This is a genomic window from Microbacterium luticellae (genome assembly GCF_050408645.1).
In the GTDB taxonomy this organism is placed as follows: Bacteria; Actinomycetota; Actinomycetes; order Actinomycetales; family Microbacteriaceae; genus Microbacterium.
In genome coordinates this window covers 922747-980417 of the sequence record NZ_JBNTKE010000001.1, presented here as the reverse complement: position 1 = coordinate 980417, position 57671 = coordinate 922747, and the positions used below count along the sequence as shown (strand labels likewise).

Sequence of the window (57671 nt, the reverse complement as noted above, 5' to 3'; positions counted from 1 at the left end):
TGCTGAAAGAGCAGGGTACGGGCATCGTGTTTATTACGCACAAGCTGCGTGAGGTGCGTGAGGTTGCCGACCGTATTACGGTGATCCGGCTCGGCAAGGTGGTGGGGGAGGCTTCGCCGCAGGCGTCGAACGCGGAGCTTGCGTCGCTCATGGTGGGTCGTGCTGTCGAGTTGACGGTGTCGAAAGATGCGCCAACCTACACGGATCGTGCTCTCGAAGTAAAAGACCTGACGGTGTCGGATGCCGCAGGAACCGTGCTTGTCGACAATGCGTCGTTTGCGGTGCGTGGCGGTGAGGTGCTGGCTATTGCCGGTGTGCAGGGTAATGGGCAGACCGAGCTGACAGAGGCGTTGGTGGGGCTACGTGATCATGTGACCGGGAGCATCCGGTTGCATGGTGAAGAGCTGGCGGGCCGTTCGGTGCGCGAGATTCTTGATGCCGGGGTTGGTTTTGTGCCGGAGGACCGCAGTGTTGATGGTCTGGTGAAAGAGTTTTCTATCGCCGAGAACCTTATGCTCGACCGTTCGGTGGGTGCGCCCTTTGTGAAGGCGGGTACCGTGCAGCGGCGGCTGCTAGAGACGTTTGCACGCGAGAAGATCGACGAGTTCGATATTCGTACGCAGGGCCCGTTTCAGGCGGCGGGTCGGTTGTCGGGCGGTAATCAGCAGAAGGTTGTTTTGGCGCGTGAGCTGAGCCGAGAGCTGTCGTTGTTTGTGGCGGCGCAGCCGACGCGTGGTGTGGATGTGGGTTCGATTGAATTTATTCACAAGCGCATTATTGAAACCCGCGATACCGGTATTCCGGTCGTGGTTATTTCGACCGAACTTGATGAGGTGACCGCTTTGGCCGACCGCATTCTGGTGATGTATCGGGGTCGCATCGTGGGGATTGTTCCCGGTGATACTCCGCGCGAGCAGCTGGGTCTGATGATGGCTGGTATGGAGGTGGCGGCGTGACTACGGCACCGACTGTTTCTGAGCAGTTGCCTCCGGATGCTGCGCCTTCTGCGCCCACCCCTTCGCGGTGGCGTGAGGCATGGCAGCGTGTGATTACCGGTAATGCGCTGGTGTCTGTGCTGGCGGTGGTTGCGGCGATCATTGTCGGATCGATCATGATTGCGACGACCGATGAGCGGGTGCAGGCTGCGGCGAGCTATTTCTTTGCTCGACCGCAAGACACGTTTGCCGCGATTTGGGAGGCCGTGTGGGGCGCGTATGTGGCGCTGTTTCGTGGCGCAGTCTATAACTTTCGTGCCGATTCTTTTGCTATTGGTATTCGTCCGCTAACAGAGACGCTCAAGTTTGCGACGCCGCTGATTGCTGCGGGACTCGGTGTAGGGCTCGCTTTTCGGGCGGGGCTTTTTAACATTGGTGGCCAGGGGCAGATGCTGATGGCTGCTGCTGCCGGTGGTTATGTTGCGACCGCGATGGATATGCCTTTTCCATTGCACATGGTTGCGGCGATTATGGCCGGTATGGTTGCGGCGGCGATCTGGGCGGGTATTGCGGGTTTGTTGAAGGCGCGAACGGGCGCGCATGAGGTGATCGTGACGATCATGCTCAACCACATCGCGTTTTATCTTTTGGCGTGGATGCTGGCGACGCAGGGCGTTTTGCAGGCGCCGGGGTCGAGCAACCCGAAGACGTCGCCGATGGCAGACAGCGCTGTTCTTCCACAAATTTTGGGTCCGTCGTATAAGTTGCATGCCGGGTTTGTGCTGGCTCTTGCGGCTGTTGTGTTTACGTGGTGGCTGTTAGAGCGCTCGAGTCTGGGTTTCCGTTTTCGTGCGGTGGGTGAGAACCCGGATGCCGCTCGGGTGGCGGGTATCAGTGTGGGGCGCATGTATTTTCTCGTCATGGTGATTGCCGGTGCCCTGGTGGGTATTGCCGGTGTCAGCCAGATTCTGGGTACCGAGCCGCGTGGTTTTAGCGTGGGTATCGATGCCGGTATTGGTTTTGACGCGATTACGGTGGCACTGCTGGGCCGGTCGACGCCGTGGGGAATTTTGGCGGCCGGCATTCTTTTTGGTGCTTTTAAGGCCGGTGGCTTTGCCATGCAGTCGTCGCAGGGTGTGCCGATTGAGATTGTGCTGGTGGTGCAGTCGCTGATCGTGCTGTTTATTGCAGCACCGCCGCTGGTGCGTGCGATGTTTGGTGTTCCGCAGCCCGGCCGTCAGCCGCGGCGAACGCGTCGCGCCGCGAAGAAGGAGGTGGCCGCGTGAGCACGTCAACGATGACTCCTCCGGCTGAGGCCGAACTGCAGCCGCGCACGGTTGCCGTGGTGTCGTGGAAGGCACCGCTGATCTTCGGTATTTTTGCGGTGCTGTTTACACTGTTGCCGCTGCTGGCTCCGCGTGCGGGGGTGAGCACTTTCCGTCTTACTGCCGGCTATGAGGCCATCAAGCTACCCGAGATGGTTGTTCCCTCGACACCGACCGCGTGGGTGGCTGCGGTGCTGCTGTTTGTGCTGGTGGGTATTTCTGTTGTGTTTACTCGCCAGCACCGGTCGATGCCGCTGTGGCTTATTTCGGCGTATGTTGTTGTGCTGCTGATCGGCTTTTTGGCGTGGGCATCGGCCGGTGGCACGCTGCCGATGATTGGTCTGCTGGCGGGTGCGTTGGCGCTGGCGACACCGCTCATTTTTGGCGCCCTGGGTGGTGTTATTGGCGAGCGCGCGGGTGTTGTCAACATTGCTATCGAGGCGCAGCTGCTGGCCGGTGCTTTTAGCGCCGCTGTGGTGGCGTCGATGACGGGCACGCCGTGGGCGGGCCTGGTGGCCGCGATGGCAGCGGGCGTGCTGGTGGCGCTGGTGCTGAGTGTTTTCGCGATTACCTACTACGTCGACCAGGTGATCGTGGGTGTTGTGCTCAACGTGCTGGTGATTGGGCTTACGACGTTCTTGTTCCGGCAGGTGCTGGGACCGAACACGGCAACACTGAACTCGCCGCGCCCGTTCTCGCGCATCGCGATTCCGGGGCTGAGCGAGATTCCGCTCATTGGCCCGGTGTTGTTTCGCCAGACGGTGGTTGTTTACATCATGTATGTGGTGGTGTTTGTCGTGTGGTTCGGTATGTATCGCACGCGCTGGGGGCTGCGCCTTCGCGCTGTGGGCGAGCACCCGCAGGCGGCCGACACGGTGGGTATTAATGTTGCTCGCACGCGCTATGTCAACATGATGATTGCGGGTGCGATCGCGGGGCTGGGTGGCGCGTTTTATACGCTCGTTTCGGTGCCGTCGTTTAACCGCGAGATGACTGCGGGGGCGGGTTTTATTGCCCTGGCGGCTGTGATCTTTGGTAAGTGGGATCCGGTTCGCGCCACGCTTGCGGCACTGCTGTTTGGGTTTGCTACCAACCTGCAGGGTGTGCTGTCGGTTATTGGTTCTCCGGTGCCGAGCCAATTCATGCTCATGCTGCCCTATATCGTCACCATCTTTGCTGTTGCAGGGCTTGTGGGTCGTTCGCGGGCGCCGGCGGCCGACGGACAGCCATACATTAAGTCGTAGCGTGGCGCGCAGCATCCGGAGCCGGGTGGTGGATGCCGAAGAAGAAAGGCTGGCCGTATGACGAACATAGATTGGCAGGGGCTGCGGCAGGCAGCCGTGGCGGCTATGCGGCGGGCATACGCGCCCTATTCGGGCTATGCGGTGGGTGCTGCGGCGCTCGTTGATGATGGTCGTATTGTCGCCGGATGCAACGTTGAGAACGCCTCGTATGGTGTGGGCTTGTGTGCCGAGTGCGCTCTGGTGGGCGATTTGCATATGGGTGGCGGCGGCAAGCTGGTGGCCTTTGTGTGTGTGAATGGCGACGAGTCGACCATCATGCCCTGCGGCCGGTGTCGGCAGTTGCTGTTTGAACATTCCGCGCAGGGAATGCTGCTGGAGACGGTGTCGGGTATTCGTACGATCGATCAGGTGTTGCCGGATGCTTTTGGTCCGCGTGATTTGGAGGAAGTGCAATGAGTGCCTCGGCGAGCGGTGCTGTAGAGCCTTTTGATGCCGTTGACGTTATTCGTATTAAGCGTGATGGCGGTGCGGTGCCCGAACCTGAACTGCGGTGGATGGTTGATGCGTTTACGCGCGGTTATGTTTCCGATGCCCAGATGGCTTCTTTTGCGATGGCGATTGTGCAGCGGGGTATGGAGCGTGCCGAGATTCGTGTGCTGACCGATGCGATGATCGCGTCGGGTGAGCGTATGAGTTTTGCCGACCTGGGTAAACCTACGGTCGATAAGCATTCCACCGGCGGTGTGGGCGACAAGATCACGCTGCCTCTTGCGCCTCTCGTGGCAAGTTTTGGTGTGGCGGTGCCGCAGCTTTCGGGCCGTGGCCTGGGGCACACGGGTGGCACTCTCGACAAGCTGGAGTCGATTGCCGGATGGCGCGCGGCGCTCAGCAACGACGAGGTGATGGCGCAGCTGCGCAGCGACGTGGGGGCTGTGATTTGTCAGGCCGGGTCGGGTCTTGCTCCCGCTGATCGTCGCCTGTATGCGCTACGCGATGTGACCGGTACGGTCGAAGCTATTCCGCTCATTGCCTCGAGCATTATGTCGAAAAAGATCGCCGAGGGCACCGATTCTCTCGTGCTCGACGTCAAATTTGGTAGCGGCGCGTTCATGCAAGATATCGACCGCGCTCGTGAACTCGCCCGCACTATGGTCGAGCTCGGCACCGACTCGGGCGTAGCCACCACCGCTCTACTGACCGATATGAATGCGCCGTTAGGGCTGGCCATTGGTAATGCCAACGAGGTGCGCGAGTCGGTCGAGATACTTGCGGGCGGTGGCCCCGCCGATGTGCGTGAGCTGACGGTTGCTTTGGCGCGAGAGATGCTGGCCCTTGCGGGGCATCCGGATGCCGATGTTGAAGCAGCGCTCGATAATGGCCAGGCCATGGACGTATGGCGGGCAATGATTCGTGCGCAAGATGGTGACCCGGATGCCGCCCTGCCCACCCCGAACGAAACCCACACGGTCGTTGCCGAAAACGCCGGCTACGTGGCAGGCCTGGATGCCCTCGCGCTCGGAATCGGTGCCTGGCGTTTGGGTGCAGGGCGGGCGCGCGCCGACGACCAGGTGGTGCATGCTGCCGGTATTGATCTGCATGTGCGGCCCGGAGACAGCGTGAAACCCGGCGACGCACTGTACACGCTCTCGGCCAATGATCCGGAGCGCTTTGCTCGCGCGCTGGAGGCGACGGCAGACGCCTGCACCATCTCCCGTGAACGGCCCGATGTGCGGCCGCTGATACGCGAGAAAATTACTGCCTGAGTGGCTTAGGCTGGATGATCGACCCAGCACGGTTTACGGCCAGCCTGTTTGTGGTGGGCACTGTTTTGTGAGAGAAGGATCTTATGTCGATCGATGCCCATGGCGATGCAAAGGTAGCGGGCGTCTCGCTGCGCGGTCTGCCGAAGATTTCACTGCACGATCACCTCGACGGTGCCGTGCGCCCGGCCACCATTATTGAACTCGCACAGGCAGAGGGCATCGATGTTCCCGAGACCGATGCGAAGGCTCTCGGTGAATGGTTTGCGCGGCAGAGTAACTCGGGTTCGCTCGTTGAATATCTGAAGACTTTCGACCTCACCACCGCCGTCATGCAAACCCGTGAGGGACTGACACGTATCGCGCGCGAATTTGTCGAAGACCTCGTCGCCGACGGTGTTATCTACGGCGAGGTACGGTGGGCACCCGAGCAGCACCTGGCGCAGGGGCTTACCCTCGACGAGACGGTCGAGGCGGTGCAGGCCGGTATCGACCAGGCTGAGGCTGCCGCCGACGCCTCGGGGCGCAGCATCCGGGTAGGGCAGTTGATTACCGCTATGCGGCACACCGACAGGGCACTCGAGATTGCTGAACTGGCGGTGCGCCACCGCGGTCGTGGGGCCGTTGGTTTTGATATTGCCGGGCCAGAAGATGGCTTTCCGCCGTCGAACCATCGGGCAGCGTTTGACTACCTGGCCGAGAACTTTTTTCCTGTCACTGTGCACGCCGGTGAAGCTGCCGGTGTCGACTCGATCCGCTCGGCACTCGTTGACGGCCGTGCACTGCGTTTAGGGCACGGTGTTCGTATTGCTGAAGACCTTGAGGTGGTGAACCGCGAGGGCGACGAAGTGCAGGTGGAGTTTGGTGACGTTGCACGCTGGGTGCGCGACCGCGAGATACCGCTCGAGCTTTCGCCATCATCCAACCTGCAAACAGGCGCCGTGGCAGCCTGGGGGAGCGAACTGGTAGACCACCCCTTCGACCTGCTGTACCAACTGGGTTTCGCCGTGACAGTCAACGTCGACAACCGCACCATGAGCGCAACCTCACTCACACGTGAACTCGCGCTACTGGTCGACACCTTTGGTTACGGTCTCGACGATCTCGAAATGTTCCAATTCAACGCCGCAGCCGGTACCTTTTTAGCGGTCGAAGAGCGCGAAGAGCTTATCGAAATTATTGCTGCCGGTTTCGCCCAGCACAGCTAGACGTCGCCGCACCGCAGCGCTGTTACAACGCATGGATAAGCGCGACAATACCGCGAATGAGCACGACGGCCGTGCCTAGCCAAGCAAAAGCAAGCATGGCTGCACGAGCAAACGCAATCGATACGCGTGTGACAAGCCAGGCACCCACAAGAATGCCCACGGCCGTTGCCGCGCCAAGTACCGCCAGCTCGTGCCACGGGGCGGTGGGCAGGCCGCGCAGGGCAACAGAGACAACGCCATAGCCGAGAAAAACGATTTGCACGCTGGCGGCGAAGCGGCGCTGGTCCCACCGGTCGCCCACGGCAAATGCGGCCAGCGCAGGCCCCGAGAGTCCACTGGAGGCGTGCATAAAACCTGCCGTGGCCCCTGCAATAACAGCACCGCGCCGACCATGCAGCGCACGCGAAAATCGGGTGAGACGCGGCGCGAGCAGGGCAATAATGGCCATCGCGGCAATAACAAACAGCAGAGCGACCTCGGGCAGCATCCGGGTTATGAATGCTCCGGCGGGGGCGGTGATGACCCCGGCGAGCAGCAGCCAGCCGGTGCGTGCCCAGTCAATATGGCCGAGCGCCGAAAATACGGCCACGAGTGAGGCAATGATCGCCAGAGCGACGGCGATGGTAATGCCCTCGTGGGGTCCGTAAACAAGCACAATGGGGCCCAGTAGTACCAGAATGTAGGCGAGACCCGTGACACGCTGGACGACCCCGGCAGCAAACGCTGCCAGGGCCACCAGTGCGACAGCCAGCGGCGTGACCTCAGGAACGGGCATCCAGCAGCGCTTGAGCGGCTGACTCAAGCTCCGTCACCGCCGCACGGGCCTGCTCGGCCGACTCCGCCCGCGTATCGATATACACCTTCAATTTGGGTTCGGTGCCGCTGGGTCGCACAATAATGCGCGAGCCGTCATCGAGGTAATAGCGCAAAATATTGCCCGCCGGAACCGACCCTTGCGCATGCGCCAGGTCGTCGGCGCGCACCACCTGCCGCTCGCCCCATTCGGTGGGGGCGTTATCGCGCAGGCTCTGCATAATGGTGTCGATTGTGTCGAGCTGTTCCACCCGCAGCGACACCTGGCCGCTGGCAAAAGCACCAATCAGCTCGGTGAGCGCCTGCAACCTATCGGCCAGCGTCTGCCCTTCGATACGGGCAGCAGCAGCGAGCTCCAGAATGGACACCGCCGCCGAAATACCGTCTTTATCGCGCACCGTATGCGGGTTGACCAGGTAGCCGAGTGCTTCTTCGTAACCAAATACCATGCCGGGTGCGCGAGAGATCCACTTAAAGCCCGTGAGGGTCTCGTGAAAACCCAGACCATAGTGCTCGGCAATAGCGCCGAGGCCCGGAGACGACACGAGTGAGCAGGCCAGTGAGGCCCCTTCAATTCCGGATGCCTGCTGTGCAGCCCGCTGCCCCAGCAGGAGGCCCACCTCGTTACCCGTCAGCTGTCGCCAGCCGCCCTGCGCCGATGAATCGGCGATAGCGACCGCAAGGCGATCGGCATCAGGGTCGTGAGCCAGAGCGAGGTCGGCGCCGGTCTGCCGGGCCCGCGCGAGCACAAGGTCCATCGCGCCGGGCTCTTCGGGGTTGGGGAACGCGACCGTGCTAAAGAGCGGATCCGGGTCGATTTGCTCTTTTACCACCCGCGGGGCCGGGTAGCCCGCCGCGCGAATTACGCGTTCGAACGTGTACCAGCCCACACCGTGCATGGCCGTGTACGCCCACCGCAGGCCGTGAGCCCCTTCAGGAGCCCGGGCATCGGCAGCCGTGGCGGCAATGTACTCGGCAACGACAGTGTCGTCGGCAACAGTAAACTCCGTTGACCGTGGCAGCTGGTCGACCGTGGTTGATTCGGCGACCCTCGCGATATGCGCAGCGATATGTGCATCGGCCGGCGACACAATCTGCGAACCCTGATCGGGCCCACCCAAATACACCTTGTATCCGTTGTCTTGCGGCGGATTATGGCTGGCCGTCACCATTACCCCGGCGTCGGCACCAAAATGGCGCACGGCAAAAGCCAGTACGGGAGTGGGTAAAAGCTGCGGCAATACGATGGCGCGAATACCGGCTCCGGCAAAGATCTCGGCCGAATCGTAGGCAAACACGCGTGAGTTGCGGCGCCCGTCATACCCCACCACAATCGTGGGCGTTGCATGAGTGTGCTCTTTGACATAGGCGGCGAGCCCCGCCGCAGCCTGCGTCACAAGTACTCGGTTCATGCGGTTCGGGCCGGGGCCGAGGGCTCCACGCAGACCCGCCGTGCCAAACGCGAGACGCCCAGCAAAGCAACTTGCCAGTTCACGCAGGGCACTGTTGTCACCGGCACCCGCACCGGTGACAAGCCCCGCGAGCTCGTCGCGGGTATGGGCATCCGGATCCTGCCGCAGCCACGCTCGTGCCTGCGTCAACAGCTCCTCAACGTCGGTCATAGCGCCTCAATCACGCGGGCCAAAAGGTCGCTGATAACGGGCTCTGCTTGGCGGCCAGCTTCAATGACCTCCTCGTGGCTGAGCGGGGTTTTTTGAATACCCGCCGCCAGGTTAGTGATGAGTGAGAAACCAAGAATTTCCATGCCTGCTTCGCGCGCCGCGATGGCTTCGAGCGCCGTTGACATACCCACGATGTGGCCGCCAATAATGCGCGCCATCTGCACTTCGGCGGGCGATTCGTAGTGTGGGCCACGGAACTGGCAGTACACGCCCTCATCGAGCGACGAATCAACACTGCGGGCGATTTCCCGCAACCGTGGCGAATACAGATCGGTCAGGTCAACAAAATTCGCGCCCTCGAGCGGCGAATCGGCCGTGAGGTTAATGTGATCGCTGATCAGCACAGGCTGACCCGGCTGCCACGTTGGTTTGATGCCTCCGGCACCGTTGGTGAGCACCATGATCGACGCGCCGGTTGCTGCCGCCGTGCGCACCGAGTGCACAACCCTGCGCACCCCGTATCCCTCGTAGTAGTGCGTGCGCGCACCAATCACGAGCACGTGGCGGCCATCGCGTGCCCGGATGCTGCGCACCGTGCCCACATGCCCATCTAAGGCGGGGCGCGTAAACCCGGTGATATCGGTGGCGGGAATGGTGGCAATCGTTTCGCCGAGCAGTTCGGCCGCACGACCCCAGCCGCTACCGAGGGTAAGAGCAATATCGTGCCGCTCGACACCCGAGAGGCGGGCAATGTCGGCGGCGGCCTCTGCGGCGATCGCAAAAGGGTCAGCGGATGCGTCGTCGAGAGGGTTCATGGTGATATCTGACATGCAACCACTCTAGGAATCAGAAGCGTCGTGTGCCATACCGGCGCGCGAATATACATAACGTGTCGTGCTGGGGGAGAATGGAACCCATGACGCAGACCTTCGAGAGCACACAGAGCGTCGCCGTACTTGGCGGCGGCCCCGGCGGGTACGAAGCGGCGCTGGCAGCAGCACAGCAGGGCGCCGATGTGACACTCATTGAAAGAGTGGGGGTGGGAGGATCTGCCGTACTCACCGACGTGGTGCCGTCGAAGAGCCTCATTGCTACCTCCGATGCAGCGGTCGCTATTTCTGAGGCCTCTGATTTAGGTGTGCAGTTTTACGCCAAAGACGCCAAGGGCAAACCACTTAAGCCCGAGATTGCCATTAATCTCGCCGCGGTCAATAAGCGGCTGATGGCTCTTGCCGGACAACAGTCAGAAGACATGCGCTCGACCCTGATGGAGGCCGGGGTTCGTATTCTTTCCGGCCATGGCCGGCTCGAAGGCCCGAACGCTGTTGTTGTGTCTACAAGCGTGGGCGGCACAGACTTTGATCGCGTCGAGGCCGACACCCTGGTTGTTGCCGTGGGTGCGTCTCCGCGCGAACTGCCCACAGCTAAACCCGATGGCGAACGTATTCTTACGTGGACCCAGTTGTACGACATGAAAGCACTGCCCGAGCACCTGATTGTGGTGGGTTCGGGCGTGACCGGAGCAGAGTTTGCTTCGGCCTATATGAACTTGGGTGCCAAAGTAACGCTGGTTTCCAGCCGCGACCAGGTGCTGCCCGGTGAAGACGAAGACGCCGCCAAGGTGCTCGAGCAGGTATTTAAGCGCGGCGGCATGCAGGTGCTTTCGAAGTCGCGCGCCGACACCGTCGAACGCAAGGGCGACGGTGTGCTCGTGACGCTCTCTGATGGCCGTACGGTCGAGGGTAGCCACTGCCTGATGGCTGTGGGGTCTATTCCGAACACACACGATATTGGTCTTGAAGAGGCCGGTGTTGAACTGAACGAATCAGGTCATATTCGTGTCAACCGTGTTGCTCGCACCTCGGTGTCGAACATTTATGCCGTGGGTGACTGCACTAACTTCTTCCCCCTCGCCTCGGTGGCCTCTATGCAGGGCCGCACGGCCGTGTTCCACGCACTGGGTGACATCGTGATTCCGCTCGAACTGCGCAAAATCACGGCCAATATTTTTACGGCCCCCGAAATCGCCACGGTTGGTTTCTCTGAAAAAGATGTTCGTGACGGCGAGGCCGACGGTATTGTGTACAAGCTGCCGCTGGCAGCCAACCCGCGAGCAAAAATGATGGGCATCAAAGACGGCTTCGTCAAGCTGATTGCCCGAAAAGGCTCAGGCACGGTGATCGGTGGTGTCATTGTTGCCCCGAAGGCATCAGAACTCATCTACCCGATCGCTGTGGCTGTCGAACGCCGACTCACCGTCGACCAGGTGTCGCGCGTGTTCGCCGCATACCCGTCGCTGTCGGGCAGCATCACCGACGCTACTCGCGCCATGCACCACGACTTCGTAGCGCCGTGAGCGGCGGTTGAGGCCGACACTTGTCTGACAGATTCTCATCTGTCTGACGTTTTTGGTGGTTTTTGTCTGACAGATGAGAATCTGTCAGGCAAATGGGGGCCCGGCTCTACCACGCCGGGCCCCCATTACGCCTGCTACAGCACGCCTGCTCTATCGCCGTGGCGCGCGGGCTACGAAATAGTGAGCAGCTGATGACCCGCGGCTACCGTTGTGCCTGGGTCGGCCTGAATGTTGCCGACGACACCGTCTTTATGTGCCTGCAGCGGCTGCTCCATTTTCATGGCTTCGAGCACGACAACCAGGTCGCCCTTGACAACCTGCTGGCCGTCTTCCACGGCAACCTTGACGATTGTTGCCTGCATCGGCGATTTAACGGCGTCTCCGGATGCCCCAGAGTTGGCCTGCGTCGCGTGGCTGCGGCGTGCTGGTGGTGCTGCGGCGGGTCGTCCCGCTGTGCCTGAGTGCGAGGTGGTCACGCGATCGGGCAGGCTCACCTCGAGGCGCTTGCCTGCAACCTCGACAACCACTGTGTGGCGCGGCTCGGGCGCTGATGGTGCTTCGAGCTCACCATCCCACGGGGCAATATCGTTGACGAACTCTGTTTCGATCCAGCGCGTGTATACGCCAAAGGAGTCGTCGCGGGTAAAAGCTTCGTCGCGCACCACTTTGCGGTGGAACGGGATAACGGTCGGCAGACCGGTGATTTCAAACTCATCGAGCGCGCGTCGAGCCCGCTCAAGCGCTTCGGCACGGTCGCGCCCGGTGACAATGACTTTGGCGATCAGGGAGTCGAAGGCGCCAGAAATTTCGTCGCCCGAGGTGACTCCCGAGTCAATACGCACGCCAGGGCCGCCCACGCTGACAAAGCTGTGCACGGGGCCAGGCTGGGGGAGGAATCCGCGGCCGGGGTCTTCTCCGTTGATACGGAACTCGAACGAGTGTCCTTCAGGTTGGGGGTCGTCGTAGTCAAGTACCCCGCCCGCCGCGATACGGAACTGCTCGCGCACCAGGTCAATGCCGGTGACCTCTTCAGAAACCGGATGCTCCACCTGCAGACGAGTGTTCACTTCGAGGAAAGAGATCGTGCCGTCAGCACCAATCAAGAATTCGCAGGTACCGGCACCGACATAGCCGACCTCACGCAGGATCGCCTTCGACGACTCGTACAAAATGCGGTTCTGTTCGTCGCTGAGGAAAGGCGCAGGCGCTTCTTCAACAAGCTTTTGGTGGCGGCGCTGCAGTGAGCAGTCACGAGTAGAAATAATCACGACGTTGCCCTCGGCGTCGGCCAGGCACTGTGTTTCGACGTGGCGGGGCTTGTCGAGGTACTTCTCAACAAAGCACTCGCCGCGGCCAAACGCCGCGATGGCCTCGCGCGTGGCCGACTCAAACATTTCGGCGACCTCAGAGAATTCGCGCGCAACCTTCAAGCCACGGCCGCCGCCACCATAGGCGGCTTTAATAGCGATCGGAAGACCATACTCTTTGGCGAAAGCAACAACCTCGTCGGCAGAATCGACCGGGCCTGGTGTGCCCGGTGCCAGCGGCGCACCCACGCGCTCGGCAACCTGTCGTGCGGTGACCTTGTCTCCCAGAGCCTCGATTGCTTCGGGGGAGGGGCCAATCCAAATGAGGCCGGCGTTGGTAACAGCGCGGGCAAAGTCAGCGTTCTCGGCTAAGAAGCCATAGCCGGGGTGCACGGCATCAGCGCCGCTGCGGCGTGCGATCGAGAGAATCTTGTCGATCTGCAGATAGGTGTCGGCGCTGGTGGTGCCGCCAAGAGCGTAGGCCTCATCGGCAAGCTTGGCGTGCATGGCGTCGCGGTCTTGGTCTGCATAGATGGCGACAGAACCAATACCACTGTCACGGGCGGCGCGAATGATACGGACGGCGATCTCGCCGCGGTTGGCGACGAGGACCTTGGCGATTGACGGCATGGGCATCAGCCTATCGAGCCGAACCGCATTATTTTTGACGACCTCGCACAAGAAAAACGGAATTCTGTTTGAGGAATCCTATGTATCGCTGCGCGCGTGGCGATTCCAGAGGTCGGTCCACGACACACCCACTTCGGCAACCAGTCGCCGCACGGTCGACAGCGACATCCCCACGACAGTAGACGGATCACCCTCCACACGCTCGATAAAAGCTCCGCCGAGACTATCGACCGTAAATGCACCGGCCACACCGAGTGGCTCGCCCGTTGCCACATAGGCGTCAATTTCGGCATCCGAAATATCGTCAACAAAAGTGACACTGGCCTCGGCCACAGCGCTGCGCTCCTGCGGCGGAGAACCCGGAGCAACCCGCACAACACTGTGTCCGGAATGCAAAACCCCGGTGCGGCCACGCATACTGTGCCAGCGCTCGGTCGCGCGCTCCGCCGTGTGCGGTTTACCGAAAACTTTGTCGTCGAGCGCAAACATAGAGTCGCCCCCGATCACGACGCCGTCAAAGTCGGGATACACCTCATGCACTCGACGGGCCACCTCGGCTGCTTTTGCCTGAGCCAGCAGCAGCACGTTCTCAGAAATTGACAGCTCACGGGCCGATGATGCCTCGCGTGTTACTTCGTCTTCGTCGACGTCAGGAGCGAGAGCGACGGGTTCGATTCCTGCTTGACGAAGCAGCATGAGGCGAGCGGGAGAGGTAGAAGCCAGGCATACGCGCATCACCCCAGGCTAAGGCCTTGACCGACCTGTGGGATCCTGGAGGGATGACCGATGCGCTCATCGACCTAACCATCACCGGTATTGCCCATGGCGGCACGGCCGTTGGCCGACACGACGGCAGAGTGGTGTTTGTTGCCGACGCCATTCCCGGAGAACGCGTGCGGGCACGCGTCACCGATACTCGTCGCGACCGATTTTGGCGAGCAGAGGCGGTCGACGTGCTCGAACCCTCCGCCGACCGTCGCCCACACGTGTGGCCCGAGGCCGACATCAGCCGCGACCCGGCTATCCGGCCCGGCGGCGCCGACTTTGGTCACATGACGCTGGAGCACCAGCGCGCCCTTAAACAGCGAGTGCTGCAAGAAGCCCTCGACCGCTTTGCCGACGGTCGGTATCAGGCGCCCACGGTCGAGGGGATTCCCGACTCTGACGAGGTCAGTCACGACCCCAGCCAGGCAGGCCTGCGCTGGCGTACACGAATGACCGTGCACGTCGATGACGATGGCCACATTGGCCCTTTTGCTACGCGCAGCCACCGCGTTATTGCCGTCGACGACTATCCGCTTGCCGCGACGGCGCTCGCGGATAAAGCACGGGCGCTAGCGGCCCGCGCCGCGCGCGGCGAAACGATAACAATAAACGGTCGTCGTGTGCGCGCCGGTGATCGCATTGACCTCATTCTTGATTCCGATGGCGGTGTGCATGTGCTGCACGGCAAACAGCGCGCCGCGACCGAGACGATACAGCAGCGCGTAGGCGAGAGGGTTTTCGAACTTGACGCGGCAGGTTTTTGGCAGGTGCACCCGCACGCTGCATCAACACTGAGCCAGACCGTGACCAATCTTTTGCGCGACCGGGTTGACGCCGACCACGTGCACCTCGACCTCTATGGCGGTGTGGGGCTGCTGGCTGCCGCACTGTTCGACGCCGGTGCACACGATGTCGTCACGGTCGAATCTGACCGGCACGCTACGCAGTACGCAGCCGCAAATCTGGCCGGCCACGAGGTGCAAGCTGTTACCGCACGCGTCGATAAATTTCTTGCTGCAGCCCAGGCCGAAGACCCGATTGGTGCCGTCGTTCTCGACCCACCGCGGCAGGGAGCAGGCCGGGCCGTTGTTGACGGGGTTGCGGCGTTGCATCCGGATGCTGTCGTTTATGTGGCGTGCGACCCGGTGGCCCTCGCCCGTGACCTCGGCTACTTTCATGAGCACGGGTGGCGGGCACGCCAACTGCAGGCCTTCGACCTGTTTCCGCACTCGCACCACTTCGAGACCATCGCGCTCCTGGAGCGACAGTGAGCAGGCTCGGCGGCATCCACAGCCGTCGCCGCCAGGACTGGTGTGTCGCCATCGCCTCGGTAGGCTGAGGCCATGACCACGGTGGCACTCATCGACGATCACGAATCCGTGCGCCTCGGCCTGGCAGCAGCGCTGGAAGACGACGGACACACCGTCGTTTTTTCGGGCGGTAGCGTCGTTGCCTATCTTGAGGCCCGACAGCGCACCGGGCGCGTGCCCGCCGATGTTGTCGTTCTCGACCTCACCCTGGGAGACGGCACCACCGTGACAGAAAACGTTGCAGCGCTCGTCGACGATGGCTCGAGCGTGGTCATTCACAGCGTTGCCGACCGCCCAGCCACCGTACGCGAAGCGCTCTCTGCAGGCGCAGCCGGGGTGATTAGCAAATCGTCGCCGCTGGAAGATGTGCTCGCGGCCGTGCGCACCGTGGCCGACGGAGAAGCGTTGAACAATGTGGAGTGGGCCAGCGCCGTCGACGGCGACAGCGCGTTTGCCGATGCCCAGCTGTCGGCCCGTGAACGTGAAGTATTGCGCCTGTACGCCACGGGCCTGCCGCTCAAAGCTGTTGCCGAAACACTGGGCGTTGCCTATTCGACGGCGAAAGAGAACATCACCCGCATCCGCGTGAAATACGTGGAAGTGGGGCGCCCTGCACCCACCAAAATAGATCTTCTGCGTCGCGCGCTCGAAGACGGAATTTTGGTGGAGTCGACAGAAGAAGAAAAAGTTTCCGTGCGGCGAAAAGCTTCTCATGGCCGCTGAAGCGAGTATTCGTCAGGCATGGCAGCAGGTTGTTTCACCGGGCGACATTGAGCGTCAGCTGGAACAGTTCGCCGGTCGCCGCATGGAGCGAATCATGGCGATTGTCATCTGTTTTGGTGCCGCCGCCCTCGGTACGCAGGCGCTCATCGCGGCGCTCGGCTCGCTCACGCGGCCTACCCCCGCCCACATTGTCATGATGGTGCTGGCGTTTGTGCCGTTGCTCGCGATGATCGTGATGTGCATCTTGGGGCGCGATATCCGAATCATTGCCGGGGCATTCACGGTGAGTTTTCTCATGGTTGTGGCGTGGTGGCCGTGGGTGGCGCATCGAGAACTCGACGGTGCGGCCGAGCAGCCATGGATCTTCTTCCTCGTCAATGTGGCGGGCGTCGCCGGCATTATCGCCTTTGGTATTCCGGTACAGATTCTGATCGCTGTTGCGTGCCCACTTGCCTATGGTTGTGTGCGGCTTGCGCAGGGCGAATTTACCCGCTCGTACTGGATGACAACCGCCTTCGACGTATCGTTCACGCTCATCCTCGGGTTCCTCTTACTGGCACTGGGCTGGACGTTTCGTTCGATCGCTGCCGGAGTTGACCGCGCGCGCACCAACGCTGTGCACGAATATGCCGAAGCGGCCTCTGCCGCGGCGGTGGAAAAAGAGCGTCTCGCGGTGGCGGCGCTCATGCACGACAGTGTTTTGGCGGCGCTCATCGCTGCCGAGCGGGCGCAAAGCCAGCGGGAACGTGAACTGGCTGTCGCGATGGCACGCGAAGCACTGACACGGTTGGCCAATGCAGAAAATTCACAGGGGCGTGAGGGCAGCGACGAACCCATTACTGTCGCACAGTTGGTGGCAGATCTGCGTGGTTTTGTTGCTGGTCTTGCGGCTGAGGCTTCGGTTGTTGACCAGTTTGGTTCGGGGGTTGTGCCTGAGCGTGTGGCACGCGCCGTTGATTTGGCGGCACGACAGGCGATCGACAATGCCGTTATGCACGCGCAGGGTCGCGGGCTTCGCGTCATCGTTGAGGGGCACGGACCCACCGGATTGACGGTAAAAGTGAGTGACTCCGGTGATGGCTTTGATCCGGATGCTGTGGATGCCGACCGGTTGGGAATTCGCGGCTCTATCGTGGCTCGCATGGCGGCCGTCGGAGGCGTGGCAACCGTGGAATCCTCCCCGCGGGGAACCGTCGTAACGCTGGGGTGGTCGGCGCAATGAATGTGAGTCTTCGATTTGTGGCGGGCGGCCTAGCGTTCTGCTTCGGTCTGTACTTTGCCGCACGCTCGCTGTGGTGGACGACACCACCGGCACAGCCCTGGGTCATGGTAGCCAGCACCGCACTGTTTTTAGCGACCCTCGTGCTGGCGCTGTGGGCAGGCAAAGATGCTCGGATGCCGCGTGCTGTGGGCGTCGTGGTGGTTGTCGTTTCTGGTGTACTACCGCACTCGGTGTCGTGGGCGCTGCAAGAGTCAACGCGCGAAGCGCCCTTTGCTACCTGGTTTGTTGGCGCCGCGGGTCTTCTGGCGGTTGTTTGTATTGTGCGTCGCCGCCCACTGTGTGGCTGGTTGGCGCTGGCTTTGCTCACTGCGGGAGCAATGCTGTGGCTGGGTGTGGCCGATGCACTCCGGCTGGGTTTGGTGGGCTCTGTTGTCTGGGTTGTTGCTGCGCAGCTTCTTGTGCGGTTCTGGGCGCGGGCGGTTGCCGATACCGAACGTCTGGCCGAAATACAGCAGGCCACATCGGGGTGGCGGGCTACGCAGCTGGGACGCCAGCGGGCGCGCCGCGAACGTGTGCGCTATGCCCTGGCAGTAGCCGGGCCTGTTCTTACGGCAGTCATCGATCAGGGCGGGGCACTTGATGATGACCAACGCATCGATGCGCGCGTGGCAGAGGGGCGCCTGCGTGACGAAATACGCGCGGCGAGTCTGCTGAACGACGCGGTGCGTGACGCCATCGAGCAGGCACGCCGACGTGGCTGTGCCGTGACGCTTTTTGATGAGGGCGACCTCGACGACCTCGACGGCACGCAGCGCAGCCACATTCACGATGAGCTAGCGACGGTGCTGCGCAGCGCTCGTTCTCATCGCCTTATTGTGCGGTCATCCCGCGACCCGCAGCGTGCAGTAACGATTGTCGGTAGGTCGGGTGCCGGGGGGCGCTCCGACGATGATTCCGTCGATCTGTGGCACGAGATTTCGCGGAGTGGTCCGACCGCCTCAGCGGCGGCCGGACCTGTCCCCCCGGATCGTGCCGCGTGAGCGGCTGGCCCTCTTCGGTATCTGCTTGTGGAGAGGGCGAGGGGCGGCGGGAATGCCTGCCCCTCGCCAGCGCGGATCGGCTACCCGAAAACCGTCCGCCAAGGGCCTGGACGTAGTCTGCATACCCTGGAGCAGAACGACAGGCCAGAACGCGAAGCGTCACTATCTATTGTGGTGAGTGATTTTTCTTTTGTCTGTAGGTATTTTGGGGGACAAGGAATCATCGACGCTGATGGTCCTCGTACCCGCTATGCAAGGGGTGCGCCGTTGTCTATGAGGCGGTGCCATGCACAAACCTTCTTCTGCTGTAACGGCTCGCGTGCGCCGATGGATGCACGAGCGTCTCGAACCAGCCATTCATCGCACGGTGCAGCCGGCAGCGATCATGGGCTGGCAGGTAGATGGCGAACCGGTGCCGTTTACGCAGGCGAGGCACGCACAATACAGCGCGATAGCGGTCGGTGACGCATGGGGGCAGCCCTGGAGCACGCTGTGGTTGCGCCTGAGCGGGCAGGTGCCAGCAGTGGCATCCGGAGAGCGCGCAGAACTGGTCATTGACCTCGGATTTGATGGTGCACAGCCCGGTTTCCAAGCTGAGGCTCTTGTGTATCGGCCCGACGGCAGCATTGTGAAAGCCATCGAGCCCGACAACGTTTATGTTCCCCTCGAGGGAACACCCGGCTCAGATTTTGAACTGTTTATTGAGGCCGCAGCCAACCCCGACGTGGGTGAACGGTTCGTGCATTTTTCACCCACCGCGCTCGGTGACCGCGCAACAGCCGGCACAGCGCCCCTGTATGTGCTGCGCCGCTGCGATGTGGCGCTGCTGCAGGAGAGCGTGTGGAATCTGCTGCACGATGTGCGAGTGTTGCTGTCGCTGGCAGAACAGCTCGATGGCCACTCGACGCGCCACGCAGAAATTATGCGCGCACTTGACCAGGCCGTTGACGCCGTCGACCCGCACGATGTTGTCGCCACAGCCGAGGCCGGGCGACAGTCTCTTGCCGCAGTGCTCGCACAGCCGGCTGCTGCCTCATCTCACCGCATCTACGCCGTTGGTCACGCGCATATCGACTCGGCCTGGCTGTGGCCCGTGCGCGAAACACAGCGCAAAATTGCCCGCACCTTCGCCAATGTGCTCGCGCTGCAGCACGAGCACCCCGAAATGGTGTTCGCTGCCTCATCGGCTCAGCAATACCAGTGGATGAAACAGCACCAACCTGCCCTGTACCAGCGCATACGTGAGGCAATAGCGGCCGGAAACTTTGTGCCCGTGGGCAGCATGTGGGTAGAAAGCGACACCAACCTTCCGGGCGGCGAAGCACTCGTGCGCCAGTTCGTGCAGGGAAAAAACTTCTTCCTGCATGAATTCGGTATTGATACCCAAGAAGTATGGCTTCCCGACTCATTCGGGTACACCGCGGCGCTGCCACAGATCGCACGCGCTGCCGGTGCCCGCTGGATGCTCACGCAAAAAATGTCGTGGAATGAAACAAACACCATGCCCCACCACACGTTTCTGTGGGAGGGGCTCGACGGCACGCGGATATTTACACATTTTCCGCCCGTCGACACCTATAGCGCCAACCTGCGCAGCGATGAGCTGGCCCGCGCTGAACGCCAGTATGCCGAAAAAGGGTTCGCACGCTCGTCTCTTGTGCCCTATGGCCACGGCAACGGGGGAGGAGGCCCAACGCGAGACATGGTCGCTGCGGCCAGGCGGCTCGCCAACCTCGAGGGTTCGCCCACCGTGCGGCTGAGCAGCCCGAGCGAGTTTTTTGCCGAAGCAGAAGCCGAATATGAGCGCCCTCCCGTATGGTCAGGCGAAATGTATCTGGAGTTTCACCGCGGCACCTACACCAGCCAGGCCGCCATGAAACGGGGCAACCGCCGCAGCGAACATCTGCTTCGCGAAGCAGAACTGTGGGCAACACACGCTGCTGTCACGGGAGACTTCACGTATCCCTATGACGAACTCAACGACCTGTGGCAGCAGGTGCTCCTGCTGCAGTTTCACGACATTTTGCCCGGAACCTCGATCGCCTGGGTGCACCAGGAAGCACGGGAGCAGTACCGCCGTATCGAGAACCGTGTGCACACGATCATCGCCAACGCGCTGGGGAGTGTGGCGGGGGAAGGCGATGAAGACCTGCGTGCCAACGCGGGTCCGTATCCGGTACGGGGTGTGGCCTTCGGGGAGATCGCCACCCCCGTACTGGTGGGAGCCGGAGCCGTGCGGGTGGAGCGCACAGCATCCGGCATCACCATAGAGAACGACCATGTGCGCGCCGTTATCGATGCGCATGGGCGATTGTCGTCGCTGGTTTCCCGCCGCAGTGGGCGCGAGCGCGAGGTGCTCATGCGCGAGCACTACGGCAACCAGCTGGTCGTGCACCGCGATACGCCCACCCAGTGGGATGCCTGGGATATTGATGAACATTATCGTCGGCACAGCAGCGAGGTACTGGATGTGCGTGACGTGACTGTGGACGAGAACGCACAGTCGGCCACGGTGACTATAGAGCGCACCTGGAACAATTCGGTGTTTGAGCAAGAAATACGCTTGGACGCCGATGCAGAATCGCTCCTGATCACTACACGGGCCGACTGGAACGAGCAGCAAAAGCTCGTCAAAATGGGTTTCGCTCTCGACATTTTTACCGAGCGAGCGACATCCGAAATCCAGTTTGGGCATGTGCACCGGCCCCTGCACACGAATACTTCGTGGGATGCCGCGCGATTCGAGACGGTTGCGCATCGCTGGGTGCACGTAGGAGAACCGCATTTCGGTGTCGCGATTGCGAACGATGCCACCTATGGTCACGATATGACGCGCCTGACCACCGCTAGGGGGGACGTCGGTACTCTCGTACGGCTGAGCCTGGTGCGGTCGCCGCTGTATCCCGACCCCACCACCGATCAGGGAACACACGTGTGGCAGGTGAGCATCCGCCCCGATTCGCAGATTCCGGATGCTGTTGCCGAGGGCTATCGTCTCAACGTACCGCTGCGTTCTCACCGCGGTGCACGCGCTGTGGCGCCACTTATCGCCAGTGACAATCCGGCCATTGTGGTCGAGGCAGTGAAACTTGCCGAAGACCGCAGCGGCGATGTGATCGTGCGGCTCTACGAAGCGTGTGGGGGCCGGGCCGAGGGCACGATACGGGTGAGTTGCGCGTTTACCGGCGTGCACAGCACGGATCTGCTGGAGCGTTCAGGTGCAGAGGGCTTACGCGCACCCGGTGTCCGACGCATCGACGATTCGACCGTGCACGTGTCACTGCGGGCGTTCGAAATTGCTACGCTGCGGTTGCAGCGCAGCGCTTAGCCGTGAAAACGACCCCAGGGGATATCTCTGCGCAGGGGAGTGCGAATGCCGCGCTGTGTGCGCTGCCACGCTGACACCGTGGGTTCTTCGGCTACCGCCGACTCTTCTTCGGCCACATAGGCTTCGGTCAGCACAGCAACAACTGCCGCCAGCTCTTCTTCGGTGGGGTTGCCGCGCACCACATGGATGAGCGGTTGCTCGGGTGTTGGCGAAGAAGTAGTCACAGTGGAATGTTCCCATGTTTTTTGGGAGGAAGCTCGGCACGCTTGCCGCGCAATGACCGCAGCGCCTTGGCAATCGACACCCGCGTCATGGCCGGTTCAATAATGCCGTCGATTTCACCGCGCTCGGCCGCCAAGAATGGCGAGGTGACGTTGTAGGTGTATTCATTGGCGAGGCGCGTGCGCACCGCGGCGACGTCTTCACCATTTTCTTCGGCCTTACGAATCTCGCCTCGGTAAAGAATGTTGACCGCACCTTGGCCACCCATCACCGCGATTTCAGCGGTGGGCCACGCAAGGTTAATGTCGGCACCCAACTGCTTGGATCCCATCACAATGTAGGCACCACCGTACGCCTTACGCAGAATAACGGTGACGAGCGGAACCGTGGCTTCGGCATAGGCATAGATGAGTTTCGCGCCGCGGCGAATAACACCCGTCCACTCTTGATCGGTGCCGGGCAGGTAGCCGGGAACATCGACGAGCGTGAGAATCGGGATCGAGAAGGCATCGCAGAACCGCACAAAACGGCTGGCTTTTTCGCCCGCGTCAATATTCAGCGTGCCCGCCATTTGCGAGGGCTGGTTAGCGATGATGCCGACGGAGCGTCCCTCGACCCGACCGAAACCGATCACAATGTTAGGGGCAAACAGCGGCTGCACTTCGAGGAACTCGCCGTCGTCAACCAGGTGCTCAATCACCGTGTGAATGTCGTACGGCTGGTTGGGGGAGTCGGGAATGATCGTGTTGAGTGCACGGTCGGAGTCGGTGGTTTCAAAGTCGAAACCTGAATCGTACGTGGGCAGCTCGGCCATATTGTTGTCGGGAAGATAGCTGAGCAGGCTGCGCGCATAATCAATCGCGTCATCTTCGTCATCGGCCAGATAGTGGGCAACACCTGAACGCGTATTGTGTGTGTGGGCACCGCCGAGGTCTTCCATGCCGACGTCTTCGCCCGTGACGGTCTTAATGACATCGGGCCCGGTAACAAACATCTGACTGGTCTTGTCGACCATAATCACAAAGTCGGTCAGTGCCGGGCCATACACGGCGCCACCCGCTGCCGGACCCATGATGAGAGAAATCTGGGGGATGACACCGGATGCACGCGTATTAAGCGTAAAGATCTCGCCATATTTGCTGAGCGCCAGCACACCCTCTTGAATACGGGCGCCACCCGAGTCGAGGATTCCGATGATCGGAATGCCGTTGGTGAGCGCGAACTCCATGATCTTGATGATCTTGTCGCCCGAGACTTCGCCCAGCGACCCACCGAAGGTGGTGAAGTCTTGCGAGTACACGGCCACCGTGCGCCCGTGAATGGTCGCGACGCCGGTCACTACCGAATCACCGTAGGGACGATTGCGATCCATTCCGAAGGCGGTTGTGCGGTGTCGCACATACTCGTCGAATTCGACAAAGCTGCCCGTGTCGACGAGCATTTCGATGCGCTCGCGGGCAGTCATCTTGCCCTTGGTGTGCTGCTTTGTTTGGGCGGTGGCTTCGGCGTCGACTACGGCCTCGTTATAGCGGGCGCGGAGGTCGGCGATCTTGCCGGCGGTCGTTGAGAGGTCGGGCTGGTCCGTCACGGTGTCAACACTAGCCGCGCCAACGCGCAGAGTGTTGGATGCCTCGCACAATGAGAACACCAATCCTTAGTAGAAGACATGAAATGCGCTGGTGCTTCTAGGCTGAACGTATGCATTTTTCACGCGCACGCACTGTTTCTCCCCGCCTCGACGTGGTCGCATCGTCGCCGTCGACCAATAGTGAACTGCGTGAACGGTTGACGACCGAAGGTGCCGACTCGTGGCCGCACCTGTCGGTGCTCCTCACCGACAACCAGTCGTCGGGCAAGGGCCGACTCGATCGCACGTGGCACACGCCCCCGGGCACGGCGCTGGCAATCTCGGTTGTGCTCGACGTGCAGCACCTCGGCGCGGAACTGCGCGGATGGCTGCCGCTGGTAGCAGGCCTCGCCATGAGACATGCGATAGCCCAGCAGTGCCAGGCCCGCACCGTGAGCGTGAAGTGGCCCAACGACATTCTTATTGGCGAACGCAAAATATGCGGCATTCTTGCCGAAGTCGTCGACACCCAGCGCGTGATCATCGGCACCGGAGTCAACACTGCCATGACCACCGAACAGGCACCGGCGGCCACCGCAACCTCGTTCGCAATGGAGGGCACCACGTGCGACGCCGATCGCCTGCTCAGCGACTACCTGCAGCACCTCGATAGTCACGTGAAATCTCTTATTCGTGCCGGAAACGCCAGCAGCAGTGGCATCCTCTCTGAAGCACGCCAGCACTGCTCCACTCTGGGTCAAAAAGTTCGCGTCATGCTGCCCCACACCAGCGACCTTCACGGCACAGCCCATGACATCGCCGATGACGGCCGCATCATCGTTCGCACAGAAAACGGCGACCACACCATCTCGGCGGGCGACATCGTGCACCTGCGCGCTCAATAAAACCGCCAACCCGTCAATACGGCGCAGCCCGCCCGAGTCGGTGACAATAGAAGCGTGAACGACATGGGTGCAGCGGTGGGGAGGCCTCTCACGCCACCGCCAGGAGTCAGCGAACAGGAGCGACTGATCGCGCGACTGCGCCGCCATGCGCGTTCGCTTGCGTGGTCGGCGCTGGCGCTTATCGCAGCATCCGGAATCGTCGCCTACTTCTACGACAACCTTCCCGCTCCCTGGGAAAACTGGATGCTGCTCACCGCTGCTGCCGCGGTCGTTGTGATTACCGTTCTTGTGCCGTTTTTACGCTGGCGTACACGCCACTGGGCCATTACGACGCGTCGAGTGATTGAGACACGCGGAATCTTTGTGCGTCGCCGCCGCGAACTCAGTCATGTGCGCGGCTACACCATTACGGTGCGTCGAGGGCTGCTGCAACGACTGTGGCGGGCAGGTACCATCACACTCTCCGACGGCGTTGACCAGCCGATTGTGCTGCAAAACATTCCGCACGTCGCACTCGTGCACGAAACCCTCACCGACCAGATCGAAGTCAACCAGATACTGGCGCACCGCGACGCACAAGCCGCAACCTTCACCTCGCACGACGAATAAAACACACAAAATAGGCATCCTGTGCGCAACCGCGTGGCGCGTGCGTGAGAATAGAAGGCGACAAAAGGAGGCCACCCCATGGCACTGCGTGTAGGCGTCATCGGTGCAGGACAACTGGCGCGCATGATGATCGCACCGGCCGTCGAACTCGGACTCGAGATCAGTGTCCTCGCCGAAGCAGAAAACATGTCGGCGGCGCTCGCAGCAACCCAGGTGGGTGACTACCGCGACGAGCAAACAGTGCGACAGTTCGCCACAACCGTCGACGTTATTACCTTCGACCACGAACACGTGCCGCAAAGCGTGCTCCGCGCACTCGAAAACGATGGTGTGCGCGTACACCCCGGACCGGATGCGCTGCAGTACGCGCAAGACAAACTCGTCATGCGGCAGCGCCTCGCCGAACTCGGTATTCCCCAGCCCGAATGGGCGCGGGTAGCAACCACCACCGAACTCGACGCCTTTATTGCCGAACACGGTGGTCGCGCCGTGGTGAAAACCCCGCGCGGTGGCTACGACGGCAAGGGCGTACGCGTTGTGACAGCGGCCGCCGAGGCCGCCGAATGGTTCGAAGCGCTCGCTGACGGAGACGCACTGCTCGCCGAAGAGCTGGTGCCCTTCGTGCGAGAACTTGCCCAGCAGGTGGCACGCCGACCGAGCGGAGAAATGGCCGTCTACCCGATTGTTGAGACCGTGCAGCGCGACGGAGTATGCGCGGAAGTGCTTGCCCCTGCTCCCCGCGCTGGTGAGCGGCTGGCCGAGGCGACGGCACACATCGGTACCGCTATTGCCCAGGGATTGGGAGTGACCGGGATGCTTGCCGTCGAACTGTTTGAAACCGATGACCAGCGGATTCTCGTGAACGAACTCGCCATGCGCCCCCACAACTCGGGCCACTGGAGCCAAGACGGAGCCATCACCGGACAGTTCGAACAGCACCTGCGCGCCGTTGCCGACCTGCCCCTGGGCGAGACCACGCCGCTGCGCGAATGGTCAGTCATGGTCAACATCTTGGGTGGCCCCGAAGACGGCACCATGGCCGAGCGGCTCCCGCTCGCACTCGGCGACCAGCCCGGCGTGAAAGTGCACACCTACGGCAAAGCGCCACGGCCCGGCAGAAAAGTGGGGCACGTGACAGCCGTCGGCGACGACCTTGATGACACGGTGTTCGCTGCACGGGCTGCAGCCAACCACTTCGCATAACCTTGGGGGGTGACTGTGCCACTACATTCCTCCACCCAGCCCCTCGTGGGCGTCATCATGGGCTCTGACTCTGACTGGCGAGTCATGAGCGACGCCTCGCAGGCCCTCACCGACTTTGACATACCGCACGAGGTCGAAGTGGTCTCGGCCCACCGCACGCCCGACAAGCTGCTGCGCTATGGGCGTGAAGCGCGGGCACGCGGCATCCGGGTCATTATTGCCGGTGCCGGTGGTGCCGCCCATCTACCAGGCATGATCGCTTCGATGACCGCCCTACCCGTTATCGGTGTGCCGGTGCCGCTGGCATACCTTGACGGTATCGACTCGCTGCTGTCGATCGTGCAAATGCCCGCAGGTATTCCCGTTGCCACCGTTTCGATCGGTGGGGCACGTAACGCCGGCCTTTTGGCTGCACGTATTTTGAGCACGAGTGACACCGCGCTCGCCGACCGAGTAGAAGAATACGCACGCGAACTGGAAGGACAGGTCGAGGCGAAAAATCGCCGACTGAAGGACTCCCTGTGACCCTGCACCGTCAGCCACACCACACCACCACGCCACCCCTCGTTCAGGCCGAACCACTGCGCTACCCCGACACCGAATCGGTGCGGATGATGACGCGCCGGGGATGGTGGCTTGTTGCCGTCAACATTCTCATTCCCGGTTCGGCACAGGTATTGGCGGGGCGGCGGCGACTGGGTCGCATCGGTCTGCGGTCGACCATGTTTTTGTGGTTCGCGGCGATTGTCGGGATTATTCTTGCCATCGGGGCACGGCAGGCGCTGCTGTGGCTATTTGTGGGTGGCGGTTGGATTTCGTGGGTTGCTCTTACTCTCGTGCAGTTGCTGTTGCTAGCCTATGCGCTGCTGTGGCTCGTGCTTACCTTCGACATGCTGCGTCTGGTGCGCCTGGTACGAGTGGCGCCGCTAGCCCGCGTAGCGATTCCGCTCGTGGCCGTGTTGGTGCTCACGCTCTTGGGGGCCGCGGCCGTATATGGTGCATCCGTGGTCGGCTCGAGCAGAAGCGCGCTCACGACAGTGTTCGGTAAGGGCGGGCCGAGCCTGCCACCCAGCGACGGCTACTACAACGTGCTGCTGTTGGGTGCCGATAGTGGTGAAGAACGCGACTCGATGCGCTTCGACAGCATTTCGGTCGTCTCGGTCAACGCAGAGTCGGGTGCCGTCACGATCACGGGTATTCCTCGCGACCTGCCCGGTTTTCCGTTTAGCGAAGGGCCCATGCACGACCGCTATCCTGACGGTTTTTATGAGCACGACGACGAAGAATGTGGCTGGGGAGCCGGGATTAACCAGTTGACCAACGCGGTCGAGGAGTGCACTGAGGGTGAAGCGCTGTATCCGGATGCCGAGACACAGGGCTCTACCCCTGCCGTCGAAGCGACCAAGGATGCGGCGGAGGGCATCCTGGGCATTTCGATTCCCTACTATGTGGCGATCGATATGCACGGTTTTGCGCAGCTGATTGATGCGCTCGGTGGCGTCGATATCGAAGTCTCGGAGCGCCTGCCCAAGGGTGGCGGACCCGCTTATGACGATCAGCCGGCCGACGAGTGGGCGATCGGATGGATTGAGCCCGGGCAGCAGCACATGGATGGCGATACGGCCCAGTGGTACGCGCGGTCACGGTACACCACCGACGACTGGGACCGGATGCTGCGCCAGCGCCAGCTACAAGAAGCAATTCTGGCGCAGTTCACACCGCAAAACGTGCTCGCCCGCTTTCATGAGGTCGCGGCGGCAGGAACAGCGGTTGTGCACACCGATCTGCCGCAGGGCAAGCTTCCTGAGTTTTTTGACCTCATGCTGAAGGCTAAACAGCAACCGGTAACCACGATAGAACTGACTCCCGAGTTTGGCGTTGACGAGTGGAATCCCGACTATGAGGCGGTGCGGCAGCTTGTGCAGAGCACGCTGCATCCGCCGGCAGAAGACGACGAAGAATAGCCCGCTGTGTGACACTGTGCACAGCGTGTACGCGTGGGAGGGCGCTGGGGCATTACTCTCATTGCATGGTTGTTCTGTTGCGGGTTGTGCTCGATCAGCTGGTTGCTCCCAGCAATCCCGACTTTGCGGTTGCTTCGCGCGGGCTCGCCGAGGGGCTGATTCGAGTGGCCCCGCAGGGCTGTGGTGTCGAGGCGATTTTGCCGGCGGGGGAGGGCGGTGAGCTCGAAGGGGCAGCGACTACTCGCCGGTTGCGTTGGGGGCGTCGCGAACTCGTAGCGGCATGGCCCATGGGTGTGCCATCCGGTATGGGCTCGGGCATGTTTCATTCGCCCACACTGTTGTCGCCCATGATGCGTCATGATCGTGCCCACGACGCCACGCAAACCGTAGCGACACTGTGGAACCTTGAAGCCTGGGAGGCTCCCGAGCGGCTACCGCGTGCCCACGTCGGCTGGCAGCGGGCGATGTTGCGCAGGGTAGCGCGCCACGCCGATGCGGTTGTCGTGCCCTCGCATGCGATTGCTGAGCGCTTGGCCGAGCTGGCACCGGTGCGTGAGCGCACTCGCGTTATTGCGGGGGCTGCGCCGATCGGCTTTTCTGTACCGGATGACGCAGAAGAACGCCGCCGCGAACTCTCGCTCCCCGAGGAATACGTGGTTGTTGTCGGCGACGAAACCACGCTGTATGCCGGGTTTGTCGCGGCCGCCGCGGTCGATCTTCCGGCCGTTGTCGTGGACGCGAAAGAGGGGCAAGAGCCAGCCTGGGCAGCTATTGCCGCCGAGGCAGGGCTTGCAGAGAACCGTGCGCATATTCGTCTGTGGCTCGACGACGATGACCGTGCCGCGGTGTTGCATGGTGCATCGGTGGTCATCGGCACCTCGCCACGATCAGCATGGCCATGGCGAATTATCGAGGCCATGACGCTGGGGGTTCCCGTGGTCGCTGTCGATAGCGGAGTGCATCGCGATGTCGTGGCCGATGGGGGAGAAGTGGTTGCCGAGGCAGATCTTGCCGATGCGGTTCGTGGGGTGGTTGGGGAGACTACCGAGCGCGCGCAGGTTTTGGCCGCTGACCGGGCGCGAGCTTTCTCGTGGCTGAGCAGCGCCGAGCGAGTGTGGGCACTGCACGCCGATCTTTAGAGCACGACGTTTGTCCTCATAAAGATTAGATACTCTCGTTGCGCATTCTTTGCGTGTCTGCCGGTTTAAGTACTGGACATCGGTCAAGCTGTTCGCATGTCCCGAACCTCTTTAGGCTCGCGACGCCTGTCTGCCGTGGCACGGTGGATGGCGGCGTTGGCCGTCTGTGCTGCGCTTGCTGTTGCCATTCCTGTGGATACAGCAGCGAGCGTGACGCAGGATTCGGCGCAGCCCGCACCCAGCGCCATCCAACCGGCAACGCTGGTGGGTTTTGCGCCGGGAAATATTATTTCTGACGCCGTATTTTTTGACAGCACTACCATGACGGCCGCGCAGATCGACAGCTTCTTGCGCGGCAAAGTATCGCGGTGCCAATCCGGCTACGTGTGCCTGAAAGATTTCCGGCAGACGAGCGTGACCCGCCCCGCCGACACCTACTGCAAGGGATACACAGGGCGCAGTAACGAGACCGCCGCCGACATTATTTATCGCGTATCGCAGTCGTGCGGAATTAACCCGCAGGTCATCCTCGTCATGCTGCAAAAAGAACAGGGGCTCGTCACCCACACGTGGCCCAGCCAGTGGCGCTACGACGCAGCACTGGGGCAGGGCTGCCCCGACGACGCGCCCTGCGACCCCGCTTTCGTTGGCTTTTTTCACCAGATTTATGGCGCTGCCCGCCAAATGAAGATCTATGCCGAAGGCGAATATTTCACCTGGTACGCACCCGGCAATACATGGAATATTCGTTACCACCCCAATGTGTCGTGTGGCAGTGCTCCCGTCTATATCGAAAACACGGCAACAGCAGCCCTGTACTACTACACTCCTTACCAGCCCAACGCTGCCGCTATGCGCGCCGGATACGGCGAGGGCGACGCCTGTTCGGCCTATGGCAACCGCAACTTCTATAACTACTTCACCGACTGGTTTGGGTCGACTCAGACCCCTCCCGGGCCCCCTGCACCGCCGAGCGTACCGGCACCGGTCATTTCATCCTTTGACACCGACAGCTACGTTGTGGCGCTCGACAGTGACGGTGTGGTGTGGGCCTACCCTGTGCGCGAGGAGCGGTGGAACACCCGCATCCGGTTGGCCTATGTTCCCGGTGGAACAAGCATTGTCGGCGTCGGTGACCTTGATGGCGACGGACACCGCGACCTCATCGCCACAGCCAACAACCACCGCGACGTCTATCTGCTGAGAGGCAATGGGCAGGGCAAGTACACGTCGACCAAGCTGAACGTGAACTGGTCGGGCTCGCGCGCCGTCACCGCGGCAGGAGACTTTGATGGCGACGGTATTCCCGACGTCTTTACCGTCGCCAGCGACGGACAACTCCTGCTGTGGTCGGGCGATGGGGATGGCGGTTTTCTGCCGGGTCGTAAAGTCGGCGCTAAATGGGAGGTAATGACGTCGATCTCGGGCGGTGCCGACCTTGATGGCGACGGTATAGCCGACCTTTATGCTCAGCATAAAGACGGCCGACTCCTCGTCTATTACGGTGCCGGTGGCGGACGCTGGGATGGCAGCCGTCAGGTTGGCGTCGGCTTTGACCGGATGCGCACCGTCTTTCAGGCCGGAGACATCAATGCCGACGGCCGCACCGACGTCTTCGGCGTCGACACGGGTGGACTCATCACCGTGTACCCCGGCATCGGCAATGGTGGTGGCATTCGTACGGGCGAAACAACCGGACACGGATGGAACGTCATGAAGGGACTGAGCGCCGCGGGGCCTGTCGTCACCGGACCCCGAGAAAAAGCTCCCGTGCATGCAGGAGCAGGCGATGTTAACGGCGACGGCACACAAGACGTGCTCGCCGTCGCACCCAACGGTGACCTCACGCTCTATGGCGGAAACGGCCAGGCCGGATGGAAACCGGCGAAGGTCGTGGCATCCGGCTGGTCACAAAAAGACAAGCTCGTCACGCTCGGTGATTTTGATGGCGACGGCATTGCCGACATCGGGCGCATCACCACCAAAGGCGAATTCTTGCTGTATTCCGGCGACGGCAACGGCGGCTACGCGAAACCGCGCACGATCGGGGCGGGCTGGCAGACCATGACCGCGGTCGTCGGCGGTATTGACTTTGATGGCGACGGAGCCTACGACGTCTTAGCGCGCACCAGTAAAGGCGAACTCGTGCTCTACCGCGGAAACGGCCGCGGAGGCTGGTTAGCTGACCGGCCGGTCGTGGGAACAGGATGGAATGTTGCCGACAAGATCATCAACGCCGGCGACCTCGACAGCGATGGCTATGCCGATATCGTCATGAAACGCAGCGACGGCAGCCTCTGGATCTATCCGACCAATGGCCGCGGGGGCTGGGGTAAATACCGCCAGATCGGTACCGGATGGAACATCATGACCGATCTGATCGGACCGGGCGACTTCTCAGGAGACGGCATCCCCGACCTGCTCGCTCGCGATAGCGACGGCGACCTGTGGATATATACCGGTAAGGGCAACGGGGCCTGGGGTCCGCGCTGGGTTATCGGCTGGCGCTGGCACACCCATACGCCGCTGGGTTAAACCGTGCCCCACAGGCTGGGTGAAGCAGCGCCTCGTGCTCCCCTAGACTGGATCGGCGCGTATCATCCCGATCGGAAAGAAGTGCGTGAACGATCAGTCTGAACTTTTTGCTGCCGTGCCGCGCAGCCAGTTCGATGTACCCGGCAAAAGCCACGGGCTCATCGACGTGGTGCGCTGGCGCTATCTGCTGAGCCTTCTTATTCGCACCGGTGTCACCACCCGCTACCGCAACTCGGTGCTGGGTTGGACCTGGTCGTATGTGCGCCCGGCCGCACAGTTCCTGGTGTTTTGGGTTGTGCTCGGGGTTTTCATGAACCTCAACCGCGGCATCCCCAACTACGCCGTCTACCTGTTCTCGGGCATTGTCGTCATCAACCTCTTCTCGGAGGCATTCAAGAACGCGACCACCTCGATCGTGCATAACGCGCCGCTCGTACGTAAGGTATATCTACCGCGTCAGCTGTTTGCTGTCTCGGCCGTCGTTGTCGCTCTCGTGCACTTCTTGCCACAGCTCGCCCTGCTGCTGATCGTGTGTCTGCTGCTGGGCTGGCTCGCCCATATTACGGTGACCGCACTGCTGGCCATTCTCGCTGCACTCGTCATTGTTGTTGTGTTTGCTCTCGGCATTGGGCTTTTGTTCGGCGCGCTCAACGTGCGCTACCGCGACTCAGAGAACATCGTCGAGCTGCTGCTGCTGCTCGCCACGTGGGCGTCACCCGTGCTGTACTCGTGGACCATGGTGCAAGAGGCGCTCCTCGACAAACTGGGGTGGCCACAGTGGGTGCTCGAGCTCTACATGCTCAACCCCATCACGCACGCCGTTGAGCTGTTCCACTATGGCTTATGGCGCCCCGCCACCGAAAACATGGTGGGTGCCGCCGACTACACAGGACTACCCATGATGCCGCTGCCCGACAACCTCGGGTGGAACACGCTGTGGGCGTTCCTTATCGCGATCGTCACGCTCTTCATTGGTCAAGCCGTGTTCCGCCGCCTCGAAGGAAGGTTCGCTCAAGACCTATGAGTACACCACTTTCTGCGCGGCCCAGCGTCATCATCGACCGCGTCCACAAAACTTTTCTTCTCAACCACGCTTTTTCTTTTAAAGACACCGTCGTTGCGTGGATTCGTCGCCGCAAAACCACGAGCGTTTTCGAAGCGCTCAAAGGCATCAACGTCGTCATTAATGAGGGCGAATCGGTGGCTATTCTCGGGCGCAACGGCTCGGGCAAATCAACCCTGCTCAAACTGGTCTCGGGTGTTATGGAGCCGGATGCCGGTGCTGTGCTCACACGTGGGCAAGTGGCCGGGCTCATCGAAGTCGGTGCCGGTTTTCACCCCGAACTCTCTGGCCGCGAGAACGTTTTCTTGAACGCAGCCATTCTGGGCATGAAACGTAAAGACATCGAAGCACGCTACGACGAGATCGTGGCGTTCAGCGAGATCGGTGAGTTTATTGACCAGGAGGTCAAGCACTACTCGTCGGGCATGTTTATGCGCCTTGCTTTCTCTGTGGCTATTCACGTTGATCTTGACGTGCTGCTAGTAGACGAAATTCTTTCGGTGGGCGACGCTCCCTTCCGCGAAAAATGTCGAGCAAAGTTTGAAGAGCTCATCGCCGCAGGAAAAACCCTTGTTGTTGTGAGCCATGACGCAGAGATGGTGCGCGAACTGTGCCAGCGCGGCGTCGTTATCAGCAAGGGTGAGGTGGTTTTCGACGGCGACGTCGAGCAGGCGCTGAACCATATGGAGCAGGCATGAACGGGTGGCTGCCCGCACTACCGGCGCTCCTCATAGCAGCCTTCCTCGTTGTCGTCCCCGGATTACCCGCAGCCTTTTTGTTACCGTTGCGTGGAATCGCTCGGCTCGGTGCAGCCATGGCACTCTCGCTCGCCTCGATCGTGGTCGCCTCGGTTATTGCTCCGATGCTAGGGCTGCAATGGTCGGTGCTCGTCGTTCTCGCCGTCGCAGCCGTGGTCACCATTATTGCCGCCGTCATACGCACACGATGGCGCGGCTCAACGGTCGTGTTTGCGCCCTCGGCAGGCGGAGCATGGGTAGCAGCGGCGGTCGTTGCAGCCGCCGTCGGCTGGAGCATTATTCTCACTGCCGGAATCGCTTCTCCCCAGCATCCAAGCCAGCTCTATGACGGCATCTATCACCTGAATGCAGTCGAATTTATTCTGCAGAACGGCGATGCATCGCCACTGCACATGACCATGGCGACACCGCGCCGCGCGTCAACGTTCTACCCCAACCTATGGCACGCACTCACGAGCCTCGTCGCCATGATTAGCCCGTACAGCATTGTCGTGTCGACCAACGCCGTCACCGTCGTTGTTGTTGCTCTTATCTGGCCCGTGGCGCTTGCCGTGCTCGCCCGCGCCCTCTTTCCCGGCACCGCTGTTGCGGCCGTGGCAGCGCCGCTGCTCAGCTTCTGTTTCGCCGTCTACCCGCTCGGTTTTCTCAACTGGGGTGTTCTCTATCCCAACCTGCTCGGTGTAGCGCTCAGCCCGATCCTGATCGCGTGCGTCGTATGGGTAACACGACCCGCGCTCGTCACCTCGGTGCGAATAGCGCTCCTGCTGCTGACCCTCGCAGCCGCCGGTGCCGTAGCCATCGCTCACCCCTCCGCATTGATCGGCGCTCTCGCCCTCCTGATACCGGCATTTGGTGCCGCGCTGTGGCGCTACTGGGGCACAAGCACATCACGGTCGCACCGGGTTCGTGTGGCCTCGGTCGTGATTGTTGCGACCGCCGCACTTCTGTTCGTATGGGTACGGGCCAACGTGAGCACGCATGAGTGGATGCCGGGTGCAACACTGGCACAGGCCATGGGCGAAGCCGCATTCCTCAGCCCACTCGGGCGATCAACAGGGCTCCTGCTCGGGCCCCTCGCAGTGATCGGAGCCGTGCGCCTTATCCGCCAGCGCCGCTGGTGGCCCGTCGTATCGCATGTGATCGCCGTATTCCTGTTCCTCATGGCCACCTGGTTCACGATTCTGCCGATCCGCACCTTCTTCGTCGGCATCTGGTACGACGACACGACCCGGGTAGCAGCGCTCATGGTCATCATGGGTATACCGCTGGCGGCATATGGCGCAGACGCCGTTGTTGGCTGGCTGCGCAGCATCCGGAAGCAAGGCCGTTCGGCACTTGCCGCGGCACTCACCGTTCTGCTGGTTGCCGCCGGCGCCACTCACCTCTTAGCCGTCAAAAACGACGTGCGCATGATGCGCAACACCAGCTTCGTGTTCTCAGAAGAATCTCGTGGCCTGAGCCCCGACGAACTCGCTGTGATCACCGAAGCTTCCCGCCTCATCGGCCCCGACAGCGTCGTACTCGGAGACCCGCTCACCGGGGCAGGGTTGCTGTACGCCTACGCTGGGCACTCCGTGGTCTTCCCGCACATCTCAGGGTCATACGGCCCCTATGCAACTCTTCTGGCCGAAGAATTCCGTGACGGTGGTCGAGAAGTGTGCGAAGCGATCGACGAATTGGGGGTCGACTTTGCCCTCGACTTCGGCTCACGCAGCCTGTACCCCAAGATCGACGCGATGTATGCCGGACTACACGACCTCGACGAGTCGCCCATGGTGACCGAGGTGCTGCGAGTAGGCGACGCCGCACTGTTCGAGGTCACCGGCTGCGACCTCGAGTAGCCGGCTGTGCTCGACTAGCCGGCTCAGCTCGACTGGTTGGTCTTGCTCGATTAGCCGGCTGTGCTCGACTCACCGGCTCAGCTCGACTCACCGGCTCGGCGCCAGCATCCGGAGTTTCTTGGCGCGGTTTCTCGGCCGGACTTGCCCCCCGTTTGTCTGACACTTTGCTATTTTTGGGCCCGAAACCGGCGAATTTGTCGGACAAGTGAGAATCTGTCAGACAAGTGAGGGGTGTCGCACTACTCAAGCGGGCAGTGCTGGGCGTCTAAGCCTGCTCGTCGGCCGAACTCGCACCTGAGTCCGACTCTGCCGACGACTTGTGCGCAGCTTCGGGGCGGGGTTCACGCGCAGCATCCGGCTGCGAATCGTGCGGAGCATCCGGCACAGGTTCGTGGTGCAGGGCGTCGCTCAGCGCGGTGCGGCGGGCAAGAAGGGTGATTTTGCGCTGCATGGTGACGTTGCGGCGGTACTGCGTGTACATGAACGTGACAAACATGACGACGAGTGCGTACAGCAGTAGGTCGGTGCCTCGACCGACGCCCACCAGTTTGGCGAGCCACGTGAGCCACTGCGGAAAAAGTACGGACAGTACTGCGGCGACGACGAACAGCATCATGAGGAGGCGGCGAATAGCCAGGTGGCTGTCGGCGCCGGTGCGGCGCATCATGAGGGCGCCGAGAATGATCAGCGCGGCGATGAGTAGAAATTGAATCCACATGGCTATTTCACGATCAGGTCGACCAAGATGTTGACAGAGTTCAGTACGCTCTGCCCTTTGCCCTTGGAATAGTCGGTGTAGAGAAGTTCGACGGGGTATTCGCGCCACGGTAGCCGCGTGCGGCCCAGTTCGAGCACGATTTCGGTGGCGTGTGCCATGCGGTCCTGTTTGAGTTCGATGCGTTCGGCGGCGTCGCGGCGAATGACGCGCAGGCCATTGTGGGCATCAGTGAGCTTGAGGCTCGTGGTGAGGTTGGTGACCCACACCGCTGTTTTGAGAATGACGCGTTTAATCCAACCGGGGTTGGTGCGTTTGTCAAGAAAACGGGAGCCGAAAATGATGGAGAGGTTGTCGGCGCGTGCCAGAGCAACCATGGCGAGTGCGTCTTCTACCCGGTGTTGTCCATCGGCGTCGAAGGTGACGATGTAGTCGCAGGAGTCGTGAGCGAGCGCATACTCGAACCCCGTCTGCAGCGCGGCGCCCTGACCGAGGTTGATCGGATGCTGCACAAGGTGGGCACCTGCTGCCTGAGCTGCCTGCGCAGAGCCGTCACTGGAACCATCATCGATGCACACGATATTGCTGAAGTGGGGGAGGAGCCCGTGGATGACACCGGCAATCACGCTTGCCTCGTTGTACAGAGGAATAACGACCCACGTGCGAGGGTCGGGCGTGGAACCCGGAGATTCGGGGGAAGACATGGTTCTATTGTGTCAGGTGTCGGCCTGAGAACGTGGAGGCCGACGGTTTGACTATTCCGGATGCGGAGTTTCATGCGGCACATGGGCCAGGCAGCAGTAATCGCTACGCGACTGTACCCGCCGGAGGTGACGGCGGCCAGTTTCCGGATGCAGGCGATAGCGCAGGCACTCGCAGAAAGCACCAGTACAGGCAGCGCCAGTGCAGAAGGCAGCGGTGTGACCGTGCTCACCACGCGGCCGCCCGCTGAGGCCGGTGCGGTCGCCGATCCGGCGGGCGTTACCGTGCGCCGCGCGCGGGTGCTGCGGGATCGTTCGGGCGCTATCCGCGGCTATGTGCAGTACATGTCTTTTGATATCCCGCTGTTTTTTCGTTTGTTAGCGACAAAGACGGAGCTGTCGGCGGTGCTGGTGGCGGAGGCCCCGCCGACGACCGGGCTCGTCACGCTTATTGCGGCACGGTTGAAGCGGCGTCGCATGGTGTATTACCCGGGCGATGTGTGGACCGACGGTGTTATTGCGATGGGGGCTGCTCAACCTGTTGTTGCGGTGATGCGGTGGTTGGAGACCCGAGTGTTGCGCGGCGCTGATCACGTGTTGTCGGTGTCGCCTGAGGTGACGGAGCGGCTGGTCGCTTTGGGCGCGCGTCCTGAACGCGTGCATCTGGTGGGTAATGGTGTTGATACGACGGTGTTTCATTCGCGGGTTGCTGCCGCCGAGTCTGCGAAACCATATTTTGTGTATACCGGCACGATGTCGGAGTGGCAGGAGCCGGATATTTTTATTCGCGCGCTGGCACAGCTTCACGACGATGTTGAGCTGCGTTTTTTTGGTCAGGGTGCTGTCGAAGAGCAACTGCGTAAATTGGCCGAGCAGATTGCTCCGGGCCGGGTGCATTTTGGCGGCTTGGTACCGCCTGCGCGTTCGGCCGAATGGATCCGTGGTGCGGTGGGTGCGCTGGTGAGTATTGTTCCGGGTATCGGTTATGACTTTGCCCGACCAACGAAGACGTATGCGGCGGCAGCGTGTGGCACACCTGTGCTGTTTACCGGCCCCGATACGGGGGCGCAGGTTGTGCGTGAGGGTGATCTCGGCTGTGCGGTGGAATTTACTCCGGATGCTGTTGCCCAGGCCATGCGCGAGCTTCTTGAGCAGTTCCAGAACGGCCACACCGAAGCCCACCGTGAGCGGAGGGCGAGCTATATTGCCGCGCATCACTCTTTGGCGGCTGCCGGTGAGCGTGGTGCGAGCGTCATCCGGAGTCTGTCGTGACGGCGCGTAGAATGAAAACCCCGTCTGTTGGCGGCCATCCACTCAGGAGTCCATCACTGTGACTGATTCTTCTCGTGTGCGGATCGTTGATTCCGCCGATGTTTCACCCGATGCAACGATTGGCGAGGGGTCGTCGATTTGGCACCTGGCGCAGGTGCGTGAAAAGGCTCGGCTGGGCAAGAACTGCATTGTGGGCCGTGGCGCCTATGTGGGCACGGGCGTTGTTATGGGTGATGGTTGCAAAGTGCAAAACTATGCCCTCGTGTATGAGCCGGCGCGTCTGGCCGAGGGCGTTTTTATTGGCCCCGCGGTGGTGCTGACCAACGACACGTATCCGCGAGCGATTACTCCGGATGGCACGCAAAAGAGCGCCGACGACTGGGAGCCGGTGGGTGTGACGATTGAGCGTGGCGCGTCCATTGGGGCGCGAGCGACGTGTGTTGCTCCGGTCACGATTGGTGCGTGGGCGACGGTTGCGGCCGGTGCCGTGGTGGTAAAAGATGTTCCTGCCTATGCGCTTGTTGCCGGTGTTCCGGCGCGCAGGCTGGCATGGGTGGGGGAGGCCGGTGTTCCTTTGGTTCCGGCCGATGACAGTGGCCGGTATGAGTGCCCGCAGACAGGGCACACGTACCGCGAGCATGAAGGTATTTTGACGAAGGAGACGCTGTGAGCGCATTCATCCCACCCGCGAAGCCGATTATTGGCGATGAGGAGCGGGAAGCCGTCGACCGTGTGCTGCGCAGCGGAATGGTGGCGCAGGGCCCCGAGGTTGCGGCTTTTGAAGAGGAATTTTCTCGGCACTTTGTTCAGGGTTTGCCTTCGGTAGCCGTGAACTCGGGAACAGCAGGTTTGCATCTGGGTCTTTTGGCTGTAGGTGTGGGTGCAGGGGATGAGGTTATTGTTCCCTCGTTTACGTTTGCTGCTACGGGTAACTCGGTGGCGTTGACGGGTGCCACCCCGGTGTTTGCCGATATTGAGCCCGAGACTTTTACGCTCGATCCGGATGCTGTTGAGGCAGCCATCACCCCGCGTACGAGGGGCATCATGCCGGTGCACCTGTATGGCCACCCCGCTCGTATGCGCGAGTTGGGTGAGATCGCACAGAAGCACGGCATCGCGCTGTATGAAGACGCAGCGCAGGCGCACGGTGCTTCGCTCGACGGACGGCCGGTGGGCACCTATGGCGAATTTGCCATGTTTAGTCTGTATCCCACGAAGAACATGACCAGTGGTGAGGGCGGCATGGTGTCGACGGCCACGGGTGAGATCGCACGTCAGGTGAAACTGTTGCGTAACCAGGGTATGGAGCGCCAGTACGAGAACGAGATCATTGGTTTTAATGCGCGCATGACCGATATTCATGCCGCTATTGGCCGTGTGCAGTTGACGAAGGTCGATGCGTGGACGGCAACGCGTCAGCAGAATGCGGCTTATCTTGATGAGCACCTGTCGGGCGTGACGGTGCCGCATGTCGCCGAGGGTGCCGTGCACGTGTACCACCAGTACACGATCAGGGTGCCGGAAGACCGTGACGGTTTTGTTGCGGCGCTGCGAAACGAACACAATGTGGGCGCGGGTGTTTACTATCCGATTCCTAACCACCGTTTGCCTTCGCTGGCCCCATATGCTCCGGGTCTTGATCTGCCCGAGACTGAGCGTGCCGCTGCCGAGGTTGTTTCTCTGCCCGTGCATCCCTCGCTGACACAGAGTGAGCTGGAGCGCATTGTTGCGGCGGTCAACACGGTTGTTGAGGCGGGTGCCTGATGGCTTTGCGGGCGGGCCTGCTGGGAGTGGGCATGATGGGTCGTCATCACGCGCGTGTGCTGCGTGAGGTCGACGGGGTTGATCTAGTGGGTATTGCCGACCCCGGTGGTGACCCCCACGGCGTGGGGGGCAAGCTGCCCGTGCTGCCCGATATCGATGCGCTGATTGATGTGGGGCTTGACGTTGCGGTTGTTGCCGTGCCGACTAGGTTTCACGAGGAGGCAGCGCTCAAACTGGCTGCTGCCGGTGTGCACACTCTGGTAGAGAAGCCGATTGCGCACAGTGTTGAGGCGGGACGCCGCATGGTCGAGGCTTTCGACGCTGCGGGTCTTGTCGGCGCGGTGGGCCATATTGAGCGTTTTAACCCGGCGCTACAGCAGATGCGTCGCCGCATTGAGGCAGGCGAACTCGGTGCTGTTTATCAGGTCGCTACGCGACGCCAGGGTCCGTTCCCGGCACGTATCGCCGATGTTGGTGTGGCAAAAGATCTTGCTTCGCACGATGTTGATCTCACAGCCTGGGTTGTGCAGTCCGACTATGAGCGGGTCTTTGCGCAAACGGCGTTTAAGAGTGGCCGCGAATACGAAGACATGATCGTTATTGCAGGCCGTACGCGCTCGGGCGTAATGGTTAACAACATCGTGAACTGGCTGAGCCCCATGAAAGAGCGCGTGACCGTTGTCACGGGCGAAAAAGGTGCGTTTGTGGCCGACACGATGACGGGCGACCTCACCTTTTATGCCAATGGCACGGTGCCGGTGGAGTGGGAGTCGGTGTCGAGCTTCCGGGGCGTGTCGGAGGGCGACGTCACCCGCTACGCGTTTACTAAGCGTGAGCCGCTTCGGGTCGAGCATGAAGCGTTCCGTGACGCGGTGCTGGGTAACGCCACCGATGTGGTCACGATGGCTCAGGGCCAGCGCACACTTGAGGTGGTTGAGGCCGCTCTGGAATCGGCACGCACGGGCGAGAGTGTCGCTATCGATTAGCGTCGCCGTCACCGACTAAGTGCCGCTAACCCCGTCTCGTCAACCGTCGAGAGGCGGGGCTAGCGTTCGCTGTCGACAAGGCCCGCGAGCTGTGCCTGCAGAGCAAAGTCGGGCACGGCGCGCACGAGCTCGTCGAAGGTGCCGTGGGCGATAAGTTCGCCGTCGCGCATAAAGAAAATGCGGTCGGCATGGCGAATCGTGGCTAGACGGTGGGCGACCAGGATCACGGTCGCTTGGCCGTGAAGCGCGGCAATAGAGCGGCCCACGGCGGCCTCTGTGGCCGTGTCGAGCGCGCTCGTGGCTTCATCCATCACGAGCACGAGAGGGTCAGAATACAGTGCGCGGGCGATGCCGAGGCGTTGGCGTTGTCCGCCTGAGAGTGAAAGCCCGCGTTCTCCGACGCCGCCGGTGATTCCGCCATCACGCGCTTCAATAACATCGAGCAGCTGCGCCTGATGGAGGGCGTCACGCACCCGGTCGGCGTCGTAATCGTCGTTCCAGGTGATGGCAACGTTCTGGGCGATCGAGGCATCAAAGAGCGCAACATCCTGCGGCACATACGCCACGCGTTCGCGCCACGATCGCGTGAGGCTCGTCAGATCAGTGTCGTCAACATTGATGGCACCCGAAGTGGGTTCGATCAGCCCGAGTAGCAGGTCGACCATGGTTGATTTGCCGGAACCGGATGCCCCGACAAAGGCCACGGTGTGCCCAAAAGGTATTTCGAGGCTGACGTTTTTGACCGCGTCAGCAGCATCCGGAGAATAACGGAACGTGACGTCGCGCACGTGCAGAGCCCGCGGTTCTGTGGGGAAGAGGAGCGAGGGGCGCTCGAGCAGGTGTGCGGCGCTGCGCTCGGAGTCCCACAGCTGGTCGAGCACAATGCGGGCGTGCGGGGTGTTGGCGGTCATCTGCGAGATGACGGCCTGAAAGCGCACAACAGAGGGGGCGAGTCGGAAACCCGCAACAGCGAACAGGGCAACCGAAGTGAGTGCGGCTGTTTCGCCACCCGCCACCCAGCCGACCGCGCCGATCAAGACGATTCCGCCAACGATCGCTGATTCGAGCACAAACCGTGGCACCTGCCCGAGAAACTGCACGTTTGAGCGTGCGCGAGTGGTGTGGCGGCGGTTATCGGTCACGACATCGGCGGCATCACCAATACGCCCGCGCAGTGTGAGTTCTTTCATGGCACCGATAATCTCGGTCATGAGGCGCACCGTGATCATGGTGTACTTCACGTTGACGCGGCCCGCCTGTTTTGCACGGCGTGACACCCACACAAACAGCAGCAGCCCGATAAGGCCGAGGTAAACAAGTGTTGTTACGGCGACGAGGGGCTGTGCAATACCGAGCACACCGATCACGACCACGAGGCTGGCAAGTTCACCAAACAGCGTAGAACCAGGCAGGAGAAAACCGGCAATCGTGACGCCAACGCTGCCATCGGTCATGCGCACGACCTCAGTGGAGTTTTTCTTTAATCGCTCTGTCCACGGCGCGCGCAGATAGGCACCGAGAAGCCGGGCGCCGATAGCCAGTTCGTAGGCCGCAAATTTTCGGGTGGCAAACCACAGCAGAACAACGGATGCCACACCTTTCACCACAATGAGAAGGCATACAACGCCCAGCACAAGAAAGATGAGCGGGCCCTGCAGTTCGCCGACGAGGGGCAGAGTGACAGACGACCCGGTCGCGAGTGGCCCGATCACAACAGCCACGAGCATGAGCGCCACGGCATCGAGAATCGACAGCGCTCCCAGTCCCGTCGAATAGCCGCGCAAGAATCGCCGCGCACCATCGGGAAGCGCTGTGAGGAGCTCTTTATACAGAGCCCAAAGATCCTTCATAGCGTGCAGCCTTTCGGTGCGAGTCGTTCGCGCGGCAAAGTCATGCCACCCAGGCGAGTCTAATTCTTCTGCGCCGCGACTTTCTGCCCGTCTCACGAGAGCCGCGGCTTCGTGAACCGAACCTCGGGCGGGCGCTCAGCTCGAGGCGGATAGAATCGACCCGCACCATCGCCCCGGGCGACTGTGTCTACGGAAGGAAACGAATGACCACTCGTCGGCGAATTGCTTTTGTCGTGTTCAATGACGTGTACCGCGACTCTCGGGTGTTAAAAACGGCCGATAGTGCCGTTGAAGCCGGTTTCGAAGCACGCATTTTTGCCTTTGGCGGCCCCCTGTCGCGCTATCCGGCGGGGGTAGAAAAACGGCCCAGTGGTGCCGAGATTGTGCGCCTGGCGATTCTTCCTGACCGGCTCCCGTTTATGCAGGGAGTAGTTGACCGCATGCGGGCTCGCCATGCTGCGCGCCCCGCGGTTATCGCACCCGCCGTACCGGCCGCAGCAGTGCCCGAGAGCGAGAAGCCATCTGCCGCGCCCAGCCAGCAGAGCACACCGAACACGCCGAGTAAGCCCAGCGTGCTCGCAGCGGCGATGGCACGATTCCGTCGCGACCGGATGCGCTGGGTCGCTGAGCTTCGAGCGGCAGACTTTCGGCGGCGTGCGGCACGCAGCATCCGGGCCTGGAAACCCGATCTGGTGCATGCGCACGATGCCAACACTCTCGAGGTTGCGATCGATGTGCAGCGGCGCAGCGGCGTGCCCTTTGTGTACGACGCGCATGAACTGTGGGAAGAACGCAACGCTGTGCGCACCCCGCGCCAGGCGTTGGCCGAGAAAAAACTTTTGGATGAGGCCAGCGCGCTCATGGCCGGCAGTATTACCGTGTCACCCGGTATTCAAGACTGGATGACCCAGCGCTATCAGCTGCGAGAGTCGCCGATTCTGGTGCGCAATATTCCGCACGCGCGCACGCAGCCGGCGTCTCGCGACCAGGGGCAACTGCGTGCCCTCACCGGGCTCACCGACGACGACAAGATCGTGGCCTATGTGGGCGGTATCACTACCGGCCGCGGAATCGACGAGGCCATTGCGGCACTGGCACATCTGCCGAACGATGTGCATCTGGTGCTGCTGGGACACGGTGCTGATGAGGCTCTCAAACTGTTTCGCGCGCTCGCCGCCCACCACGGCGTGTCGGATCGCGTGCACTTTGCTGGCTCGGTGCCTTCTGAGCAGGTGTCGACGGCGGCGGCCGATGCCGATGTTTCGCTCGTGTTTACGCAGCCGAAAAATCTTAGCTATATTCACAGCCTGCCCAATAAGCTCTTTGAGTCGATACACGCAGGCCTGCCGGTTGTTGCCAGTAAACTGCCGGATGTCACGGCGCTGGTCACACACTATGGTGTGGGTGAACTTGTCGAACCCGACGACATCGAAGCCATGGCGCAGGCAATCGGTACGGTGCTTGCCGACAGTGCGGCATACCGTGAGCGTTCTTTGCAGGCAGCGCAAGAACTCACCTGGCAGGGCGAGATGGCGCGTCTGCATGAGCTGTATGACGCTGTGCAGAGCGAGCCGGAGCGCCGCGTGCAGTAGGACGGTTTAGTTGTCGAAAGCGCTCACGAGCGCGAGAAATTTCTTGTGCTCGTTTTCGGCGTTGAGTTCAGCTGCGGCGGCAACCGACCCCTGTTTGTAGGCGCGAACGTCGTTGGGCGTCACGTGCGACAGTGCTGCGACGAGGTCGGCTGTATGCCACCCCGAAACAACCGTGCCGTTGCCGTACGTGTGCACGACGTCGGCCATCATAGGGCTCTCGCCAATGACAACACCGAGTCGTGCCTGGATGGCTTCGAACAACTTATTGGGCAGCGCAAACCGCAGATTCTCGGTGGTTGGCGGATAAAACATGACCTCGAGGTCGAACTCGTTGATGCGTGAAGCAATCTGATCAACGGCCACCGGTGGCACGAGCCGGGCCCGGTCGCCGAGCGGGGCGATGGCGGCCTCGACCTCGTCGATACCCTGATGCGAGGCCACCAGCATGAGGTGCAGCCGAAACCTCTCGGGCAACTTACCCATGGCGTCGATGAGGCACCGCAGCCCGCGTTCCCACGCGGCCGCACCGTGATACACCAGGTCGATGGTGTCGCTATCGACGGGTGAGGGCGACAGGTCTTCGCGTGGGGGACAGTTTTTGATCAGCTGAGGTTCGGGCACGCCAAACTCATCACGGTAAAGCTCAGCAATACCGCGAGCCACGGTAGACCGGGATCGAATTCGTGCGTCGGAAATAAAACGCCGTGTCCATTTGCGCAGCGGCGTGCCCAGCCACCAGCCGCGCAAATGCTTGCCCAGATGCGGCGGAAAATATTCGTGCAGGTCGAGGTGAACGCGCGCTGCGGTGCGAGGCAGATGCTGGATGATGGGCAAGAGCACGATGTCGTTGATGAGAACGAGATCATAGGAGTCGTCCGCAAGTTTGCGATACATTTCGCGGGCGATGCGATGACCAAACAGCACCGTGAACTTGAGTTTTTGCGGCAAGAAAACATGCACAAAGGCTTTTGTGCCCATGAATCGAAGCCACGGCTTCTCGGCCCGAAACTCGAAGTGCTCGCGTACGCCATCGAGCGCCGCCGGACCGAGCCCCACCGTGTCCACACTCCACCCTTCTGCGGTGAGCCATTCCACTTCGCGGCGCACTCGCGGGTCGCGCTGCAGATTGGTGTGCGAAACAACAAGGGCGTGACCGGGCATGCGCGCTCTCCTGTGAGCCGGGCAAGCATATCCGTCTCATCGACAGCAGGCGGAATCTTGCGGTGGGTCGTGAGTGTCACGACGGTAACACGTGCGGTGTTTACTGCGGCGCTTACGCGCAGATACGTCGAGAATGAATGTTCGGCGTGTAGCCTCGGTGAAGCGAAACGCGCCGTTATCCGCACAGGAGTGATCTATGTCCGCTGCCCGCCCCCGTATTCTCTGCATCTCGTTTTCTGATATTCGCGGTGATGCCCGGGTGCTTCGGCAACTCGACGTATTGGCACAGTGGGGCGAGGTAACGACCCTGTCGTACGGACAGCGCCCGGATGCAGCGTCCGATCATATTGAAATTGATCAGCGTCTGCCCTCACTGCCGCAGACGATCCCCGGCGTCATCAAACTGGCGCTGCGGCGCTATAGGTCGGTGCTTTTTGACGGCCCCGCCATTCGTGCTGCGCGGAGTGCTCTGGCGGGACGCGAGTTCGATGTTGTTGTCGCCAATGAGGCCCGCGCATTACCGCTGGCGTTTACCGTGGCAGGTTCGCCGCGCATCTGGTGCGATCTGCACGAGTGGGCACCGGCCGAACGCTCGCATGTGACATCGTGGCGGCTGCTGATTGCTCCGTTTATGGACTGGATTTGCCGCACATATCTGCCGCGGGCCGATGCCGCCACAACCGTTAATGAATCGATAGCGGCCATGTACGAGCAGGCCTATGGTGTGCGGCCCGCTGTTGTGCGTAACGCGATTGCGCACCATCCGGAGCTTTCTCCGACGACGTTGCACAGCGACACCGTGCGGCTCGTGCACAGTGGCGGTGCTGTACCCGGCCGCAACATTGAGGCGCTCATCGACGCCGTTGACGAACTCGGTAGCGGCTACACGCTCGACCTGTATCTGGTGGCATCGCGCCAGGGCGACTCGTACTGGGATGGTTTGCAGCGACGCATCGAGGCAAGCCCCGGAACAACACTGCACGAACCGGTAGCTCCGGCCGACCTACCCGCCACGCTCAACAACTACGACCTCGGGCTATTTGCGCTACCGCATCACACGCCCAATCACCGCTACATGCTGCCGAACAAGTTCTTTGACTTTGTGCAGGCACGCATCGGGCTTGTTTTTAGCACGGCGGTAGAAACCGACCGGCTCATTACCGAACACGGTATCGGCGTTATTGCCGACGGTTTTTCGGGCCACGACATTGCGCAGGCCATCGCCGGTATTGACCGCGAGCACCTGTCTGCTATAAAAAATGCAGTTGATCGTGCGGCATCCGTGCTGTCTTCTGAAAAAGACGTGGCCGAACAGCACCAGATTATGCAGCGACTCACCGCACAGAACCCACGCTCGTGACGACAGAAGAGCCGACAGAAGAGGCGACCATGAAAATTGTCAGTGTTGTGGGGGCCCGCCCCCAGTTCGTCAAACTCGCACCGATTCATCACGCGGCGCTTGCCGCGGGTGTCGAGCACGTGATTGTGCACACTGGCCAGCACTACGACCCCATGCTCTCCGACATATTTTTTGACGAGTTGGGTATTGGCGCACCCGATGTGCACCTGGGCGTGGGGAGTGGTACGCACGGCGTGCAAACCGGTGCCATGCTGGCGGCGCTCGATGGCGTATTTGACGAGCACCGCCCCGATTGGGTGCTGGTGTATGGCGACACGAACTCGACGGTTGCTGCCGCACTGAGCGCGGTCAAAATGCACATTCCCGTGGCCCATTTAGAGGCCGGGTTGCGCAGTTTTAATCGCCGGATGCCAGAAGAACACAATCGCGTTATGACTGACCACGCTGCCGACTTGCTTTTAGCACCCACACAGGTCGCGGTCGATCATTTGGCAGCGGAGGGGCTCGCCGATCGCACCGTGCTGGTGGGCGACGTAATGACGGATGTTTTGTATCGGGTGCGCGATGAAGCAGGCGATGAGCCATCAGCACTGCTGGCCGAAAAGGGGCTCGCCGCGGGCGAGTTTTATGTGGCCACTATTCACCGGGCCGAGAACACGGATGACCCGGTGCGGCTGCAAGAAATCGTTACGGCTCTGGCAGGGCTCGATAAACCGGTTGTTCTCTTAGCGCACCCGCGGGTCGTTGCTAAAGCCGCGGCCCACGGTATTTCGCTGACGCAGGGTGCGCTGCAGGCACATGCCCCCCTCGCCTATGCCGACCTCATCGCGGCAGCAGTGGCTAGTGCGGGCATCATTACCGACTCGGGTGGCCTGCAAAAAGAAGCGTTTTTGCTGCGCGTGCCATGCACTACTGTGCGCACAGAAACCGAGTGGGTAGAGACCGTGCAGCTGGGCTGGAACGTGCTGGCGCAGACGGCAGAAGAGATCGCAGCCGCCGTTTCGCGGCCCGCGCCGGCCGCGACAGCCGCAACACCGTATGGGGATGGTCATGCCGCCGAGCGGGTCATCGCGACCCTTGCCAGCAACATTCAGCCTCGCACCCCCTAAACTGGTTCGCATGCGCATTGCCGTCGTGGCCCTCGGAAAAATCGGGCTTCCCCTCGCTGTCCAGTTCGCCGCTTCCGGTCACGATGTGATCGGCGTTGACGTCAACCCCACGACTGTTGACTCAGTCAACGCCGCCCAGGAGCCATTTCCGGGCGAGGCACACCTGCAGGAGCGGCTCGAAGAGCTTGTGCCTGCAGGGCGTCTGCGGGCAACGACCGACTATGCCGAAGCGATTCCCGGTGCCGATGCCGTGGTTCTCGTGGCACCGGTTTTTGTGAATGACGAAACCTGGGAGCCCGACTTTCAGTGGATGGATATGGCGACAAGGTCGCTGTCCGAACACCTGACGCCCGGCACACTGGTGTCGTACGAGACCACTCTGCCCGTGGGTACCACGCGCAACCGGTGGAAGCCGATGCTCGAAGAGGGCTCGGGTCTGAAAGAGGGCACTGACTTTCATGTCGTGTATTCGCCCGAGCGAGTACTGACAGGCCGGGTTTTTGAAGACCTGCGCAAATATCCCAAGCTCATCGGTGCTCTCTCTGATGAGGGCACACGGCGGGCGCGCGAGTTTTATGAGGCCGTGCTGCAGTTTGATGAGCGCCCCGACCTGCCGCGCCCCAATGGGGTGTGGGATCTCGGTACCACCGAGGCATCCGAAATGGCAAAGCTCGCCGAAACCACGTATCGCGATGTCAATATTGGCCTCGCGAACCAGTTTGGCCTGTTTGCTGCAGCCAATGGCATCGATGTTTATAAGGTGATTGAGGCGTGCAATTCGCAGCCGTACAGTCATATTCACCGGCCGGGTATTGCCGTGGGCGGTCACTGTATTCCTGTGTATCCGCGCCTGTATCTTTCTACCGACCCGGATGCCGACATTGTGCGCACCGCCCGTCAGCTCAACGCCTCGATGCCTGAGCGACTCGTAGCGCAGGCAGAAACAGTGCTCGGCTCACTGCAGGGGCTTACCGCCGTAGTTTTGGGTGCCGCCTACCGTGGTGGAGTAAAAGAGACAGCGTTCTCGGGTGTTTTTCCGACGGTCGAGGCGCTCCAGTCGCGTGGTGCGCAGGTCTTTGTGCACGACCCGATGTACACCGATGATGAACTGCGGGCGCTGGGCTTCGAGCCCTATGCATGGGGCGGGCAGGTGGATGTTGCTGTTCTGCAAACCGATCACGGCGAATACCGTGTGGTGAGCCCTGCGCAACTGCCAGGCGTCAAACTGCTCGTTGACGGCCGCGCAGCCACCGACGCACAGCGCTGGGTCGGCACGCCCCGTATCGTGGTGGGCACGGCAGCGTAAGTAGCCCGATTTTTCGTCGTTAGGATCAAACGCATGGATCTTCTCGTTGTCGGCTCAGGCTTTTTTGGCCTCACCATTGCCGAGCGTGCTGCAGCAGCCGGCCGCAAAGTCACTGTTATTGAGCGGCGCTCCCACATCGGCGGCAATGCCTATAGCGAAGACGAACCCGAGACGGGCATTGAGGTGCACCGTTATGGTGCGCACCTGTTCCACACGTCGAACGCGACGGTGTGGGAGTACGTCAACCGCTTCACGACATTCACCGACTATGTGCATCGGGTATACACCCAGCACAAGGGCGTCGTGTATCCGCTGCCGGTCAACCTGGGCACGATTAACCAGTTCTTTCAGGCCGCATATTCACCCGATGAGGCCCGCGCGCTCGTGCGCGAGCAGGCGGGCGAGTTCGACGTGAAAACGGCCCGCAACTTTGAAGAAAAGGGCATCGCGCTGGTGGGGCGCCCGCTGTTTCAGGCGTTCTTCCGTGATTACACGGCCAAGCAGTGGCAGACCGACCCGAAAGAACTCTCGGGCGACATCGTCAGCAGGCTGCCGGTGCGCTACACCTACGACAACCGCTACTTCAGCGATAAATGGGAGGGCCTGCCCACTGACGGCTACACCGCGTGGCTCGAACGCATGGCCGACCACCCCAATATTGAAGTGAAGCTCAACGTCGACTTTTTTGACGAGAGCCAGCCGCTCAATAAACGTGCGCTGGTCGGACAGGTGCCGATTGTGTACACCGGCCCTGTCGACCGTTACTTCGACTATGCCGAGGGCGAGCTGTCGTGGCGCACCCTCGACTTTGAACAAGAGGTGCTGCCCACGGGCGACTTCCAGGGCACGAGTGTCATGAACTATCCGGATGCCGATGTTCCCTTCACCCGCATCCACGAGTTCCGCCACTTCCACCCTGAGCGCGAAGACCGGTACCCGAAAGATCGCACCGTCATCATGCGCGAGTTCTCGCGTTTCGCTTCGCGCGACGATGAACCGTACTATCCGGTGAACACCTCGGCCGACCGCGCCGGGCTCCTGGCCTACCGCGAACTCGCCAAGGGCGAGCACGATGTGCACTTTGGCGGACGCCTGGGTACCTACCAGTACCTCGATATGCACATGGCCATCGGTTCAGCGCTATCGATGTGGAACAATAAGCTGGCGTGACCACCACCGCTGCAGCCGAAATAGCGCACAGCATTCGGACTGACAGTTCTCGCTACCGGCACGATATCGATGGGCTTCGTGCCGTAGCAATCATCCTCGTGGTCGTGTATCACGTGTGGGTAGGGCGCGTCTCGGGCGGCGTCGACGTCTTTCTCATGATCTCGGCGTTCTTTCTTACCCTGTCGTTTGCCCGACGACTCCGTGCCGACAAGCCGCTTGCGATAGGTTCGTTCCTCATCAGTCGGTTTCGACGCCTCCTACCGGCCGCCGCGGCGTCGATCGCCATGATCAGTGCCGCAGCCTGGGCGCTCATGCCGGCCACAACGTGGCCGCAACTGTGGCGCGAAGCGTGGGCGTCGCTCGGCTATGTGCAGAACTGGGTGCTCGCGGCATCCGGCGTGGACTATTACGCGCGCACCGAAGCGCTGCCGTCGCCCTTTCAGCACTTTTGGTCGCTCTCAGTGCAGGGACAAGTTTTTGTTCTGTGGCCACTCATCATTGCCATCGCGGCGGTTATTGTGCGGCGCAGCCGATTCTCCAGTGACCTCGTCCTCACCGTGCTCTTTGGCCTGGTGCTTGCAGCATCGTTGGCTTTCTCGATCTACGAAACCGCTGCCAACCAAACGCTGGCGTATTTTGACACGCGTACGCGCCTGTGGGAGTTCGCGGCCGGGTCACTGATCGCCCTGGCACTGCCATGGATTCGACTGCCGCGCGGCATCCGGGCTCTTGCAGGCTGGGTGGGGCTGGCTGCCATTGTGGTGTGTGGCCTGGTGATTGACGTGCAGGGCGGTTTTCCGGGTTATCTGGCACTGTGGCCGGTCGTTGCCACCGCACTGGTGATTGTTGCCGGGGCAGACACAGACACGCGGGGTGGGCCCGCGCGCTTCTTGGCCGCTGCACCCGTACGGTTTTTGGGTAAAGACGCCTATGCGCTCTATCTCGTACACTGGCCGATTCTTATTCTGTGGCTCACCGTGCAAGAGCGCACGGAAGCGGGGCCGCTGTCGGGAACCGCCATTATCGCGCTGTCTTTTGTGGCGGCACGGTTGCTGACGGCTCTGGTAGAAAACCCGCTGCGGCTTCCGGCCGGAACCCGGGGTAGCGTGCCGCGAAACCTCGCCGTTATCGCCGTGTGTGCGCTGGTCGTGGCCGCTGTTGTCGTGCCCTGGCAGTGGCAGGCCCGCGCGCAGGCTACAGCTGCCGCCGAAGCCGCAGCGTCAGCCGAATACACGGGCGCTGACGGCATACCGGGGGAGAGAGCTGAGGGCGTGCCGCTGTTACCCGCGGCTATTGACCTTGATAAAGAGTGGGTGTCGGCCGGGGTTTCGTGCCGCGACGAGCTTGCCCCCGACATCGAGGTGCTGCAGGGCTCGTGTGGACAGACCCCGGATGCCGCCGAAGCCGAACGTCTCATCGTGGTGATTGGCGACTCGCATGCCGAACAGTTCATGGGCACACTGCTGCCCGTGGCTGATGAGCACAGTATCGGTGTTGTCTCGCTGCTCAAGGGTGCGTGCTCACTGGAACAGCATGCATCCGGTAGCGGTGCACACGCCAAATGTCATGAGTGGCAAAAAGCGGCCATCGACTATGGAATCGCGCTTGAACCCGAGGCCGTCTTTACCGTGGTGACCGCGGCCGCCGTTGACTCACCCGAAGAACGGCTGATCGCGGGCGCCCAAGAAACCATCGACGTTTTTCTTGATGCTGGCATCGACGTGTATGGTTTTCGCGACCACCCGCGCGCATCGTACGACCTGTATTTGTGTGCAGAAGAACGGCGCGACTGTGTGCGTCCGGTCAGCGACGCTCTAGCGAAGGACAACCCCGCGAACGTGCTCACGGGCATAACAAACATTGACCTCACCCCGTGGATTTGCCCCGAAGGACGCTGTGAAGTCGAGATCGGAAACATCGCCGTGTACCTCGACGACAACCATCTGACGGGCACATTCGCCCGCACGCTTGCACCCATCGTGGGCGACATGATCGGCGACGTGTTGTTCTCTGACCGTGCTGCTGCGTCGTCTCGCAGCGGAGCGACTCTAAGATAGTGAGCGTGCAGGGGGAACAGATGCCGCAGCGGGCTCGCAACCGATATCTGCATTCACTGCGCCTGCTTTCTGGCCGCGACCTGCGCGTGCGCTACGCCACCAGCTGGCTCGGCTACCTGTGGTCGGTGCTCGACCCACTCGTGATGGGCATGATTTATCTGTTCATCTTTACGTATTTTCTTAAACGCGACGTGGGCGAGCAGCCCTATGTAGTGTTTCTGCTCACGGCGCTGTTTCCGTGGGTGTGGTTCAGTGCGTCGCTATCGGACTTTACGCGCGCGTTTCGTAAAGACGCGCGGCTCGTGCGCTCCACTGCCATACCGCGTAGCGTGTGGGTGAACCGCATCGTGGTGAGCAAAGGGATGGAGTTTCTCTTTGCTATTCCTGTCGTAGCGTTCTTTGCCATCGTCTTCGGTGCGCAGCTGCACATTGGTGTGCTGTGGGTTCCCGTCGCTGTGCTGCTGCAGGCACTCTTGCTTGTAGGGCTCGGTCTGCTCATCGCCCCCCTGTGCGTGCTGTTCACCGATCTGGAACGCACGACCAGCCTGCTGTTGCGGGCCCTGTTTTATGGTTCGCCCATCATTTATGGCATCGGCGATTTACCCGACAACCTTTCGCGCGTTGCTGCGTGGAACCCGCTGGCGGGAATCTTCTCGCTGTACCGCATGGCGTTCTTTCCCGGTCAGGCGAATCTGTACGCCACGCTGGTCAGTGTGGGAATGATAGTGGTCATCTTTGGTCTTGGCCTGACTGTTTTTCGCCGGCTCGAAGCCACCGTGTTGAAGGAGCTGTGATGGATACCGCAGCTATCACTGTGACCGGTCTCGGTATTCGATTCCGCCGCAATAGGCGCGGACGCCGCAGTTTTAAAGATCTCTTCGCCGGGGTTCGCCGCCGCAGCAGACCGAATGAGTTTTGGGCTCTGCGTAACGTGAACTTTCATGTGACGCCCGGGGAGTCTATTGGCGTTGTCGGCCGCAACGGGCAGGGAAAGTCAACTCTGCTGCGTCTGGTCGCCGGGGTTCTCTTGCCCGACGAAGGCTCGGTGACAGTACACGGCGGGGTCGCACCGCTCATTGAGATCACGGGTGGTTTTGTGGGTGATCTTACGGTGCGTGAAAATGTGCGCCTCACCGCAGGGCTGCACGGCATGGCCCGCGCCGAAATCAATCGACGGTACGACACCATCATTGACTTCGCTGAGCTCGACGACTTTCAAGATACACCGTACAAACACCTGTCGAATGGGATGAAGGTTCGTCTGGCATTTTCTGTTGTCTCACAGCTGGAAGAACCCATTTTGCTCGTCGACGAAGTGCTTGCCGTAGGCGATAAAGCGTTTCGCGAAAAGTGCTATCGCCGCATTGACGAGCTGCTTGCCGAGGGCCGCACGCTCTTCTTCGTCTCACACAATGAGCGCGACCTGCGTCGCTTCTGCCAGCGGGGCCTTTACCTCAACCACGGTGAACTCGTGCTCGATGGGCCCATCAACGAGGTTCTTGACCGCTACAACGCCGATAGCGCTGCACGCAACAAACGTTAGCGGCCGATCACATCAAACATGTTGTCGAGGGCCACCCGCGCGGCAGACAGCGCCGAAGCGCGATTACCGCCATCGGCGAGCACCTCGCGCAGAGTGCTCAGAGCCGAACGGTAGTCGGCCAGGCCACTGTGCCAGCCTTTGCTGATGCTCACAGGGGGTTCCATCTCGCTCATCACCTGCACGTCATTCTGCAGATCACGCACCACCTCGAGAGCCAGAGAAGAATCCGACTCATCGGCCACAATGTCTAAGCCCGTGCGAGCATCGTTCAGGCGCGGTTCAATTTGCGCGGCAAAACCTTCGACCGCGTCATCCACCGGCGGCTTTGTTGGCGTGGGCGTGGGGCTCTGCACCACCGTTTCTGTCGGCGAGGGCAGAACACTCGGCAGAGAAGTGGGGGTTGCTGTGGGCGAGGCCGAGGGCGTCGTGGGCGCGGGCTGTGGCGTAGCATCCGGTCGATTCACAAAGAACAGCAGCACACCCACCGCTACGGCCACCGCCACCAGCACCAAAATAGTGATGACTACTGTGCGGCCCCGACGCGGACGCTCGGGCGGAAAGACCCAGACCGCGCGGGGTTCATCGCCCGAGGGCGGGGTGGTGTCGGTCACAGTTACTCCAGCGGGGGCATCGGTTGCCAGCTGCTATCGCGCGCAATACGGCGGCCGTCACGCAGCCCCCGCCACAGATTGCTGGTTCCGCGAACCGTGCGCTCAACAAACAGCAGGCGAATAAGTTCTTTAATGAACGTCATTGTCGTGCCCAAGCCGAACAGCACGGGGGAGTACACGCCGTGATGCCGGTAGTAGTGCTTAATAAACGCCCGGTTGCGCATGATGTAGTAGCGGTACGCGTTGCTTGAGGCATTCAAATGGCGAATACCCATGTCCCACTGCCTAATTTCGCGGGTGCGGCGCAGCACAAACTCGTCAACAATGACCGACATTGTTTGTCGTGAGGCCAACCAGCCGTACACCTGGTCGTCCCAGTAGATAAAGAACCGCGGGTCGGGCAGTCCAATGCGGGCCACGATCGAGCGGTGAATGAACATGCCCTCAAAGCAGCCGCTGTTCATGGGTTTGAAACCCGAGGCATCAAAACCTGCCGGAGCAAAGGGAATAGGAATACCCATGCGTTCGGCCACACGGTACTGCCAGTAGAAGGGGCTGCCGTCAAAGTCGTAGCGGCGCCCTTGAATGCTCTTAAAGCGCGGCGCCCAGTGTCCCATGCGGGCAAGGCCGTCGGCGACGACCTCCACGTCGTCATCCATGAGCCAGATCCATTCCGCACCCAGCTCGTAGGCGGTGCGCATGCCCTCACTGAAACCACCCGAACCGCCGGTGTTTGTTTCGAGCTTGCGGTACACCAGCGTGGTGCCGAGCGTCTCGCGAAACGACTCGACCACTTCGGTGGTGTCATCGACCGATGCGTTATCGATAATGACCACGTGCCCGGGCTGAGGCTGCATATCCCGGATGCTGCGCAGCAGCCCCGCGAGCAGCGTCGAACGGTTAAATGTGACAACGACGATGGCGGCCGACTGCGGGTCAAACGGCGTGCGCGTGGTTTCGGCCGCGGTAGCAGCACTCATTGGTCGTCCTTAAACCGGTCCTGCCAGGCTTCGGGCGACACCATGTCGGCCAGCGCTCGGCGGTACTCGGCCTGCAGTTTGGGCCAGCGGCGGCGCAGCGCAGCGTGGAGCCGTACGGATTCTCGCAGCATGGCGCGGAATTTATCCCGGTCACGGGTGTAAACATTTTTTCCCGAGCCGTCGGCGGCGCTGACGAGCGCGCTATCGTACTGCGGCAGACGCCACCAGTGAGCATCGCCCTTGCCAAACTCGACTTCGGGGCGTTCGAGGTTGTGCTGTTGTGGTTTGTGTAACCAGTGGTTGATGAGGGTGCGCGCGGTAAAGAGCCGCAGGCGCAGCCCTGTCGGGCTGTCGAACTGGTGCTCACGCAGGCGCTTGAAAACCTGGCGGCCTCGCCGTGAGGTGAGCGGTTTGCCGCGGTCGCGGTGCACGACCGTCTCGGGGTAGTCGGCAGCAACGGCGCGGGCTTGCGGCATGGCTGTGCGCAGGTTTTTTGCCATGTGTTGCGGCCCCGACAGCACGTCACGTAGGGCCTGATTACGCAGTGCTACGGGGTAGTACTGCATCATCATGAGGTGTTTGAGGTCGACGCGGCGACTGTGGCGAATGAGCGTGCCGCCACGGGGCGCCTCGGAATGCAGCAGGCCCGCGACGATGCGGTTGCGGGCATGGAAGTATGCCTGCCAGTCGATGGAGTCATCTTTACCGACCCACGAAACATGCCACAGTGCTACACCCGGCATCGAGACGGTGGGAAAACCTGCTTTGCCCGCACGGAGGCAGAACTCTGCGTCGTCCCATTTGATGAACGCCGGAAGCGACAGACCCACTGCGCGAATCACGTCGACGGGGATGAGGCACATCCACCAACCGTTGTAGTCGGCGTCCATGCGCATGTGTAGCAGGGGCGACTGGCGCAGGTTAGCGGTGCCGAAGTTGTGCGGCATTTTCTCCTGATACAGGTTGCGCCACATAAAGGGCGCTTCGTCGACCACTTCGGCCCAGCCGTGCAGGCGCGGTCGGTCGAGCAGGTCGAACATGTGGCCACCGACCAGCAGCGGTTCGGTCGCATAGCGGCCAAAAACTACCGAGCGACGCAGTGATTCAGGTTCTATGCGCACGTCGTCGTCGAGTAGCTGCACGAAGTCGCTCTCGGGTCGCTGCAGTGTTTCGTGCATGGCGCGCGAGAATCCACCCGAGCCGCCGATATTTGGCTGGCGAATCACCTGCAGGGTTTCACCCAGGCGCTGCGAGACTTCGTCGAAGCCAGCCTGCTCGGCCACGAGTTGCGTGCCCTGGTCGACGAGAAAAATGCGGTCGACGAACTCGAGCACATCGGGTGCGTCCGCTAAAGCTTCGAGCGTTTCTACACAGTAGTCGGGTTTGTTATAGGTGGTGATTCCCAGTGAGGCCCGGCCCGTGCGAACGGGTTCTTCTTCTGTCGTCCACTGGGCTCGTTCAAGAATGGCAGGTTTTTCATCGGCCACGATGTCGAACCAAATCCAGCCGCCATCGCTGTACTGCGTGAGCGGTAAGACAAAATTGGTTGTTGCTTCGCCGTCGACCTCTCGCGTGTCGATGCGCTGGCGCACCGCACCGCCGTTCGAGCGGTAGACCAGAATTGTTGCGGGCCCAGTGGTCTGCACCGACAGTGTGACCTCGCGAATGCCCGTCCAGTGTTGCCAGTATGAGGCGGGAAAGGCATTGAAGTAGGTGCCAAACGACACCCGGCGGCCGGCCACGATGCGCACACGAGTGCGGTCAAGAATATTGCCCAGGTGTGCCCGTGAAGAGACCCGTACGGGTTCTTCTTCTATCACCGACCATGTTTCAGGATCGGCATACAGGGGCAGTAGGTCGGGGTCGCGATCGAGAGGAAAAACGACGTTCTGCAGCACGTGAGGCACGGGGCGAACTCCTGGTGTTTCTGGATAGGTCGCCGTAGCGGGCGAGCATCCGACAGCCTACCTGGCGAGTCTGCGCGTCACCATCAAGAACCCTGGCCGTCGCCGCCGTAGTGGTTTTCTTCGGGTGGCAGCGTGGTGATGGTGCCTGTTTGCGCGGCGTCAATGTTCTCGCGCCATGAGCGCGATTGGCCTG

The 57671-nt window shown here is 61.4% G+C and carries 49 protein-coding genes (2 of these 49 only partly in view); 34 read left to right on the top strand and 15 right to left on the bottom strand.

Going from position 1 to position 57671, the window contains the following annotated elements; all coding sequences use genetic code 11:
• From ACQUSW_RS04865 to ACQUSW_RS04840, 6 genes are all read left to right on the top strand, one after another.
• Positions 1-956: the 3' portion of an ABC transporter ATP-binding protein gene (locus tag ACQUSW_RS04865; protein WP_428931114.1), read on the top strand. It extends 550 nt beyond the left edge of the window; 956 of the gene's 1506 nt are visible here — the last part of the coding sequence; its start codon lies off the left edge, out of view; the stop codon is at positions 954-956.
• Positions 953-2221 carry an ABC transporter permease gene (locus tag ACQUSW_RS04860; protein ID WP_428931113.1) on the top strand — a complete coding sequence of 423 codons (1269 nt, stop codon included), beginning with the start codon at positions 953-955 and terminating at the stop codon, positions 2219-2221. Before ACQUSW_RS04865 ends, ACQUSW_RS04860 begins: the two co-directional genes overlap by 4 nt.
• An 11-nt stretch (positions 2222-2232) precedes the next feature.
• Complete coding sequence (locus ACQUSW_RS04855; protein ID WP_428931289.1) at positions 2233-3504, top strand: ABC transporter permease; 1272 nt, start codon at positions 2233-2235, stop codon at positions 3502-3504.
• A 57-nt stretch (positions 3505-3561) separates the two neighbouring features.
• Positions 3562-3960, top strand: a complete 399-nt coding sequence (locus ACQUSW_RS04850) for a cytidine deaminase (RefSeq protein WP_428931112.1) — start codon at positions 3562-3564, stop codon at positions 3958-3960.
• The gene (locus tag ACQUSW_RS04845) at positions 3957-5267 is read left to right on the top strand and encodes a thymidine phosphorylase (protein WP_428931111.1); all 1311 of its coding nucleotides are present in this window, start codon (positions 3957-3959) and stop codon (positions 5265-5267) included. The genes ACQUSW_RS04850 and ACQUSW_RS04845 overlap by 4 nt, the downstream gene beginning before the upstream one ends.
• Before the next feature lie 83 nt (positions 5268-5350).
• Positions 5351-6472, top strand: a complete 1122-nt coding sequence (locus tag ACQUSW_RS04840) for an adenosine deaminase (protein ID WP_428931110.1) — start codon at positions 5351-5353, stop codon at positions 6470-6472.
• 22 nt (positions 6473-6494) lie between these two features.
• Here the strand turns inward: ACQUSW_RS04840 and ACQUSW_RS04835 are convergent, their stop codons facing one another.
• From ACQUSW_RS04835 to ACQUSW_RS04825, 3 genes are read right to left on the bottom strand one after another with little or no spacing between them, the layout of a single operon-like run.
• Positions 6495-7247, bottom strand: a complete 753-nt coding sequence (locus ACQUSW_RS04835) for a TSUP family transporter (protein WP_428931109.1) — start codon at positions 7245-7247, stop codon at positions 6495-6497.
• Positions 7234-8907, bottom strand: coding sequence for a phospho-sugar mutase (locus tag ACQUSW_RS04830; RefSeq protein WP_428931108.1), 1674 nt, complete (start codon positions 8905-8907; stop codon positions 7234-7236). Before ACQUSW_RS04830 ends, ACQUSW_RS04835 begins: the two co-directional genes overlap by 14 nt.
• A complete protein-coding gene (locus tag ACQUSW_RS04825) occupies positions 8904-9737 on the bottom strand; it encodes a purine-nucleoside phosphorylase (RefSeq protein WP_428931107.1) in 834 nt (277 codons plus the stop codon). The genes ACQUSW_RS04830 and ACQUSW_RS04825 overlap by 4 nt, the downstream gene beginning before the upstream one ends.
• Before the next feature lie 77 nt (positions 9738-9814).
• On the opposite strand from ACQUSW_RS04825, the gene ACQUSW_RS04820 reads away from it, so the two are divergent.
• Positions 9815-11263: an NAD(P)H-quinone dehydrogenase gene (locus ACQUSW_RS04820; protein ID WP_428931106.1), complete on the top strand. Its 1449-nt coding sequence runs from the start codon at positions 9815-9817 to the stop codon at positions 11261-11263.
• Positions 11264-11433: 170 nt separating this feature from the next.
• Here the strand turns inward: ACQUSW_RS04820 and ACQUSW_RS04815 are convergent, their stop codons facing one another.
• Both ACQUSW_RS04815 and ACQUSW_RS04810 read right to left on the bottom strand, forming a co-directional pair.
• On the bottom strand, positions 11434-13200 hold the full coding sequence (locus ACQUSW_RS04815; protein ID WP_428931105.1) for an acetyl/propionyl/methylcrotonyl-CoA carboxylase subunit alpha: 1767 nt from the start codon (positions 13198-13200) through the stop codon (positions 11434-11436).
• A 78-nt stretch (positions 13201-13278) separates the two neighbouring features.
• Positions 13279-13935: a Maf family protein gene (locus ACQUSW_RS04810; RefSeq protein WP_428931104.1), complete on the bottom strand. Its 657-nt coding sequence runs from the start codon at positions 13933-13935 to the stop codon at positions 13279-13281.
• A gap of 17 nt (positions 13936-13952) precedes the next feature.
• Between ACQUSW_RS04810 and ACQUSW_RS04805 the strand changes: the two genes are divergently transcribed.
• The 5 genes from ACQUSW_RS04805 to ACQUSW_RS04785 all read left to right on the top strand — a co-directional run bounded on the left by ACQUSW_RS04805 (position 13953) and on the right by ACQUSW_RS04785 (position 21588).
• Positions 13953-15236 (top strand): class I SAM-dependent RNA methyltransferase, encoded by a 1284-nt coding sequence (locus ACQUSW_RS04805; RefSeq protein ID WP_428931103.1) that lies wholly within the window; start codon positions 13953-13955, stop codon positions 15234-15236.
• Positions 15237-15308: 72 nt separating this feature from the next.
• On the top strand, positions 15309-15998 hold the full coding sequence (locus ACQUSW_RS04800) for a response regulator (protein ID WP_428931102.1): 690 nt from the start codon (positions 15309-15311) through the stop codon (positions 15996-15998).
• Positions 15988-17220: a sensor histidine kinase gene (locus tag ACQUSW_RS04795; protein WP_428931101.1), complete on the top strand. Its 1233-nt coding sequence runs from the start codon at positions 15988-15990 to the stop codon at positions 17218-17220. The genes ACQUSW_RS04800 and ACQUSW_RS04795 overlap by 11 nt, the downstream gene beginning before the upstream one ends.
• Positions 17217-18260: a hypothetical protein gene (locus tag ACQUSW_RS04790; protein ID WP_428931100.1), complete on the top strand. Its 1044-nt coding sequence runs from the start codon at positions 17217-17219 to the stop codon at positions 18258-18260. Before ACQUSW_RS04795 ends, ACQUSW_RS04790 begins: the two co-directional genes overlap by 4 nt.
• Positions 18261-18546: 286 nt before the next feature.
• Positions 18547-21588, top strand: a complete 3042-nt coding sequence (locus ACQUSW_RS04785) for an alpha-mannosidase (RefSeq protein ID WP_428931099.1) — start codon at positions 18547-18549, stop codon at positions 21586-21588.
• Here ACQUSW_RS04785 and ACQUSW_RS04780 read toward each other — a convergent pair.
• Together ACQUSW_RS04780 and ACQUSW_RS04775 are read right to left on the bottom strand one after the other, a co-directional pair.
• Positions 21585-21812, bottom strand: coding sequence for an acyl-CoA carboxylase subunit epsilon (locus tag ACQUSW_RS04780; protein WP_428931098.1), 228 nt, complete (start codon positions 21810-21812; stop codon positions 21585-21587). The two genes, ACQUSW_RS04785 and ACQUSW_RS04780, sit on opposite strands and share 4 nt — an antisense overlap.
• A complete protein-coding gene (locus tag ACQUSW_RS04775) occupies positions 21809-23398 on the bottom strand; it encodes an acyl-CoA carboxylase subunit beta (RefSeq protein WP_428931097.1) in 1590 nt (529 codons plus the stop codon). The genes ACQUSW_RS04780 and ACQUSW_RS04775 overlap by 4 nt, the downstream gene beginning before the upstream one ends.
• Positions 23399-23508: 110 nt before the next feature.
• On the opposite strand from ACQUSW_RS04775, the gene ACQUSW_RS04770 reads away from it, so the two are divergent.
• From ACQUSW_RS04770 to ACQUSW_RS04725, 10 genes are all read left to right on the top strand, one after another.
• Complete coding sequence (locus tag ACQUSW_RS04770; protein ID WP_428931096.1) at positions 23509-24282, top strand: biotin--[acetyl-CoA-carboxylase] ligase; 774 nt, start codon at positions 23509-23511, stop codon at positions 24280-24282.
• Positions 24283-24345: 63 nt separating this feature from the next.
• Positions 24346-24891 (top strand): PH domain-containing protein, encoded by a 546-nt coding sequence (locus tag ACQUSW_RS04765; RefSeq protein WP_428931288.1) that lies wholly within the window; start codon positions 24346-24348, stop codon positions 24889-24891.
• A 78-nt stretch (positions 24892-24969) separates the two neighbouring features.
• Positions 24970-26094, top strand: a complete 1125-nt coding sequence (locus ACQUSW_RS04760) for a 5-(carboxyamino)imidazole ribonucleotide synthase (protein WP_428931095.1) — start codon at positions 24970-24972, stop codon at positions 26092-26094.
• A 57-nt stretch (positions 26095-26151) separates the two neighbouring features.
• Complete coding sequence (gene purE / locus ACQUSW_RS04755; RefSeq protein WP_428931287.1) at positions 26152-26619, top strand: 5-(carboxyamino)imidazole ribonucleotide mutase; 468 nt, start codon at positions 26152-26154, stop codon at positions 26617-26619.
• A complete protein-coding gene (locus tag ACQUSW_RS04750) occupies positions 26616-28058 on the top strand; it encodes an LCP family protein (protein ID WP_428931094.1) in 1443 nt (480 codons plus the stop codon). The genes purE and ACQUSW_RS04750 overlap by 4 nt, the downstream gene beginning before the upstream one ends.
• Positions 28059-28123: 65 nt before the next feature.
• On the top strand, positions 28124-29197 hold the full coding sequence (locus ACQUSW_RS04745) for a glycosyltransferase (RefSeq protein WP_428931093.1): 1074 nt from the start codon (positions 28124-28126) through the stop codon (positions 29195-29197).
• Positions 29198-29293: 96 nt separating this feature from the next.
• Complete coding sequence (locus ACQUSW_RS04740) at positions 29294-31732, top strand: FG-GAP repeat domain-containing protein (protein WP_428931092.1); 2439 nt, start codon at positions 29294-29296, stop codon at positions 31730-31732.
• An 85-nt stretch (positions 31733-31817) separates the two neighbouring features.
• Complete coding sequence (locus ACQUSW_RS04735; RefSeq protein WP_428931091.1) at positions 31818-32756, top strand: ABC transporter permease; 939 nt, start codon at positions 31818-31820, stop codon at positions 32754-32756.
• Entirely contained in the window at positions 32753-33493 is a 741-nt protein-coding gene (locus ACQUSW_RS04730) for an ABC transporter ATP-binding protein (RefSeq protein ID WP_428931090.1), read from the top strand. The genes ACQUSW_RS04735 and ACQUSW_RS04730 overlap by 4 nt, the downstream gene beginning before the upstream one ends.
• Entirely contained in the window at positions 33490-35394 is a 1905-nt protein-coding gene (locus ACQUSW_RS04725; RefSeq protein WP_428931089.1) for a DUF6541 family protein, read from the top strand. The genes ACQUSW_RS04730 and ACQUSW_RS04725 overlap by 4 nt, the downstream gene beginning before the upstream one ends.
• Positions 35395-35659: 265 nt before the next feature.
• On the opposite strand, the gene ACQUSW_RS04720 is transcribed toward ACQUSW_RS04725, so the two are convergent.
• Positions 35660-36112: a DUF2304 domain-containing protein gene (locus ACQUSW_RS04720; RefSeq protein WP_428931088.1), complete on the bottom strand. Its 453-nt coding sequence runs from the start codon at positions 36110-36112 to the stop codon at positions 35660-35662.
• Between the two features lie 2 nt (positions 36113-36114).
• A complete protein-coding gene (locus ACQUSW_RS04715) occupies positions 36115-36813 on the bottom strand; it encodes a glycosyltransferase family 2 protein (RefSeq protein WP_428931087.1) in 699 nt (232 codons plus the stop codon).
• Between the two features lie 60 nt (positions 36814-36873).
• On the opposite strand from ACQUSW_RS04715, the gene ACQUSW_RS04710 reads away from it, so the two are divergent.
• From ACQUSW_RS04710 to ACQUSW_RS04695, 4 genes are read left to right on the top strand one after another with little or no spacing between them, the layout of a single operon-like run.
• Positions 36874-38082: a glycosyltransferase family 4 protein gene (locus ACQUSW_RS04710; protein WP_428931086.1), complete on the top strand. Its 1209-nt coding sequence runs from the start codon at positions 36874-36876 to the stop codon at positions 38080-38082.
• Between the two features lie 58 nt (positions 38083-38140).
• A complete protein-coding gene (locus ACQUSW_RS04705) occupies positions 38141-38752 on the top strand; it encodes an acyltransferase (RefSeq protein ID WP_428931085.1) in 612 nt (203 codons plus the stop codon).
• Positions 38749-39846, top strand: coding sequence for a DegT/DnrJ/EryC1/StrS family aminotransferase (locus tag ACQUSW_RS04700; RefSeq protein ID WP_428931084.1), 1098 nt, complete (start codon positions 38749-38751; stop codon positions 39844-39846). The genes ACQUSW_RS04705 and ACQUSW_RS04700 overlap by 4 nt, the downstream gene beginning before the upstream one ends.
• Positions 39843-40832, top strand: coding sequence for a Gfo/Idh/MocA family oxidoreductase (locus tag ACQUSW_RS04695; protein ID WP_428931286.1), 990 nt, complete (start codon positions 39843-39845; stop codon positions 40830-40832). The genes ACQUSW_RS04700 and ACQUSW_RS04695 overlap by 4 nt, the downstream gene beginning before the upstream one ends.
• Before the next feature lie 59 nt (positions 40833-40891).
• On the opposite strand, the gene ACQUSW_RS04690 is transcribed toward ACQUSW_RS04695, so the two are convergent.
• Positions 40892-42682: an ABC transporter ATP-binding protein gene (locus ACQUSW_RS04690; protein WP_428931083.1), complete on the bottom strand. Its 1791-nt coding sequence runs from the start codon at positions 42680-42682 to the stop codon at positions 40892-40894.
• Between the two features lie 203 nt (positions 42683-42885).
• On the opposite strand from ACQUSW_RS04690, the gene ACQUSW_RS04685 reads away from it, so the two are divergent.
• Positions 42886-44274, top strand: coding sequence for a glycosyltransferase (locus ACQUSW_RS04685; RefSeq protein ID WP_428931082.1), 1389 nt, complete (start codon positions 42886-42888; stop codon positions 44272-44274).
• A gap of 6 nt (positions 44275-44280) precedes the next feature.
• On the opposite strand, the gene ACQUSW_RS04680 is transcribed toward ACQUSW_RS04685, so the two are convergent.
• Positions 44281-45435, bottom strand: a complete 1155-nt coding sequence (locus ACQUSW_RS04680) for a glycosyltransferase (protein WP_428931081.1) — start codon at positions 45433-45435, stop codon at positions 44281-44283.
• Between the two features lie 196 nt (positions 45436-45631).
• On the opposite strand from ACQUSW_RS04680, the gene ACQUSW_RS04675 reads away from it, so the two are divergent.
• From ACQUSW_RS04675 to ACQUSW_RS04645, 7 genes are read left to right on the top strand one after another with little or no spacing between them, the layout of a single operon-like run.
• On the top strand, positions 45632-46795 hold the full coding sequence (locus ACQUSW_RS04675) for a glycosyltransferase (RefSeq protein ID WP_428931080.1): 1164 nt from the start codon (positions 45632-45634) through the stop codon (positions 46793-46795).
• 29 nt (positions 46796-46824) lie between these two features.
• Positions 46825-47904 (top strand): non-hydrolyzing UDP-N-acetylglucosamine 2-epimerase, encoded by a 1080-nt coding sequence (gene wecB / locus ACQUSW_RS04670; protein WP_428931285.1) that lies wholly within the window; start codon positions 46825-46827, stop codon positions 47902-47904.
• 10 nt (positions 47905-47914) lie between these two features.
• The gene (locus ACQUSW_RS04665) at positions 47915-49210 is read left to right on the top strand and encodes a nucleotide sugar dehydrogenase (RefSeq protein WP_428931079.1); all 1296 of its coding nucleotides are present in this window, start codon (positions 47915-47917) and stop codon (positions 49208-49210) included.
• A gap of 33 nt (positions 49211-49243) precedes the next feature.
• Positions 49244-50380, top strand: coding sequence for a UDP-galactopyranose mutase (gene glf / locus ACQUSW_RS04660; protein WP_428931078.1), 1137 nt, complete (start codon positions 49244-49246; stop codon positions 50378-50380).
• Positions 50377-52437 (top strand): acyltransferase family protein, encoded by a 2061-nt coding sequence (locus tag ACQUSW_RS04655; protein WP_428931077.1) that lies wholly within the window; start codon positions 50377-50379, stop codon positions 52435-52437. The genes glf and ACQUSW_RS04655 overlap by 4 nt, the downstream gene beginning before the upstream one ends.
• Positions 52438-52457: 20 nt before the next feature.
• A complete protein-coding gene (locus ACQUSW_RS04650; protein WP_428931284.1) occupies positions 52458-53231 on the top strand; it encodes an ABC transporter permease in 774 nt (257 codons plus the stop codon).
• Positions 53231-53980, top strand: coding sequence for an ABC transporter ATP-binding protein (locus ACQUSW_RS04645; RefSeq protein WP_428931076.1), 750 nt, complete (start codon positions 53231-53233; stop codon positions 53978-53980). Before ACQUSW_RS04650 ends, ACQUSW_RS04645 begins: the two co-directional genes overlap by 1 nt.
• Here the strand turns inward: ACQUSW_RS04645 and ACQUSW_RS04640 are convergent.
• The 4 genes from ACQUSW_RS04640 to ACQUSW_RS04625 all read right to left on the bottom strand — a co-directional run.
• Complete coding sequence (locus ACQUSW_RS04640) at positions 53977-54591, bottom strand: hypothetical protein (RefSeq protein WP_428931075.1); 615 nt, start codon at positions 54589-54591, stop codon at positions 53977-53979. The genes ACQUSW_RS04645 and ACQUSW_RS04640 overlap by 4 nt on opposite strands.
• A gap of 2 nt (positions 54592-54593) precedes the next feature.
• The gene (locus ACQUSW_RS04635) at positions 54594-55571 is read right to left on the bottom strand and encodes a glycosyltransferase (protein WP_428931074.1); all 978 of its coding nucleotides are present in this window, start codon (positions 55569-55571) and stop codon (positions 54594-54596) included.
• A complete protein-coding gene (locus tag ACQUSW_RS04630; RefSeq protein WP_428931073.1) occupies positions 55568-57478 on the bottom strand; it encodes a glycosyltransferase in 1911 nt (636 codons plus the stop codon). Before ACQUSW_RS04630 ends, ACQUSW_RS04635 begins: the two co-directional genes overlap by 4 nt.
• An 83-nt stretch (positions 57479-57561) precedes the next feature.
• Positions 57562-57671: the final stretch of an O-antigen ligase family protein gene (locus ACQUSW_RS04625; RefSeq protein ID WP_428931072.1), read on the bottom strand. The gene runs 1222 nt beyond the window's last position; the window shows 110 of its 1332 coding nt (coding positions 1223-1332); its start codon lies off the right edge, out of view — the gene reads right to left on this strand; it ends in the stop codon at positions 57562-57564.

Coding starts and splice junctions, on each gene's coding strand:
- ACQUSW_RS04855 (WP_428931289.1), top strand. CDS start 2,233: ATGACTCCTCCGGCTGAGGCCGAACTGCAGCCGCGCACGGTTGCCGTG.
- ACQUSW_RS04850 (WP_428931112.1), top strand. CDS start 3,562: ATGACGAACATAGATTGGCAGGGGCTGCGGCAGGCAGCCGTGGCGGCT.
- ACQUSW_RS04845 (WP_428931111.1), top strand. CDS start 3,957: ATGAGTGCCTCGGCGAGCGGTGCTGTAGAGCCTTTTGATGCCGTTGAC.
- ACQUSW_RS04840 (WP_428931110.1), top strand. CDS start 5,351: ATGTCGATCGATGCCCATGGCGATGCAAAGGTAGCGGGCGTCTCGCTG.
- ACQUSW_RS04835 (WP_428931109.1), bottom strand. CDS start 7,247: ATGCCCGTTCCTGAGGTCACGCCGCTGGCTGTCGCACTGGTGGCCCTG.
- ACQUSW_RS04830 (WP_428931108.1), bottom strand. CDS start 8,907: ATGACCGACGTTGAGGAGCTGTTGACGCAGGCACGAGCGTGGCTGCGG.
- ACQUSW_RS04825 (WP_428931107.1), bottom strand. CDS start 9,737: ATGTCAGATATCACCATGAACCCTCTCGACGACGCATCCGCTGACCCT.
- ACQUSW_RS04820 (WP_428931106.1), top strand. CDS start 9,815: ATGGAACCCATGACGCAGACCTTCGAGAGCACACAGAGCGTCGCCGTA.
- ACQUSW_RS04815 (WP_428931105.1), bottom strand. CDS start 13,200: ATGCCGTCAATCGCCAAGGTCCTCGTCGCCAACCGCGGCGAGATCGCC.
- ACQUSW_RS04810 (WP_428931104.1), bottom strand. CDS start 13,935: ATGCGCGTATGCCTGGCTTCTACCTCTCCCGCTCGCCTCATGCTGCTT.
- ACQUSW_RS04800 (WP_428931102.1), top strand. CDS start 15,309: ATGACCACGGTGGCACTCATCGACGATCACGAATCCGTGCGCCTCGGC.
- ACQUSW_RS04795 (WP_428931101.1), top strand. CDS start 15,988: ATGGCCGCTGAAGCGAGTATTCGTCAGGCATGGCAGCAGGTTGTTTCA.
- ACQUSW_RS04790 (WP_428931100.1), top strand. CDS start 17,217: ATGAATGTGAGTCTTCGATTTGTGGCGGGCGGCCTAGCGTTCTGCTTC.
- ACQUSW_RS04785 (WP_428931099.1), top strand. CDS start 18,547: ATGCACAAACCTTCTTCTGCTGTAACGGCTCGCGTGCGCCGATGGATG.
- ACQUSW_RS04770 (WP_428931096.1), top strand. CDS start 23,509: ATGCATTTTTCACGCGCACGCACTGTTTCTCCCCGCCTCGACGTGGTC.
- ACQUSW_RS04765 (WP_428931288.1), top strand. CDS start 24,346: ATGGGTGCAGCGGTGGGGAGGCCTCTCACGCCACCGCCAGGAGTCAGC.
- ACQUSW_RS04760 (WP_428931095.1), top strand. CDS start 24,970: ATGGCACTGCGTGTAGGCGTCATCGGTGCAGGACAACTGGCGCGCATG.
- purE (WP_428931287.1), top strand. CDS start 26,152: ATGGGCTCTGACTCTGACTGGCGAGTCATGAGCGACGCCTCGCAGGCC.
- ACQUSW_RS04745 (WP_428931093.1), top strand. CDS start 28,124: ATGGTTGTTCTGTTGCGGGTTGTGCTCGATCAGCTGGTTGCTCCCAGC.
- ACQUSW_RS04740 (WP_428931092.1), top strand. CDS start 29,294: ATGTCCCGAACCTCTTTAGGCTCGCGACGCCTGTCTGCCGTGGCACGG.
- ACQUSW_RS04730 (WP_428931090.1), top strand. CDS start 32,753: ATGAGTACACCACTTTCTGCGCGGCCCAGCGTCATCATCGACCGCGTC.
- ACQUSW_RS04725 (WP_428931089.1), top strand. CDS start 33,490: ATGAACGGGTGGCTGCCCGCACTACCGGCGCTCCTCATAGCAGCCTTC.
- ACQUSW_RS04720 (WP_428931088.1), bottom strand. CDS start 36,112: ATGTGGATTCAATTTCTACTCATCGCCGCGCTGATCATTCTCGGCGCC.
- ACQUSW_RS04715 (WP_428931087.1), bottom strand. CDS start 36,813: ATGTCTTCCCCCGAATCTCCGGGTTCCACGCCCGACCCTCGCACGTGG.
- ACQUSW_RS04710 (WP_428931086.1), top strand. CDS start 36,874: ATGCGGAGTTTCATGCGGCACATGGGCCAGGCAGCAGTAATCGCTACG.
- ACQUSW_RS04690 (WP_428931083.1), bottom strand. CDS start 42,682: ATGAAGGATCTTTGGGCTCTGTATAAAGAGCTCCTCACAGCGCTTCCC.
- ACQUSW_RS04685 (WP_428931082.1), top strand. CDS start 42,886: ATGACCACTCGTCGGCGAATTGCTTTTGTCGTGTTCAATGACGTGTAC.
- ACQUSW_RS04680 (WP_428931081.1), bottom strand. CDS start 45,435: ATGCCCGGTCACGCCCTTGTTGTTTCGCACACCAATCTGCAGCGCGAC.
- ACQUSW_RS04675 (WP_428931080.1), top strand. CDS start 45,632: ATGTCCGCTGCCCGCCCCCGTATTCTCTGCATCTCGTTTTCTGATATT.
- wecB (WP_428931285.1), top strand. CDS start 46,825: ATGAAAATTGTCAGTGTTGTGGGGGCCCGCCCCCAGTTCGTCAAACTC.
- ACQUSW_RS04665 (WP_428931079.1), top strand. CDS start 47,915: ATGCGCATTGCCGTCGTGGCCCTCGGAAAAATCGGGCTTCCCCTCGCT.
- glf (WP_428931078.1), top strand. CDS start 49,244: ATGGATCTTCTCGTTGTCGGCTCAGGCTTTTTTGGCCTCACCATTGCC.
- ACQUSW_RS04650 (WP_428931284.1), top strand. CDS start 52,458: ATGCCGCAGCGGGCTCGCAACCGATATCTGCATTCACTGCGCCTGCTT.
- ACQUSW_RS04645 (WP_428931076.1), top strand. CDS start 53,231: ATGGATACCGCAGCTATCACTGTGACCGGTCTCGGTATTCGATTCCGC.
- ACQUSW_RS04635 (WP_428931074.1), bottom strand. CDS start 55,571: ATGAGTGCTGCTACCGCGGCCGAAACCACGCGCACGCCGTTTGACCCG.